A 55,680-nucleotide genomic window follows, 5' to 3' on the forward strand; every position below is an offset into this window, starting at 1 on the left:
TTTACTGATCGCTCTCTTTTTAAACTGAGGTCTATATTTAACAGGGAAGCATATATATTGTTTGCTTTGAACCTGTTGCAAAAAAATGACTTGGCAGTATTTAAAAAGAAAGAAAATCTTTATTGCGCTAGTGAAAACAATAGAAGCAAAAAAAATTACAAGGTAAGTTGCAACTAGTCTATACGAATGGAGAAGGTATTCTGATATTGATGAAAAAACAGATTAAAAAAACTCTTTAGAACTTTTAATAAAAAGTTGTAACTAAGTTTAATAATAAAAGTATCCGTTTACTTATTGCGACTGTAAGCGTTTCCATTTTTTATTTTAAGTTGTTAGGATGATTGATTTCTTGATTCAGTTGGTAATATAGATTAATGACTAGAAGAAACTAAACACACAAAAAATGATCTTTAATTATTTCTTATCCAAATGAATTAATATGTAATGTGGATAGTGCAGGAGAATTAGAAAGAATTCTTTATAAATCTGTGCTCAATTAGTAAGTAGAACAAAACGTGATATACTAAAAGAGTTTTGATAAGACATATGGTCGCAGAAAGTAAACGGATATATATTCAAGTTTAGTTTAGCCGGATACATATTAGTCTTACTCGACAACTTTCCGTAATTATTATAGTTACATATGATGAAATATAAATATAATTAAATAATGTTTTTATTTGAATTATTTAAAACTATTTTCTTATCTGTCTTAGTTATTGGTGCGCCATGTTTTAATGGTGTTGAAAATGAGATCAATTCGCACTTAGCTGAGTTTTCAAAATACTATGATAATCATCATGATAATATTGATGATGTGCCACATACTCACACGCATAAACATAGTGAGGACGGCGACGAGCACGAGCATAATCATGAGCACTCTAAGGTTACTCAATCAGAAATTAAGATCTTGAATCACTCTATAAAAGCCTTGGCAAAAGTAACAGTTCTTGAAATCAAACAAAACTTTTCAGAGAAAAACTTAATATCAAGTCCTCATCCAAGAAAAATCTATAGGCCTCCGATAAACTCTTAGTTTTTTATAAATTATTAATAATAAATAATAGGAGGAACTATGTTTAAATTTTTATTAAGCATTTCGCCACTATTCTATACAGCAAACACACTTGCTCATGGAATTAGTGAGGATGCAAAGCGTGCGATGATTGAGGGTGGTTATTTAAAATATATCATTCTGGGTGCTGAGCACATGATTACCGGATATGACCACTTACTCTTTCTTTTTGGGGTCATTTTCTTTTTAAAGACATTTAAGGATATTGTTAAATTTATCAGTGTTTTTACAGTAGGGCACAGTATTACATTAATCTTTGCCACATTTATGGGGATAACTGCAAACTACTTTTTAATAGATGCAGTTATTGCTTTAAGTGTTTGCTACAAAGGTTTCGACAATAATAACGGATTTCAGAGCTACTTTGGAGTGAAGAAATCTCCTAATTTATTAGGCGCCGTTTTTGTTTTCGGACTAATTCATGGCTTTGGTCTTTCTACAAGACTTCAGCAGCTACCACTTGGTGAAAAAGGTGGTGAAATGTTGATGAGAATTATTTCATTTAACGTTGGTGTTGAAGTTGGGCAAATTGTGGCCTTAACTATTATGCTAGTTCTACTAAGGGGAATTAGAAATAGAGAATCCTTTAATAGGCTTTCAAAAGTTGCTAATGATGGATTAATTTTGGCAGGGGTCTTGTTATTTCTTATGCAAATGCATGGTTACGAGCATACATCTTATCCAGATGACTATGGATTCAGTAAGGATAATCATATTCATCACCATATGGACATGGAAAAACAAAGAACTCACGAATCTAAACACGATAATTTATAGGAGAACAGATATGAAATATTTATTACTAATTGGATCTTTGTTATTTTCTTTTTCAAGCTTTGCAGGCCCAGGTGGTGGTCATTCTCACGGTCATAGTCACTCACATTCTAAAAAATCTATTTCAATAGAAAAAACAGAAGAAGTTGGTCGCTATCATGTTAAGCGTCTTATTAATTCTGGAAAGATTGATGCTTCTTGGAAAAGTTCTACCTTTGATAAGTCAGAAAAAAAGAAGTTTGGAAAAAAGACAGAATGGGTTGTTACTTTTGACAATGAAAAAGGTGTAAAAGGTAAAAAACTTTATATCTTTTTGAAACTATCAGGTGAATTCGTAGCCGCGAATTTTACAGGAAAATAATATGTGGTTAGCAATAGGTAAAACTATTGTCGCAGCAGTGCTGATTAGCTTTGTTTCTTGGTTATCAGGAAAGAAAACTGGTTTGGCAGGGTTTCTTACAGCCCTGCCTCTTACAACTCTTCTTGCTCTTGCTTTTTCTCATATGGAATGGGGAGATGCAAAGCAATCAGTTGAGTATGCTAAAAGCGTATTTGTTGCGATACCAGTATCACTACTATTTTTTGTTCCCTTTTTACTTGCCCAAAAGTTTAATCTAGGTTTTTGGACTTGTTACTCAGGAGGGATTGTTCTTCTAGGTGTAGGATATTTTATTTATACATACGTCACGAAATTGATCTAGAAGACTTTTGGATATAAAATACTATCGATGGAAGCCCTTTATGAAGAATTTAAAGGGCTTCTTTTTAAATCGTTTTATTTGATATGTTTAAAACTACCCTTTATAGAACTACTGTAAATACTTTCGCAAGAAAAAAATAAAAGAATAAAAGAATAAAAGGAATAATAAAAGTATTCGTTTACTTATTGCGACTGTAAGCGTATCCAAATTTTTATTTTAAGTTGTTAGGATGATCGATTTCTTGATTCAGTTGGTAATATAGATTAATGCCTAGAAGAAACTAAACACACAAGAAATGATCTTTAATTATTTCTTATACAAAAGAATTAATATGTAATGTGTATAGTTATATATTTCTAGCTGTTTTAGCAGTAGGACTAGTGTATTTATCAATTCTACTTTTTAGACTTCGAGGCTTAAAGGCCTTATTTACGAATGACATTAAAGAAAAGTTAAAAAATGAAAGAGGTGCAACTGAAAAGCTAGAGAAATTAATTCAGTTGAATATTACTGATAATAAAAAAAATATTTTTTATATAAAAAAATTGTATAGATTAAGACTTCTTGTTTATTGTTGGATTATTGCGATGTTTATTAGCTTGGTACTTCTAGAAGGTTTTTAGCGGGAGTACTCGGTAGGTAGTGGAAAAATAATCAAACTTTCGATCTAGAAATAACTTAAACCTTTCCCTTAACATCCAATATTACCATTAGAGTATACCGGCCAATAATTCTATTATTCAGATTGATGAATGACATTGAAGCTACCAAAAATTAATCTCTTTCCATCAAACGGCATTGGGTTCGTTTGCTCACTTGATCGTGGGTCTTCCATGAGCTTTTTCATTCCTTCATCGCGTACTTCTTTTGAAGGCCAAGTTATCCACGAGAACACGACCGCTTCACTTTCAAGTTTTTGTACTGCTAAAGGCATTGAAGTAACTTTTCCATCTGGGACATTATCTTCCCAGCAGTCAACTATCGATAGTGCGCCATACTCTTTTGCTAATTCACTAAAAAATTTAGTATGTTCTAAGAACTTTTCTTTATTCTCTTTAGGTACCGCTGCCATAAAGCCATCTACATAATTCATCTTTGCTCCTAGCCTTTGATGGCAAGTTATTTCCCATAATATAATTTCATTAATAGCTTAAAATAGAAATAGCTATAATGGATACTATTTAGTTTCTTTTTTTACTACTTTTCAAGTATTTATCACACTCTCTTAAATGAATAATTTACAACAAATATTTTTCACTTCTTTACATATGATATAAATTTCAAGTCGTCGTAAGGAGTATTTAGGTGAAATTATTAGCGATTTTGCTATATTCAATAACTACATTTGCAAGTATCCAAGTCCAAGAGACTGAAAAATGTCCTGCTCACAGTACCCTCTCTAAAGAGGAGAGCTTCTCACTTATTAATCAAGTACATAGTGAGTCGCAAAGAGAATTAATTAATCAATATGACTTAAGGCCCAAGGTATTTTTTCAACATCATAATATTCAGGTTTCCCTGTCTAAGAAGTTTAGTAGAGTCGAAAAAGAAAGATATCATGTACTTGCTTATATTAAGATCGGAAATGAAGTATTTCCTAGACTTGTCTATCACTCAAACTCTCATGGAGTTTATAGAGTTCTAGATGGAATTCTTGACGGATGGTATTCTAAAGGGCCTGGACAAAACTATATTTCAGTTCCGTTCTTTATAAATAAGTTCTTGCTTGAAAACTGTATAGGTGAGAGTGCTAGAAGAACTAAAGCCGAGTTGAGAGAACTTTTAGAATTTGGAGATGATCATCTTTACTATTTTAATAACTACGAAGTCTTTGAAGAAAATATTGTATCAGTATTAAAGGGGCCAGCAAAGCCGCCTCTTCTAGATGGAAATGGTATGAGTAAGCGCCATCCGGAAGATATATTTACCAAAGATGGTTATGAAGCTAATTTTATGGATGTTAAAGCGAAGTATAAAACAACGACAAAGGCTGCAGGACTAGTGAATGTTGTTGTTTACAGATCTACTAATAAGAAGATTGATTATACTTTCATGATTGATTCTGCAGGAAAAGCTTGGGTATCCGAAGTGAATAGTTTTATAGAGGAGCTAAACAAGTTTGGAATCGCAAAGAAACAATATGATGTAAAGGATCTGCTTCAGCCTCGATGGGAGTATCCAGAGGAAATAGTTGTGGATTATAGAAGCTCTATATCAAGTCCTTATAAATCTAGCTATAGATCAAATTGGAACTATCTACGTGAGATTCCTCTAATAAAGAAATGGTATGAATATAATAAACTACCTCTACCTATAAAAGAGCCAAGCTTATAACAGTAGGATTTAGCCTTTCGCGATATATTGAAGGTGCTTTCTTATTTTAAGATAAGATTGCATGTTGACTTAGGAGCACTGGTATTATAATCAATAGTTCCTTATATATCTTATAAGGAGCTCTCATGAAATTGTTAACTATTCTATTTTTTCTAATTATCGCAAATAATTCACTAGCAAGCTACAAATGTGTTTTAGATGGTGCAAGAACTCAGTTCGACACTTGTGCTAGTAGTATCTCTTTAGAAGGTAACGTATGTTATAGAGGTAGTGTAGCAAAAGCTATTTCTGTGCTAGAGCTAATCGGCGATGATCTGCTTGACGAAGATAGCATTGTTGAAATTAGACAATTACATGACAATAGAATTGAATATATCTATGTACCTTATGCTGGAGAAGATTTTAAGGTGACTATAAATCGATGTGTTGGGAATTAGAAAAGAAATTGCGAGATTTATTTAGTAAAAAATAGGACTTACAATTAACATCTTTTGTTAGAGGCATTCATTCTATTAAAATATAATAGAATGAATGCCTCTAAAGAAGTAAGACAGTTTCAATATATTTATTACTATTGCCATGTTCATATCGCCTGCTCACTTTTTCTGTAGTGATGAGAGGTATGGTCTTAAATCTCTTTTGCAGTCTATGTTAGAATAAATTAATAACTTGACTTTGTAATGTACGAGTTGGTAATTTTATTATTATGCTTAGTAAATTATTTTCACTATTCGCTTTAATTTCACTTCTTTTTAGCTTTCATGCTGAATCAACTGACTTGCATGACCTTTCTTTAAGAGTTGCTCCTAAAGTATCTACTGTTATAACAAATTTATCAGCGACTGAGTTTGTTAGTGTGAATTGTGAGGACTGTGAAGAGAGTGATTTCGGTGACCACTCAGAGCATTGTTCACATCATTGTAGTGGGTTACATAATCTCGCACCTGTAAAGAATCAAGCCTTCCTTAGCACACCTACAGTCATCAACAATAATGTTGTTTGGTTGTACTATCATCAATATAAGAATCCCTTTCTTAATCCTTCTGTAAAACCTCCGATGTTTTCTTCGAAAGTTAGTATCTTCTGTTAAGTTTAGCTTACTAACTAATTCAATAAAATTTATAAATGACTTTTCACTGATAACCAGTCTACTTGTAGGCATTGTTTTACCAGCGATAATAGTTATTAAAGTTAATTCTTTAAGAAAAGAATAAACAAGACTGTGCTTACCTTAAAAAATGAGAGGAGAGTGATGTTTCGACTCTCGCATGTAAAAAGGACAAATTAGAATGAAGATAATTTTCTTAGTAGTTTTTATTAGTATTTATACTTTTAAAACTTATGCTAAATGTAATCTTAAAAACTCAAATGATATCTTGGAGCTTGTTAAGAAAAATCATCCAAGTATAACTTTTAACAATGTGAAAGGAATGGCCCTTGAGTCTAACATAGAAGTCGCAGGTCAAAGACTTAATCCCGAGTTAGATGCTGAGAGCACAGTTGGTGACTCAGTAGGAGGTAAAAACTATCGTACTTCTGTTTCTTTAAAGCACACCTTTGAGCTAGGTGGAAAACGTGACTCAAGGATTAATGTTGCAAGAAATACCTTTAAAACGGGGGTGGCTTTAGCAGAATTTGATAATCAACAAACTATAATTAATACGGTTATTAAACTTCATCGCTTACGGCAAGTTTATGAACTTGTTCCTATCTATGAAGAGTCTTTAAGTGCATTCAATAAGATTTTGAAAACGATTAAGGGGAGGATGTCTCTTTCTCCTGAGCAACAGGTAGAAGCTGAAACTCTAGAGTTAGCAGTAAATGACTATAAACTTAAAATTGCACAGCTTAATTCTGAGAAAATGAACCTGACAACTCATTTATCATTCTTTATGGGGGTAGATTGTACTATCCCAAGAAGTGCTCTTCCTGTTTCTATAAATTTAGATGAAAGATTTGAAAGAGACTTAAAAATTGAAAACTATTCAAAATTTAAGGCCGCTACGTTTTCTTTGGAAATGGCGAAATCGAACTTAGATTTAGAAAAATCTAATAGTTATCCAGACCTTCAAGTTGGTCCAATTTATGAATATGAAAAAAATAGTGCTGGTCGAATAGACACTTTTGGTGTTGCGATAACTATGGACTTGCCAATACTTAGTATTAATAGTGGTGGAAGAAAAAGGGCAACTAATGATGTATTGGCAGCAAGTCTAAATTTGAGAAATATTAAAAAAGAAAGTATGCTTGATGTTCAATCTTGGCTCCAAAAGTACAATCAGTATAAAGACTCGTTAAAAACAATCGCTAATAAAGATAAATTAGAAAAAAAACACAGAAAAATTGAATCTCTTTTTAATAGAGGCATTATCTCTACTTCTCTTGTAATTGAATCGCACAGACAGTTAGTTGAGTTTTTTATTACAAGATTTGAGTTCGAGATTGGGGCAACGGAAGCGCTTTGGAACATATATAAGTTAAATGGGGAAATAGCGAGTAAAAGTCTTTAAACCCCTGATAAATGAAACAGATTATAATTATTAAAAATAGGAGTTAAAAGTGAAATATAAATTAATATTGTCAGGAATTATAGTTACTACTTTTCTTGGATTTAGTTCTTTTGCAGAAGATGAACATGATCACAGCTCTCATGAAAAAAAAGAAAAGCACTCTACAGAGGATTCTCATGAGCACAGTGATGGGGATGGTCATAATCATAAGAAAAAGAAGAAAAAAGACTCTCATGCTGGTCACGATGATCATGGGCATAAAGCTCACAATGAAGATGACGGTCATGAGCATAATAAACATAAAGAAGAAGATGGTCATGATCATGGTTCACACGAAGGGCACGGTGGAGGAAAGGCGATTGGAAAAGGAAAAGCTATTGAGGAAGTAGATGAAATTAAAGGGTTCAAACTTTCAAGAGAGGCCATTAAGACTTTGGAATTAAAACTTAATACAGTAGATGGTTCTACTTTTAAGATTTCTAAGAAGACTTTAGTTGCATCCAAAAATAAAAAAGGTGTTTATAGGTTTAGAGCAGGATTTTTTAAGTTTATGCCAGCAGAGATCACAAAAGAGCTTTCTGATGGCTATCTGGTTGAAGTTAAAGGTGTTGATTTTGGAGATCAGATTGTTGTAAATGGCGTTGGTCTTTTACGAGTAACAGATGTTTATTCAACAGATAAATCAGAGTACGGTCATTCACACTAGGAGTTAGCATGATTAATAAAGTTATTGAATTCTCCGTAAATAATCGAATGTTTGTCTTTATGGCAACACTCTTGCTCATTGTATTTGGTGCGAAGTCTTTTCAGGAGTTATCTATTGATGCTGTTCCTGATATCACCAATACACAAGTTCAAATAAACACACAGGTGAAAGGCTTAGTTCCAGAAGAAGTCGAGAGAATGGTAACTTTTCCGATAGAATATTCTATGAATGGAATTCCTGGCGTTGAAACAATTCGTTCAATATCTCGATATGGTATTTCTCAAGTTACTGTTATCTTTAAAGAGGATGCTGATATTTTTAGGGCTAGGCAACTGGCATCAGAAAAACTCCAAAACATTGAACTTCCTGATGGAGTTGTACCAGAAATGGGGCCGATCAGTACTGGACTTGGTGAAATTTTTCACTACTCAATTGAGGCAAAAGAACCTGAAACGGATCCAGAAAAAAGATTGATTCAGCTTATGGACTTAAGGTCCCTGCAAGATTGGTTTATCAAACCGAGACTTTTAACAGTGAAAGGGGTAACTGAAGTTAATACTATTGGCGGATATGAAAAGCAATTTTTTATTCAGCCTAATATAGAAGGAATGACAAAATACGGACTTCACTTTGATGATATTGAGTCAGCAATTGAACAAACTAACCTTAATGTTGGAGGAGGTTATATTCAGCAAACCGGAGAGCAATTACTAGTTCGAGGCGTTGGTTTGTTAAGTAATATTAAAGATATCGAATCTGTTGTAGTAAAAAGACTTTCTTCATATCAGGTAATAAAAATTAAAGATATTGCGCAAGTAAAATATGATAAAGAAATTAGAACAGGCGCTGCAACTGTAAATGGGGAAGAGTCAATCATTGGAACAGCCTTTATGTTACTTGGTGAAAATTCAAGGTCTGTAGCGCAAAGAGTTTCAGGAAAGCTTGATGATATTAAGAAAGACCTTCCTCCATGGGTAAAGCTTAAGATTCTTTACGATCGTTCAGACATGGTAGACGCTACTCTTAATACAGTAGAGCATAACTTACTAATGGGAGCAGGGTTAGTCATTTTATTTTTGTTATTACTTGTTGGAAATATAAGAGCAGCAATAATAACTTCTCTTATGATTCCAATTTCCCTTCTTATGACTTTTATTTTAATGAAATGGCAAAACGTATCAGGGAATTTGATGAGTTTAGGTGCTCTTGATTTTGGAATCATTGTAGATGGTGCTGTTATTGTTATTGAAAACTGCGTGCATAGACTTCAAAATAAAGGGAAAGCCCTTGGAAGAGACATGACCAGAGCTGAAGTTAAACAGGTCGTCATAGATTCGGCTATTGAAATTCGATCAGCTGCTGGTTTTGGTGAATTAATTGTAATTGTTGTTTTTATTCCACTCTTTGCTTTAACGGGAGTTGAGGGGAAAATGTTTGGACCTATGGCCACAACATTTATAATGGCCTTAGCATCAGCCCTTCTTCTTTCATTTACTGTTGTTCCAGCATTAGCTGCAACTTTCTTAAGTGGAAAAACAAGAGATAAAAAACCATTCTTAATGAGTCTCGCTGAAAAGGCATTTAGTCCTACACTCAGTATTGCATTAAGGGCAAAAAAGTTTGTTCTCGGTATTGGAATAGCTTCAATTGTAGTGGGTGTATTTTTATTCTCACGATTGGGGGCGGAGTTTATTCCTCAACTAGATGAAGGAGATTTTGCGTTACAATTTATCCGCCCTGCCAATATTAGTATGGAGAATTCGGTAAAATTGCAGAGACTTTCAGAGAGAATAGTATTGGATTTTCCACAGGTTAAAAATGTTTTTGCAAGAACTGGAGCTGCGGAAGTAGCAACAGATCCGATGGGTGTGAATATCTCAGACTCATATGTGATGCTTAATAACAAAGAAGAATGGCCGAAAGATAATTCTATTACGGATAAAAAGAGTTTGATGAAAGCGGTTAAAGACAAATTAGATTTACATGTCCCTGGGCAAGTAATGTTGATTTCTCAACCAGTCGAACTACGTTTTAATGAACTCTTAGAAGGTACTAGGGCCGATGTGTCAGCAAAAGTATTTGGTGAGGATTTGGATAAATTAATAGAATACTCCAAAGAGGTTGCTGAAATTGTATCTAGTATTGAAGGAGCAGGAGAAGCTGAGTCTGAATCTAAAGGGAAGTCGCCTCTACTTCAATATACCCCCAAAATGGATAAACTCGCACAATTGGGAGTTACAGCACGGCCTGTATTAGATGCAATTAGCACCGCGATCGGAGGGAGAGAGGTTGGACATGTTTATGATGGAGTACGTAAATATCCTATCGTAACTAGACTTTCTGAAGAGGAACGAAAAGACATTATGACAGTTAGAAAATTACCTGTTGGTATTGCTGAAGGTCATACTGTTCCAATTGAACAAGTCGCAGATATTGAATTTGTTGAAACTTTCTCCGCTGTAGGTCGCGAAAACTCTCAAAGGCGTATTGCTGTACTCATTAACCCTGAGGTGAGAGACATTGAAAGCTTTGTAAATAAAGCTAAGAAAATAGTTGAAGAAAAAGTAAAGCTTCAAGAGGGCTATTACATCGAATGGGGAGGTAGTTTTAAAAATCTACAAAGTGCCAAAGAAAGATTAGGAGTACTTGTTCCAATGGCCCTCTTAATAATTCTTGCGATGCTGTATGCTGCTTTTAAAAACTTCTCACAGGTGGTGTTAATATTTGCATGTGCTCCAATGGCCTTAATCGGTGGTGTTATTGCTTTGAATGTTATGAATATGCCTTTTAGTATATCTGCTGGAGTTGGTTTCATAGCACTTTGTGGGATTAGTATATTAAATGGAGTTGTCCTTGTAACATATTTCAACAGACTTGTTTTAGATGGAAAAAGTCCAGATGATGTAGTTAGAGAAGGTGCTATGACAAGACTTAGACCCGTTTTAATGACTGCCCTGACCGATATCTTTGGATTCTTACCAATGATGTTTTCTACTGGACTTGGTGCTGAAGTCCAAAAGCCTCTTGCTACAGTTGTAGTAGGAGGGATCTTGTCTGCGACAGTACTAACATTGATTGTATTACCGAGTTTATACAGATTGTTTTTTAAACAAATGCAACCAAATCTATTCAAAGGAGAAATATAATGAAATTTCTTTTAACAGTCTTTATTTCAATATTTTTAGCATCATGTGCTCATCATCATAATAAAACTGAACACCATCACCATAAGTATGAAAAGCAATGCGCTTATAGTGTAGCTCATGGTGATTTAAAAACGAAAGGAAGCGTTGAGTATAGGTTTGAACACGGGGGAAAGGTTTATTTCTTTTCAACTGATGAAAAACTTAATGACTTTAAGAAAGATCTTGAATCTAACATCAAAAAAGCGAACCAGACTTGGAGCGATCGAGGTGGTAGGCTTTAAGTTTAATGTGAATTGTTAGGAAAATATAATGGCCTACATTAACATGGAAGCATGAGTATAATTGTGCCCTTGTTTTTAATGTAGGTCTTTTTGGCATAGGCTACAAATTTGTAGAAAGTAAGCAAAGGGAGAGTTTTCATTTCCTATTATATTGTCAATTCTTCAATTGAATTTAAACTGGAGTGTAAAAAAGTGAATAACAGAATTTATATATTTGAATATTACGCTGTGATTATTTCAGAATGTCTTAATACTGAAAAACATTCTCATCTTGCCCATCAATTAACATTTTCTTTGAGTGAAGAGCCATTTCAAATCGAGTTTAACGAAGAAATTATTAATTCTAAAGTAGTCTTTATTCCTTCCCTAGAGGCGCATAAGTTTGTAAAGAGTTGTTCTTGTTTTCTATCTATTCTGATAGATAATGAATCATTATTTAATTTAAACGAATTGAGAACAAAACTTATAGAGCTTGATGTTTTTCCAACCAAAGTTGAAGATGTAAAGCCTTTATTAAAATATCTAGGATTTGAAAGAAATATAAACGTGGATTCTCGAATTACTAAGATTAAAGATATTATAGATAGCACTAAGTTTCTAGAGGATATCCGACTTAGCGAGTTGGCAAGAGAGATGTCTTTATCTGAAAGTAGATTGTTGCATTTGTTTAAAGAACAGGTAGGAGTTCCGTTTAGGAAGTACATTCTTTGGAAGAAGCTTAGAAGAGCGATATTATCATTTGCGAATAGTAAAAATAAGAAATTGACAGATATTGCCTTAGATTCAGGGTTTAGTGATTCCGCACATTTATCTAAAGTTATCAAAGCATCTTTTGGCCTTACTCCTTCTGAAATCCTGAGCAATAGCCAGTTTATAAAAGATTGTAATTAGTGCCTTGTTTATACTAGGAAAACAGTTACTAAACGGGAGGATTCTAGTGATGAATGAAACAAAAATCATAAATTTTAAACACCCTGAGATACAAAGAGTATTAGAGAGAATAACTAACGGCCTTACTGGGCAAAAGGATATAATAAATACCTGTTATCTTTTCGTTAGGGATGAAATTCAATTTGGCTATAATGAGAGTGATGATATTCCGGCCTCGAAGGTTTTGAGTGATGGATATGGACAATGTAATACAAAGTCGAATCTACTTCTTGCACTCCTTCGTGGTGCGGGAATAGACGCCCGTTTTCATGGTTTCACAATTGATAAAAGGCTTCAGTATGGAGCTGTTACAGGAGTATTTTATTGGTTAACTCCAAAAGAAATTTTTCATAGCTGGATTGAGGTGAATTTTAACGGTTCTTGGTATAACCTTGAGGGATTTATTTTAGATAAAGAGTATTTAAATTCTCTCAGATCATATTTTAAAAGTGAGCCTAAGACGCTTTGTGGTTACGGTGTTGCAAGTGACAATTTTCAGTCCCCGCAAGTAGAATGGAGTGGTAGCAATAGTACGTATATTCAAAAGGAGGGGATCGTACGAGATTTAGGAGTATTTAGTTCTCCTGATGAGTTTTATAATAAATTTGGAACAAATCCTAAAGGTATAAAGAAGGTGCTATTTAAATTCTTGGTGCGTCACATTATGAACAATACAATTTCTAAACTTAGAAAGAAAATTGTAAATACTAATGCTGACTTGAGAACTTTGTGTACCATTGAAGAAATTAACTCTCTTTCTTTAAGAGATTAACATGAACGCTAAACTAAAAAAGAATTTTGAATTAAAACTTGGAAGTGCCAAGAGATTAATAAGGTTAAGGAAATTTGAGGAAGCATTCACTTTTCTTGAGGATGCACATGTCTTGGGTCAAAGTTATATATTCCCACATACGATTACACATATCTATATGCTCAAAATTGGCTTCTTGAAAAAAGATAAAAAAGAGATTCTCGGGCAACTCTTTCGTATTCCAATGGGGATACTAGGTTCAATGGTTGGGATTTTACCGGTAGGTAATACAGGTGGAAGTAATGTCTCGGCTTTCAAGAAAATGAAAATCCGAGATGATTTAGAGAAGATGCTAGAGTAGGCGTAAAGAAGTATTTACTAGTCGAAAGTATGAGAATAATTCTATCTGGTACTCAGGTTTGTTGTCCTTGTTTAGTTCATTTTCGGGTCAGATCTCTTAACAGCTTTCCCATCTGCAAAGTTTGCAACCTCTGTTATGATAGCACCTTCTTTACCGGCCATTTGCCAATGTGGAGAGAGAACTTGTTCTAGATTGTAGAAGTCCCCTGGGTTGGCGACTTTAATATGTTTTGCAGAGACTTTTCCATTCCAGTGAATTTTAGGGACTTTAACTTCAGGGTAATCTTTTAAGTTATTCTTGCCTATACCTGCGACATAACTTCTGCCCCATCTAATCAGCCAGCCTTCTCTCTTAGCAGCAGTTGTTTCTCCATCAATGTGCCAATGTTCCGCCAGCATTTGATTTGGGAGTAGGAAGATGTCTAAGAGCATGTATAGATTCTTTTGATTATTTTCATACATAAGACCAGAGAGGCCAACTTTTAGAAAGTTTCCACTATTGTAATCCATTACAAAAATCTTTTCTCTTATTCCTTTAAACATCGGATATCCATGATAATTTAAGACTGCTATAACTGCATCCTTCGCCTTTTCAGGAAGAAATTTTCCTTTAGAATTATAAAAATCAGAGTTTTTAAATTTAATGGAATCAAGGCAGGCTTGACTCTTTTTTACACGACTCGTGCACACGCTTTTAGAATGGGCAAGGTTGGTAAATAACAGGAAAGTAATAAATAACCTTAGTAAAATTCTCATGAGATCTCCTTTTACAAATAGTATTAAACTGAATGAAAGAAGACAATACTGATATTGATATCTTGGACATAGCTTAGACTAATTTACATATTTCAGTCTTCTAAATATTAAGAATTCTATATAATATAGAGTAAAGATGTGGCAGTATTTCTTTATATATTAGGAGATGTAAATGATTAGTGGAGTTCACGATATTTATTATAATGTCAAAGATATGAAAAGAGCCGTTGAGTTTTATACAAAAACTTTAAATATGACTGTCTCTTGGGAGTCTGATCATTGGTCAAGTTTAGATTGTGGTGGAGTTATGATCGGTCTTCATTGGACTGAGGGAAGTGATGTGCCATCATTTCCACGAGACTCTCATGGAGCTCAATGTGGAGGAACTTTAACATTAAAAAGTGATGATGTTTCTAAAGACAGAAAAATTCTAGAAGATGCTGGTGCAAATATCCTTGGGGAAGTCGATGCTGATTGGGGGCATATGTTAGTCTTTGAAGATTTAGATGGAAATGTTTTAAAGCTTCAAAATGCTAAATACTAAGTCCCTGCACTTTTTCTCTTAGGTGAAAGATGGAAATATTGAGAGGTGTCTCATACTTGAAGTTAAGTATTATTCAGATTTTGGAGAGCTTTTGAGAATCAATTTGGACTCTATGAAAAATTCAGCTGTCGTATTATGAAGTTCATAGTAAGACAGCCTTACATATAACTCCGTACTTAATCTTATATAGATTCCTAAAAAATGACTTGAGATAGGTCATGAAGCCTGACAAATGTAGTGTTTAAACTTTATTCAATGGTACTATTCTAAACATAGAAGTACTCTCAACCTACCGAAAACTGGTGCCTTTTTTGGTACAATTCTTGCTTCATAATACCTACTTAAACTTTGAACCTAAGGGTTATTATGAAGTGCTATATCACAGGTATGGGGGCGATTTCTCCAATGGGTAAGAGTGTTGATGAAATGTTCGATAAGTACCTAGAGGGATATTGTCCAATTGAAACAATAGATGAATTTAAAAATTTCTATGGTGTAAAATCACATATTGGTTCAATTGTTAAAGACCTTGATATTAAATCAATAGACAGAAAAATTAGACGTACTTCATCTAAGATGACTCATATGAGTATATTAGCTATGAAAGAGGCCTTAGATCAGGCCGGACTTGATAGTGACATTTTAAATTCTAATAGATCACTTCTATGTACTGGATCGACTACTGGTAGCCCTACTGAATATTATGACTCACATAAGAAAATCATTGAAAATGAATCAGCAAAAGGTCAAAAGTCCACATCAGTCTTTAAATGTATGAGTCATACAAATTCAACAAATATGGCCATTAGTATAAACTTTACTGGTGCAGTCCTATCTGCAAACTCAGCGTGTGCTTCTGGTAATCAATCTGTCGTTTTAGCTTCCCAGTTAATTAAGGCGGGTATTTATGATGTTGCTATTGTTGGTGGTTGTGAAGAAGCTCATAAAACAACTGTTTCAACTTTTGATGCTGCCCACGCTTCTTCTATAAACTATAATGATTCTCCCAAAGATTCTTCAAGGCCATTTGATAAGAATAGAGATGGGGTTGTTATATCTGAAGGTGCAGGGATAATCATACTAGAGTCGGAAGAATTTGCTAAGAAAAGAGGAGCAACGCTACTTGCAGAAGTCGTTGGCGGGGATTACTCGGGAAGCGGTGTACATATGGCACAATCCGATACTTTGTCGATTACTAATAATATAAAAAGAACACTGATTAACACGAATACGAACCCATTAGAAGTAGACTTTATAAGTGCTCATGCAACTTCAACAAGACAGGGAGATAATGCTGAATCTTGGGGGATTTTTAATGCCTTTGAAAGAGATGTAAGTGTACATAGTTTAAAAGGTTATACTGGGCATACTTTTGCAGCGTCTGGTGCCATTGAAACAGCAATGTTAGTAAAAATGATGAATACGAATATGATTATTCCAAATCATAACCTTAGTGAAGTTGATCCCGAACTCCCAAATCTAAATTTTGTAAATACTCAATCTAAGAATAGAGAATTAAAAACAGTATTAAACTTCAATAGTGGCTTTGGGGGTATCAACTCAAGCTTTATTATGAAAAAGGTAGGATCTGATGAGTCAAATTAGAGAAGAAATTAAAAACATCTTTTGTGAAGAATTTGAGCTAGACGCAAGTGCTCTAACTGACGAGGCACACTTATTTGATGACTTGGAGCTTGATAGTTTAGATGCTGCCGATATGTTAGTTCTTCTGGAAGAGAAAATTGGGAAAAAAATTAATGGTGAGGACTTTATGCAAGTTCGCCAGTTAAAAGATGTATATGAGACGGTAGAGAAAATTATGGAGAATGATTAGGTCTTTATATTAATTTTAGCTACTATTTCGCCATCAAGTGTCCAGACTATTTTGTAAGGTGATTGACTTGTTAGAATTTCGACAGAGACCTTAGACTCTGGAGCAAGTGGTTTTAAAAATTTGGATTTAGATATTTGATATTTTCTTATGTGAATATTTTTTTCTAGAAGTAATAAGAGGCAAATCTCTATATAAACAACAGCTGGGAGAATTTCTTGTTTAGGAAAGTGCCCATCAAAAAAAGGGATGTCCTTTGAAAGTGAAAAAGTAAAAGTATTCTCATTGTAAGTTAGATTATCTAAATATTTAATATTCATGACTTTATTATAAAAGATATAAGGAATTAATGAAACAACAAATATCAACAATTGATTTAGAGCACTTAATGCCCCATCGTTCAAAAATGATTTGGGTTGATTATGTCGAGTCTGTAAGTGATTTGCAAGGAGAGGTTAGTGTTACTCTTCAGAAGGACTATCCTTACTTTTTTGAGGATGATCATTTGATGAATAGTTTCTTTCTTGAGTTTATGGCACAAGGTTATGGTTACTTTAGGGCCGCCCAGGTATTAAACAAAAATCTTGACGGTCTAAATCAAGCAATGATCCCAATGATTAGTCACTATGAGTTTGAAGAGAATAATTATAAAGCAGGAACGAAGTTCACTGCAAAACTCACAACCTTGAAAGAATTAGGTGACCTCTTCTTTGTAAAGGGCGAGTGTTTTAATGACGAAGGTAGAGTTATTGCATCTGCTGAGTTTAAAGTTTACGCAAAGGTTGATCTATGAATTATTTTGAAATTGCTATCGCAACATTCTTATTTTACAATATTCGCTATCTCTCCTTTGCATATATCTATGATCTAGTTTGTAGAAACTTTTTTACAAAATTCAAAATTAATCCACAGAGTGCTAAAAAGAGCATGATAAAAAAAGAAATCTTTTGGGGATGTTCTGTTGGGCTATCTTATATGCCTTGGATGGTTTTAATGGTTTGGATGTATAGAAATGGTTACACCAAAATATATAGTGATGTAGAGCAATATGGAGTGATCTATTTACTTATAAGTACAGTTCTTGTTTTTGTTATTCACGATACTTACTTTTTTTGGTTTCACTATCTGTTTCATAAAAATAATACTTTGAAAAAGTTATCTCAGCACAAAGTACATCATATGTTTCATAATCCAACGGCCTTTTCGGCATTCGCTACTCACCCTAGTGAATCTTTTATGGAACTTGGTTTTAGGCCATTAATACTGGCATTTTTACCTTTACATCCTTATGCCATTGTAGCTTTTCTGATAATTTCATTTATTTTAAATTGTCTTGGCCACTCTGGATATGAACTCTTTCCGAGTGGTTTTACTAAAAATCCTCTTACTAAATTCACGGGAAACTCAACTCATCATTACATCCATCATACGAAAACAAATTATCACTTTTCGCTGTATTTTACTTGGTGGGATAAGATAATGGGAACTGAACATCCTGATTATCATGAAATATTTGAGCAACGAGCATCAAAGAACACTATTTCTATTTATCCATTAGGTTTTAAAGTTGAAAGCTAATACTTCTAATATAGATTTCACTTTTCCTATTACTTATTATTTCGAAAATAAGGGAAAACGTAAGCTTGTTCTACTCCTTCATGGATACCGTATGCATGCTAGGAAAGCGCTAATGGACTTTGAACAAATGATTCCAGATGCTTATTCGATCTTAGCGCCTAATGGTTTTTTTCCAATTCCTAAATCGGATAAGAGTATTTCTAGAATGGGATACTCTTGGTATTTTGAAGATCATAAATCAAATAAATCCATCTTCAGTGTTGAGCAATCTAAGAATGCTCTACTTAGTTTTATTGAAAGTATGTCTCTTGACTGTGAAATAACTATTGTCGGTTACTCTCAAGGTGCAATTGTTGGTCTTTCACTTGCTAATGAATTAGATAATATTAAAAAACTTGTGCTTATGTCTGCATGTCCCCTAGCTTCAAAGTATAGTGGAAAAAATAAACTTAATATTCTTGCTTTTCATGGTGAAGATGATGAAGTTATTTCGTATAATTACGCGAAAGAAGGTTATTCGCAGTTGAGTGATTCTGGGCATAAGGTGGAATTTATTAGTTTCAAAAATACTGGACATAATATTTCATCTCAATCTTCTATTTTAAAAAGCAGAATTTATCATTTTTTGGAGAATAATAATGAGTAAGTTAGATCATTGGGCATTGGTTACCGGAGCAACTGGTGGAATAGGACAGGCCATTGCTAAGACATTAGCTAATAGTGGTTATTCAATTCTTTTGCACTATGGTTCCAATATCAATAAAGCTAACTCACTTAAAAATACTATTGTTGAATTGGGTGTGTCCTGTGAACTTATACAGTGTGATTTATCAGATCTAAGCTCCCTAGAGGCGTGTTTAAATGACTTATCTATTAAACCAAAAATTATCGTTAACAACGCAGGGATTACGGTTGACTCTCTTTTTTCAATGATTGAGTTAGATACTTTTGATAAGATAATGAAAGTAAATGCATATGCTCCTTTTTTAATTATGAAGTGGGCGGCAAAATATATGAGCAGAGCAAAAGAGGGAAGTATTATTAATATTTCTTCTGTGAGTGGTCAAATAGGTAACCCTGGACAGGCCAGTTATAGCGCGAGTAAAGCTGCACTTATGACAATGTCTAAAACGCTTGGAAAAGAGCTAGCAAGAAAAAAAGTTCGTGTTAATTCAATTGCAGCAGGAATAATTGATACTGAAATGAGTGAGAAAATTCCTAAACTTGATGAGATTATTGAGCATATTCCTGCTAGAAGACTAGGCAACGCTCAAGAGATTGCTGATGTTGTTGAGTTTCTCGCAAGTTCTAAATCGACTTATATTACAGGACAAATATTAAGTGTTAACGGTGGTCTCTACACTCCATGAAAAATTATGACGCTGTCATCATTGGGGCCGGAATATCTGGTCTAACAAGTTCAATACTTCTTGCTCGAGAGGGGATGAGTGTTGCTATTGTGGAAAAGCATTCTAGAGTTGGTGGCTACTTACATTCATTTAAAAGGTTTGGTATTGAGTTCGACACCGGAGGTCACTATATTGGTGCAATGGAAAAAGGGGGGGCTTTTAGGACTTTACTAGAATATTTAAATGTTTATGTTCCAGAGCATTACCGACCAATGGCACAAAGTAAATTCGATCGTTTCGTCATTAAAGGAAAGGAATACTCCTTTTCTCAAGGTTACGACAAATGCATTAAAGACCTTACAGAACATTTTCCACATGAATCAGAAGGAATAAAGCAATACTTTGAAAAGCTACTCTATGTTGCGAAGCTCATGCCTAGTTCTAATTTTAAATTAAATGAGAGAACAACCGAGGTTTTTAAGTGGATGGAAACTTCTTTGAAGGATACGGTTGAGAGTTATATAGAAGATTCTCAACTTCAAGACGTTCTATATAGCTACTGTACATTACACGGAGTCTCACCAAAAGACGTGGCGTTTGCTCCACATGCTGTAATTACTGATACCTTAATTCAAGGCCCCTACACATTTCAAAACTCAGGAGACGACCTCGCTAAGAGCTTTAAAGAAGAGTGTTCCAAACTTGGAGTTGATTTTTTTCTAGGTGAGGAACTCTTAGAGATGAATGTTATTGATTCTGAGATTAAAAAACTTAAGACAACTTCCTTCGAGTTTTGTTGTAAATATGTTATTTCTTCAATGCATCCTAAAATGACTTTTGCTCGTCTTGATCATGACCCCACTCGGAGGGTCTTCAAAGATAGGCTTCTTAAAATGAAAGAGTCTAAAAGCTTTGTTGCAGCATATATTCGACTAAAGAGTAAAACAAAATTCGATCCGGATACTAACTACTACTTCTTCAAAAAGAATATTAGTAATTTATTTGATGATGCAAATCCATTAGATCCAAATTTCTTATATCTCTGTAGGCCTGGCCGATCTAATGAAGAGAATTATAATCTTAAACATTCTTTTATAACTGTTCATATTCCTTGTGACTATAGTTATGTGAGTGGATGGAAGGATTCTACATTCGGAAAAAGATCAGAATCTTACAAAGCATTTAAGGAAAAACTAAAAGAAGTTATAAAGATTGAGCTTATTAAAATAGATGATTCTTTTAAAACTAATATTGATAAAATTGAAATAAGTACGCCTTTAACTAATATTCATTATAATGGTTCTTTAGAGGGAAGTGCTTATGGAATTTATCATTCCATTTCAAATACTGGCTTAAAAGGACTTTCACCTAAAACAAAAATTAAAAACCTTTTCCTAACCGGACAAAATATTTCTTTCCCTGGGCTTCAATCTAGCTGTAGTGCAGGCGTACGTTCTGTAAGTGCTTTATTAAGAACTGAAAAATTTGATGAAGATTTAAGGCGTATGAGTTCACAAAATCGGAAAAATGATGACTAGATTAGTTAGACATTACTGTTTCGAAATAATAGTACTGCTAGCTATTTCTGTATTATTTGTAGCTTTTGTATCGAATGGTATTGTTACTACTGATCAACTATATGCCTCATGGTTTATGCCCTTTGTAGGAATACTGGCCGCTACGATCGCAATGTCTACTCCGGCAGGGGGAGGAATCGTTTTCTTTCCAATAATGATTTTACTAGGGATAGCTCCACTGCAGGCCGTAGGCTTCTCATTAGGGGCCCAGTCTGTAGGAATGGGGATCTTTGGAACTTATAATTGGTTCAAAACTGACAGGGCTGCAATCGTATCGCCAATTGTAGCTATTGTTGTTCCTATCGCAATTGCCGCGAGTCTTGTTACTATCCTTATTTTTCCTGCGTCTAAGTCCTCTTACTTGCAAGTTGGTTTTAGTTGTTTCGGTATTTTTCTTGCGGGCTACATATACAAGCATTTGGATATTGATAAGAGTACGAGTCGTAGAGATATTATTCTCAATAAGTCATTGGTACTGTCGCTTGTTGGAGTAGGATTAGCAGGGGGGGCAATTGTTGGATATATTGGAATTGGAGTCGATACTTTACTCTTTTTTGTCTTAACATTCTTTTTTAAAATAGATTCTCATAAGGCAACTGTTACTAGTATTGTCACTATGGGGATTACAGCAATGGTTCCATTTTTTGTTCATTTACTAATTATCAAAAATGTTCCACTACATCTTTGGTTAATGGTTTTACCAGGAATATTTCTAGGAGCTAGGCTTGGCCCTTGGATTAATATGAGATTAGGTCAGCGTCGTATTTTGAGTATATTTGCGACTATATTAGTCATTGAATTCTTAATGACTATTTCTAGGTTTTTCTTTTCTTAATAAGTTACTATATTTTTTTCATTTAAATTTTCGATTCTGGGAACTTATTGTAAGTAGTGATTAAATAATTACGAGGAATAATATGAAATATATAGTTACTTTTCTAGTTTTAGTACTCCTTTCAGTACCTTCTAAAGCTTCAAATTGCGAAGAAATGACTTATACAAAAGAATGGATAGATTATGATTCTTCTTGGAATGACTCTTGTAAAAGATTTATATTAGCTGCAATGAAGGTCAATGGTTGTGAGGTTTCAAATACTTACTTTAGTCCAGTAAGAATGACTGAACTTAAGTCAGGTTCAGAGCTAATGTGCATTTATAAGGCCAAAAATGGTGTCTATCAGGTCATGGCCTCTCAAATGGCAGAGCCACATAGGGCAGTAGTTATCTTCTCTCGTTGGGATTAATTATAATTATCGATTATTGGGACAAAGCTCATGGTGCGTGGCCAAATCTAGAAAATTATAGTAAAAATAGATAGTTTCATTAAATTATAAAGGAATATTATGAGCTTTATGCTTCTAATAAGCGTTCTTATTATTTTTTCGACTATTCAATCTGTTTTGGGGGTCGGTCTATTGGTATTTGGTACTCCAACTTTGCTTATTATGGGATTCTCTTTCGAAGAAACTCTCAGTATCGTATTACCAGCATCAATCTGTATTAGTTTACTACAGGTCATAGAACCTCAAAAATCGGGAAAATCTTTTCGCAAAGAGTTTAATCTCTTCTGTCTGCCTTTTGTGTTCTTGGGTGTTTACTATGTCCTTCTTAACGAAAAAAATATTGACTTAAGTATCTATGTTGGTGGAATGCTTTTTATAAGTGGTGCTATCAGACTATCTTCAAAGCTTACTACCATTCTTTCAAGCTTTATTTTTCAATATCGAAAATTGTACCAAGTGATCTTAGGTTTAGTGCACGGGCTTACTAATATGGGGGGAGGCTTGTTAACTCTATTCTCTTCTTCCATCCATAGTGGAGATAAGAATTCGACTAGGGCAGGGGTTGCTTACGGTTATTTACTAATGGGTGTTATCCAGTATGGAATGCTTCTATTTTTTCATCCTGAGTTTATATCAATTAAGATTGTTCTTTATGTTCTTATCGCAGCAGTTTCATATCTTTTATTTGGAAAGCGTTTATATGTTAATACGCAAGAAAAGTTATTCCATAACTCGGTCACAGCGATCATTCTTTTCTACGGTTGCGTTTTGATCTTTCGTTAGGCTGCATTGCTGTCTCAATAACTTGTAGCTACATCAGAATTGAGTTTCCCTTGAGTTTAGAAAGTGTTCTTGATGCTATACTTGCATCTGAGTCTTTTTGTGTGGAGATCTTAATAATTATGATCAATATTTCTTTGATAAGTTTATTTGTCTTGATGTTATCTCTTTCTAGTACAGTTTGTGCTGATGAAAAGAATATTACAGAAGGAGTTCTTAAAATAGGAACTATGGATTTACGTCCATACGGGTGGCAAGATCGATCAGGAAAAAAACAAGGAATTATATTCGAATTAAATGAAGAAATCGGAAAAAGATTGAATATTCCATATGTAAACAAAATTTATCCTTTCAAAAGAATGCTAAAATTATTGAACGAAGGAAAGATCGATCTCATCTCTTCTCAGGCACATGCTGAGTCGTTAGAGTCCGGTGAAAAGCTTGCTATTCAATTTGATATAAATGTCATTGCAGGTACGAAAAAAGGTGAAAATATTAAGAGTATAAATGACTTTAAGGGGAAGCACATGGTATTTCATCGATCTGCATCTTATGTAGAACTTGAAGGTATTCCAAAGAAAGTGATTCAGGTTAATAGTTATAGGCAAGCGCTTAGTGTGCTTGTTAAAGATAGAAAGGCCTCTGGCGCCGTTTTTTCTGAACCAGCATATTACTATTGGATGAAGGATTTAGGGCTTACAAATAAGGATTTTGGAAAAGTTATTATGATAACCCCAAATAAGAAACAATGGGTATTTGTTAGAAAGGACCTTCCTATAGAGCTAAAAAATAAAATCGCAACAATTGTAAAACAGATATACGACGAGAATATGTATAATTCATTACTTAAGAAATACGGTAAAGAATAGTTTTCTAAGCTATTTCTGAAAGAGTGTGCCGTATTGGAAATGTGATGAGAAACCTAGTGTTTGCACAATTCTTTGATAGAGTGATTTCGCCACCATGATCTTCGATAATTGTTTTAGATAAACTAAGTCCTAGGCCAGTGCCTTTTCCAATTTCCTTTGTTGTAAAAAATGGTTGAAAGATTTTCTCTTGAACTTCTTCTGAAATACCTTTTCCAGAGTCCGTAAGGCTGAATGTAATCAAATTATCAAAGATATCAATATCCAAAACGATCCACTTTTCTTCTAATTCTGATACAACGTCGAAAGCATTGTTTAGAAAATTAATAATAACTCGAGAAATATCAATACGTTTACAGCTTATTGTTGAGTTTTTAGCTTCATCATTCATATTAATCGTAAACATAACACCAGCACTTTTAAATTTACTTTCGCAAATACCAAGGCAGTCTTCTACAATATCGGTAATCCTTGTTTCAGCAAAGTCGTCTCTTGAAGTGTCTCTAGAAAGGTTTTTCATACCGTTAATTATTGAGTTTATTCTTTTAACTGTTCTATCGATGTCTCCAAGCTGCTCATGTAGTCTATCACTAGACAATTTATCTTTTGTTGATAGTCTTCTAATTAGAGAGGAGGTTGAGCTTATAATGGTCAAAGGATTATTTATTTCGTGAGCAATTCCACTTGCCATTTCTCCAAGGGCAGATAGTTTGGATGCTTGAAATGTTTTCTCCTTTTGACTCTCAAGCTCTTCAGTTCTTTTAGCTACAAGTTTCTCTAGGTTGTTATTTTGCTCTAGAATGAAATCTTGCTTTTCCTTATATAGGTTTATTCTTTTATTTAATTCCCTTGGGTCTACATTAAGGTCAGTAATGAGTTTCGCATAGAAATTTGAAAGCGCCTCTTTTTCAATTTCTGTAAAAAGACCTGAAGACTCAATGTCACTAGATGCATTGGCCGACCCAATAGCACCTGTTAGTTTTGTTTCAAGGCGATTTCTAATTTCGAAAAGTTCTATAATTGAAATTAAATCGTGATCAATATGTCCTATATCTTTAAAGATATCATTTGAGTATGTTTCTACTACTTTATCTGTGAAATATTTTCTAAGAGTTGTTTGTACAATCTCTTTTTTCTGAGATTTCTCAATTTCTCTTTCATGGTCCTCTTGCAACTGTGTACCTTCATTATCAGCGCTTAAGTTGAAGACAATTTCTTTTGAAATTTTCTCCTCTTCAACTGATTGCTCATAGCTTAAACTTCCAATAACAAATCCTGTTATATTAAAGAACATTGTCCAAATTAGTGAGTTTGTTAAGTAGTGTAACCCAGTTAATCCAAATAGATTTTCTGGCCTTAGAAAAGATATTCCAAATGGTCCATATTCTAAAATATCCATTGAAATAAATCCACTTTTACAAAATGCAGGTAGAACTAAAGTATATAGCCAAATGAGTGCTCCAGGAACTGTTCCGCAGAAGACACCTCGTTTGTTGGCCTCCTTCCAGTATAGACCTAAAATAATTGCGGGAGCAAATTGGAGTGCAGCTGAAAATGAGATCATGCCCATTGCTACTAATGCATATTTACCTTCCATTACTTTCATATACATATATGAACTTGTGATAAGTACGAAAGCACTTATCCATCTTATTTGAAGTAAGTACTTACTTAGATAGTTTAAAGTGTTAGTTGTTTTTAATATAGGAATGACAATATGATTTGAAACCATTGTTGAAACTGTCATCGTAGATAGCATGATCATTCCTGACGCTGCTGAAAATCCTCCAATGAATATAGCTATAGCTAAATATTTTGAACCTTTTAGCATAGAAAGATTTACTATGAATTGATCAGCTTGTTCGATTGTAAAGCCTAACTTGTAGGCCGTTACTACAATAGGAAGAACAAATAAATTAATTAAGAAAAGATATAAACCAAATTGCCATTTAGCATGGGTAATATGGTTTTCATTATTATTTTCAACTACTGCAATGTGAAACTGTCTAGGAAGGAATAAAATTGCATTTGTTGCTAATATTAAATATGTTGCCCATGTGGCGATATCTTTGAAGTCTCGATTGCCCATATAGGCATAACTCTCAGGTAGGTAAGTTTTTAAATCGTTAAAAAAGTTCCAAGGTTGCTCGTTATATACGAAGAATGCAACACTCCCAATCAAAATAAACGTAACTAACTTTACAATATTTTCTAGTGCTATGACAGTTATCATTTTTGGGTGTCTCTCTGTTAAGCTAACTTTTTTGATTCCAAGAATGATAGTGCCCATAATAATTAGAACTACAATAAATGCCTCTGTTAGAAAACCTAAAGCTTCATTACTTGTTAACAAAGATATTGATCCAATAATTGCTTTAATTTGTAATGATATGTAAGGAATAGTTCCAATTAGAGCAAGAGATGTTGCTATGAAGGCGACTTTTGCAGATTTTCCGTATCTTGTTGAAACAAAGTCCGCAATACTCGTAATTTTATACTGCTCTTTTGCTCTAATGAGTTTACGTAAAATTGAATCCCAAAGAATTATGGATATCATTGGTCCCAAGTAAATAGTTAAAAAGATAACTCCACTTTTGGCCGATGATCCAACCGAGCCGTAGAAAGTCCATGCAGTACAGTATGCAGCGAGTGTTAAGGAGTATGTGAGTGGGCTCTTATTGATTTTTCCAAAAAGTTTCTTTCTTTGTAAGAAGACTACGACAGAATAAAGCATCGTGGTGTAAATAATTACATACAGGAGAACTTCAAGAAGACTAAACATTTCGATCCCTATTTTTTATTTTACTTTTTAAAAATAGAATGATGATTAAAAGTAGCCACATAACAAATAATGTTAAAATAAGAAATACATCGTTCTCTCTATTCTTTGTTATAAAGAATGGACCAGTAAAACCTACTACAGCGATTGCTGCTAGTAGATAGTCGAAATAAATTGAACTAAGTACTCTTTTTATCATTTTCATAAGTACTAAATCGGCATCTAAAATAAATTATGTATGATAGGAATGAATCTTTAGACAAATTAATGTTATAAGTTTTAAGTCTCGAGATAGATTAACGCTCTCTATTCTTCGAGTTTGGTATATGACCATATTGGTCTTTTTCTAATGAACAGTCTCAGATAAATTTCTTCAATCAGTTTCTTTTTGGTTCATTAAGTGCTTTAATTGATAAAATGATTTTTTTAATGGAATACTTATGTATCTAATTATTTTACTTTCTCTGTTTAACTTATCTACTTACGCTCAACGTGAGGCAAGAGTCCATACAATGCTTCAGTCTGGTGGAGTAAGACTAATAAAAGCTACTGAAAGTTTAGAATTTTCTAGTACTGTAAATATCTCAAATAATAGTAAGAATTTGATTATTGTTTCTAATGGCATCCCTGATCATAATGTTGGAAAATTTCCAAATGCTGGAAATCCTCATGCAATTAATAAGCAAAAGTATCTTTATAGAGTTGCTATAAATCCAATTATGAATATGGTTGTCACTCCATTAGAGATGACTTACGACTTTGGCGTTGCTCTAAATGGTATTCCATTTGACCCTGGTGCGGACGAGTGGTTTCAAGGACAAAGAAACTCTGAATGGCAGTATGAAGCATTATCAGGTGCTGTTCGCTTAGGAGTTGACGAGAATCATGCTCATGTCCAGCCTACTGGGGCATACCACTACCATGGACTCCCTCTCCAATTAATGGAAAAGCTAGGGGTACGTAAGGGGGCACAGTCTCCTGTCATTGGGTACGCTGCGGATGGGTTTAAAATTCTCGCCCTCTATGGAAAGAATGGAACAAAAGTTTATTCAAGCTACAGATTGAAAAAGGGAACCAGGCCTATTGGTGGAAAGTATGATGGGACATTCGTTAGTGATTATGAATTTGTTAAAGGCTCTGGTGATTTAGATCGTTGTAATGGAAAAGCAATAGGTGAGGAGTACTTCTACTTCTTAACTGAGGAGTTTCCTGTCATCCCTAGATGTTTTAGGGGAACTCCTGATCCTAGTTTTAGAAAGGGGCGAAATCAGCCAGGGGACGATAATGTTGTCACTAAGAGACCGTTACATCCTCCTCATATTCAAAAGCCTCATGTTCATGGCCCACCAATGGCCGCTAAGAATGCTTGCAAGGATAAACTTGTTAATAAGCCATGCGAGTTTAATTCCCCACATGGAGTAGTTAGAGGAATGTGCTTTAAATCTCCTTCTGGAGAAATGGCCTGTAGACCATAAAATAATTTTAAATTCTTGTTGATTTTAATTTCAAATTTGTGCCATACTCATAACTAATTCGACCATGTCGATACGGATTTTGTTCATAATATAATGTTTAGTGTGGAATGCTCAATTTAAGGTTCCAAGCTTTGGGTTTAATGAAAAGAAATAATTGGTATCCCGTTGAAAACGGTAAGTGTGTCATCGAAATTAAGGTTGTCTCAATCGAGCAGCTCTTTGATAAAAGAGATCCTAATCCATTCAGAATAAAAGACTTAGATGATGATGTAGTAGAGTATATCCTCTCCTGTGCTCATGAAATTGGTCCAAAAAAGATCGGAAAACTTCGCATTGTTACTAATGATGTTTTGTCTGATAGTAGCTCTTCGACTGTTGAAACGGCGGTTAGAGAGTTCTTTACATATAGAGCAGATATTACGAGTAAGGCAATCCACGCTACATTTAATCTTGGATTTAAGACTCTTTTAATTGGTCTTTTGTTTCTTAGCTCATCATTATTTCTATCTTCTATCCTTTCTAAGAGTATAGATGATACATATTTTAAGACCTTCTTAAAAGAAGGTCTTTTGCTTGTAGGTTGGGTTTCTATGTGGAAGCCTATTAATATTTTTCTCTATGAGTGGTGGCCTTTAATTGATAGTAGAAACTACTTTAAAGTACTTTCTGATATTGACATAGATATTGAGTTTTCAAATATTCAGAATGAGAAGAAACTCTCTGAGCTAAAGTTCGGATAGTTTTAGCTCTGAGACGAGATCCATATAATTTGTAATACTGAGATCGGCGGCTTTTGCTAGGTGCGAATTTCTTTGGTTTAGAAACAGACCTGAGATCGCACCAGCATTGCGAGCTGTTTCGAGATCAAAGTCATAGTCTCCAATGTATAACAAGTTTTCAATAGGCGTATTAAACTTCTTTGCCATTAAGAATAATCCTTCAGGGTTTGGTTTTGGAGGGGCGCAGTCTCTTGTTAGTACGTAATTGAACTCCCAGGGAAATTTTGCCAGTGTAAGGTCTGTTACTTTCTTGGAGTTCCTTGTCAATATACCGATTGGAAAATTTGCTTCCATTAGTAGTTGAATGAATGAATCAATGTCTCTTAAAGGTGTTGCTTTAGATGCACCAGTTAGCTCATGTTTCTCAACAATTGCAAAACCTTTTTCTTTTAACTTCTCATCTTGAATATCTTCTAAGAAGTCTAGAATTGGAAAGTCTTTAGGAATACCAATCTCGTCCCTCATTTGATTAAAGTCGAGCTGGGAGTCAACTATCGTTCCATCCATATCAAATACAATAGCATTTATTTTCATTTGAACCTCTTTAAGATGACCGTTTACTTTCGTTGGGTATCATTCTTTCCTATATTACTCTGGAAAAACTTTCATTAGCAAAAATAAATGTACTTCCTAAGCTAAAGTGTTATTTTTACTAAGATATTTTATTCGATTGTCGATAAAGAGATTATTTTCATTTTTAAGGTTTGTTATGGTTCAAGAAGAAAAAATTATCGAGGACACTCAAGAGATAGTTGCGAAGCTGTCTGAGATTCTTGATTCCGAGGAAAATGGATCTAACAAGACTTACGATGTTATGGAGTTATTGCTCGAACTTCGTGAGGTTGATGACGAACTTTATATTAAAACCCTCAAAAAATTTCCGAATGAATTCTTAGCTGATGTTGTCTCGGAAATGCCTGCACATATTCAAGAAGAAGTTTCTGATCTTATAAGTTTTCGTCGTCTTGCAAAAGTTGCAACGGAGATGGATACAGATGATGCAGCTGATTTTATTCAAACGATTAGTGAGCATAATGAAAATAGGGCAGAAGAGATCCTTGAGAAAATCAATGTTGAGGATAGAGAAGAAATTCGTAACCTTATCTCTTATGAAGATGATGTTGCGGGTGCTTATATGCAGATTGAGTTATTTACCGCAAAAATTAATGAGAATATTGACGAGTCTATTAAAAATCTTAGAAACTTAAAAAATAAAGATGAAGTAAAAGGTGTTTACCATGTCTTTATTACCGATGATTTCGGAAAGTTTATTTGTTCAATTGGACTAGAAGAAGTCATTATTTTTGACAGAAGCGAAACTTACGAAAAGTTTTTAGAGTCAAGTCAGTATGTGTGGAATAAGGTTACTGCTAATCATAAAGACTATATTCGTGATGTGGTAGAGAGAGTTAGTGATTACAACCTTTCTGTTATTCCAGTTGTTGATGAGGCCGGATATTTACTAGGTCGAATCACGTCCGATGATATTTATGATATTATGGAGGATTCAGCGACTGAGGATATCTTTCATATGGCCGGTGTTAATGCCGATGCAGAATCCGGTGAGGACTTCTATGATGTTGCTAAGTCTAGAGGATTTTGGCTTGCGATAAATCTAGTTACAGCAATAGCGGCTTCAATTGTGATTGGACTTTTTGATCAAACGATAGGAAAGTTCGTCTCCCTTGCTGTACTAATGCCTATTGTTGCTTCAATGGGTGGAAATGCTGGAACTCAGACACTAACCGTTACAGTTAGACAGCTAGCAATTGGTGAGATTGATTGGGAAGATGGGTTAGGAACTATTAAAAAAGAGATTTTAATTTCGCTTTTAAACGGGCTTATCTTTGCTGTACTGATTGGAGTCATTGCTCATTTATGGTTTGGTATAGAGTCTCTTGGCCTAGTTATAGCAGCATCGACAATTATAAATCTTTTCATTGCAGGTCTTTTCGGTTCAACCATACCCCTTATCTTGACTCGCTTTGATATTGATCCGGCCATAGGTAGTACAGTTTTATTAACAACAGCTACTGATATTTTCGGCTTTCTTACATTTCTGGGGTTAGCAAAGCTAATCCTAGTGTAGTCCTGAACTTCTAAGTGTTTGTAAATTCGTTTTGTCTCAATATTAAATATTGTAAAAACCGTGTTTATTCCTTTTTTTTCCTGTCAAAATGTCATTTTATTGATAGAAATTTCCAACACAAATATAGGAAATTTTATGAAAATTATTGGTCAGTTGCTCTGCTATTTAGCGCTCTCTAATGTTTACGCTAGTTTTAACTTTGGTATCAGTTTTGACGGACCATTAAGTAAAAGTTGTCCATTCGTAAAAAATCAAAATGTATTATCGACACTTGATTCATTGCAAACCACGTTAGAGCAAATTCGAGATAACAGAGTTCAGTGTCAGTCGATTTACGATAACTCAAAGACATTCTTATCTACTATCTCTAAGGAACTTATCTCACGTGATAGTGAAGTTAAATCGGCAACTTCTAATAAAGAAACTCTACTGGCCGAAGTATACAGTCGTATTAATAACGGAACCTATGCAAACGAGCTGGATGAAGAAATCCTCGCTCTTACTAGAGTTGAGAATGAGTACACTTCCAAAGACAGAGTGAGAGATACTCATTTGATGGACTCTCTTTCACTCGGCGCACTTCTTTTAGATAACTTAAGAGAAAATCCCGAATGTGATGGCTCTCTAGGAAATACACTTCTTAGACCGAATCTTTTACTGCTTGGACAAGTTGCAAATACAATGTACCCAGGTTCTTCATTAGTTACCTCAGGTATCGCAAATGGTCTTTCTGGTCTGATGGATAGTTTTGTTAACTATGCAAAGAATAAGTTTAGTGATGAGTCTCAAGCCTTAGAGGACCTTTTTGATTCTCGAAATTACTATCTCTCCTATAAGTGCGCTTATAAGAATATCAATATCTTGACATGTAAAATGAGAGCATCTTCTATGACTAAAGAAGAGCTTAGAACTCTATATAAGAAATTATTAAGCCTAGATACTCCGCAAAAAGACTTTAAAACTCTTGTAGATATGAATAAGCACTATCCGAGGGTAACTCTTATTCTACAACAATTAAAAGATATCTATGAGACATCTCAACAGCAAGAAACTATCGTAGAGATTGCTAGTATCCAAAAAGAAATGACTCGTCTTAGGCTACTTCGACCAAGCCCTTATGACATTAATGAGTGGAATGATGGATACGAAAATATTAAGACCTGGAATAATTGGAATCAGAACTTAAAGTGGACCCAGTACCTCAAGAACTATCTCGCTTCATATTGTCAGATCTTTTCAGCTGATTATCCTACGGCCTGGTCAGTTTCTAATGATGAATGTAAGCCTGAGAATCTATTAAATAACGAAGATAGATCTAGTTTTATTACAAGAGTTGTAAAACCATCTCTAGAAGATTTAGGAAAGAATTTAGAGCGTCTTTCTGAAAAACTTAGAGAGTCTGTAAATATAGAGCGTCTATACTACGCAATAAAGTCAGAAGAAAATTACTCAGAAAGAAATAAAGATTATAAATTCTCTGAAATGTTAGAGCTCATAAAGTCAGATCTTGAGAGAGAAAATCGTCCCCAGGCCAACAGACTATTCTCTATCAGAATTGAGAAGGCCATAAAGGCATTAAGCGCTCTTGTTGAATATGACGGAGAGTTAGTTTCTGTAGGAGATGAAGAAGCTGGCAATGAGCTTTGTGACCTTGAAAAAGACGACTTCCTTTGTAAGGACTTCAAGTCTTTGGCCCAAGCTGCCTATACTTACCTTGCCAATAACTTATCGGGGGGAGAGGTATTGTCTGTTGAAACCATTGATGCAACTTTTTACAATTACTTCTCAGGGGTTGAGGACTATTTCCTCAATGGAATTGATGATGAAACTTCTTTAAATTACTCTAAGTATACTTATCAAGTCAGTATGTATCGTGCTGTCCGTGCGGAGCTTTTAAGTCTGGATAGTTCTGGAACAGCTGACCTTCCTTTGATGAATGTTGCTCGCTCTGGATTTGAAAAGGTTTTCGGTTATGAAATTGTAAAAATGCTGCAAAAGGATGTTAAGAAAGCTCTAGAGGGTGGTTCAAGAATAGACTCTTATCGAGATACAATTCATTCGTGTGCGATTTATTTTCCTCTTTTAGAAAAGTCCTCTGAGCTAGGTGGTAACTTATTTCAAAGAAAGAAAATTAAGAAGGTTGCAAAGCAATGTGAGCAATTACTTCAAAGAAATGGAGGGATACCATACCTTGTGGCCTCGGAAGAAAAGTTTCCTCTTTCAAAGGGCAGACTTAGTTACAAGAATCAATGTTATTACAAAGATTACGAAAGTGAAGCATTAATAAAGAAAGTGGTCTTAGGACGTGAAATCAGAAATAACGACGATCTTCCTGAGCTATAATTTATCTAATTGAGAATGGACTCTTTCAGCTCTTGCTCGAAGATCCATTCTGTTGCTTGTTCATATTGTTCTAATGTTTTTACTTTTTTTATCTTCTTATATACTTTGTGATCAAGATCAAAAATATCTTTTAAATAAAACCACTGTTCGCGCATTCTTGTTAGGAAGTCTGATTTAGCGTTATCTAGGCCCATATAGCCGTCGCAAAGTGATTTATGCATCTTTATAAGTTTTGCACGATAGCTTTGTTCATTGAAGACTTCACCTCTTATCTGCGCAAGTAGGGCAGGGTTAGAAAGAACTCCTCTTCCAATCATCCATCTATTCACAGTAGTAAGCCTTTTTGAGAAAATAGAGAAATCATTAGGTGTTCTTATGTCCCCATTATAGCATGGAGTGGTGTCTAATAGAGGAAGGCATTGCTCAAAGGCATCTATATCAACACTACCTTTATATATTTGACATCCATATCTGGCATGAATAGTGAAATCAGTTATATTAAGCTCATTAATAAAGGGAATAATTTCCTTTAGTTCTTGGGCATTTTCTCTCCCAAGACGAATCTTTACAGTAAATTCTATAGGGCAATCTCTTTTGATTTCATATAAAAGATCTTTAACTTTATCGGGGTGAAGTAAAAGTCCAGAGCCTTTAGTTCGATTTGCCACCATTGGATATGGGCAACCCATATTCAGATTTATACGTGTCACCCCTAATTCTTTATAGGCATGAGCGGCGTGAATAAATTGCTTTGCACTCTTTGTAAGTACTTGTGCTGTCGTAGGGAGAAGATTCTTAGAGACATCGAGGTCTTCAAGCTGGCGCTTATTTAACTCACCACTTTCTTTGGTCACGATATATGGAGCAAGTGCGGAATCGGCTCCTCCAAAACTAGTTTCAAGCGAATTACGATAGATGAAGTTCGTTACCCCTCTAATTGGAGCTAGGATAAGCTTGTCGTTTTGATTGAGCATGTTTAATCAAATGTGTTGAGGCCTATTCGTGATAGGCCTTGCATTACTTCTTAGTCGGAGGAAAGTTTTTGGTTATTTTTTCTATGATTTTAACAAATGCCTCTAGCTTGTCTTGTGGTGTTGATCTTTCTGCAAAGTTCTTATTGGCCGAACCTCTCCAAACTAGTTGTTTTGATTTTCTATCAACAAGGTCAAGCATTAAAGCGCCTGATTCGTTCTCCCTTGTAGATACATAAGTGAGTGTATTATATGTTCCATACATACCCGTAGAATATGGATGATAACCAAAGCTAACATCAAAAGAGCGCACATCAATGGCCCTATTTTGTTGTATAAGATAATTAATGATTAAATCTGAATCATTACCTTCAACGAATTTAAGTCCAGCTTTTTCAATTTGAGACTCTATGAACTTCTTTGCTTTTACGTCAGCATCTTGATTAAGGTGGTAACTTGAAAGTTTTCCTTTCATATCTACCCATGAAATTGTTTTATACTTTGAGAAGTCAATATTCTTGTCATAGTTAATATCTGTTTTTAGAGAGCCACAAGAGCTAAGAGTGATTACTGCTAGTAATAGAAGTACGATTTTCATAGGAAGTCCTTTTCATTTTTTTAGATTCTATAGGGAAGGTAATAAGTAGTCAAAGGACAAAAAAAAAAGGCAAATACTAAGTATTTGCCTTTATGGTATATTTAAAAAGAATTAAATCTTAGTAACGATTACCACCACCGAAACCACCACGGTTGTTGTTTCTTGGCTCTTGTGGCTTCGCTTCGTTAACTCTCATTGGACGACCATTTAAGTCATTTCCGTCAAACTTAGAGATAGCTTCTTGAGCTTCTTCGTCTGAAGACATTTCAACAAATGCAAATCCTTTTGATCTACCAGTTTCTCTGTCGATAATTAACTTTGCTGATTCAACTGTTCCACAAGATGAAAAAGTTTCAGTGATTGATTCTTCAGTTTCTGAAAACGGAAGATTTCCAACATACAATTTTTTACCCATTATAGTACTCCTATTTAGTCAATTTAATGGTTAGGCACCGCGCTCAAGAGAAGTTAGTCAGGATACCTGGAAAAAGTCTCGGAACAGTTGCATTTTTAATTTTTATTTAATAACACATGTATTTCACGAATTCAATACTATCGTAATTTTTATAAACGGTTAATATTATAAGCGCTGCGCAAAGTGATTCTAGTTAGTTAGCTTAATTCCTTCGGCCGAAATTGTTATCTTTCTCTCTTTATATAGCATGCCAATGGCATTCTTAAAGGTCTGCTTACTCATTGATAATGCCATCTTGATATCGGCAGGGGAGCTCTTGTCGTAAAGTGGAGAATGTCCGCCAGAGTTTCTGAGCATTTCAAGTATTGTCTCCTTTGCATCGACAACATTCTTGATACCTTGTACCTGGAGAGATGCATCAACAAGGCCATCTTCTCTTAGTTTCTTGGCATAGCCCTGATAGGTCTTTTTTAGAACAACTTTAGAGAAAATTTCATTATCATAGATCATTCCTATAAACTTTTTATTAATAATTGCACGAAAACCTAGGTCTGTTTTTTGAACTGGGACTATTTCAATACTGTCACCAGGTGCAAAATCAAAAACAGAGTTTTCAATAAATTTCCCAAGTTTTGTGGTTCCATATACACGATCAGTTCCTTCCTCAAGGCACACTCTAACAATATGATCTTCAAAATTTCTAACTTTTACTTTTTGTTCGTTCCCAGGAACGAGAAGATCTTTTTCTATGCCCCAATCAAAAAATGCTCCAAACTCTTGATTGTCTACAACTCTCATTAGCGCATACTCGCCAACTTGAGCGTAAGGTCTTTGGTCTGTAGCAATGAGACCACCTTTAGTATCAATATAGATAAAAGCTTCAATCGTTTGCCCGACTTGAAGATTAATAGGCGCCATAGAAGGAGGCATGAAGATCTCATCTATTGAATCATCATCTTTTAGATAGAACCCTGATTTTGTTTCTCTAGAAACAGTGAGGCTATTTACTTTACCAATTTCAAACATCTTATTCTCCAAGTCTTACTTAAGAGGCTTTATAGCCCTATTTGCTGAAGAATTCTATCGATTCTTTTCTTATTCGCTCCAAGGTCACTCTTACCAACGCGAGAAGATGATTTATAGTGTAGTTTTTTCAAATTCTCTTCGTACAGAAACTCTACATCATCTACAAATCCAAAAATAGACGACTGGTCTGTGAAATACAGATAGTTCTTCTCAACCTTTACTACTTTGTACTGAGGTTTTGAAGCTAGTACCTTTACTATATTTTGGATTTTGTTCTCCTGCGTAAGAATAGAGCTTTTTACACAGTTAAGCTCTGACGTACACTTCATTAATGTAGATGAGTTTTCCTTTAAACTCGTAGGCGACATTTTTTGGCTGTTCAGGCCAAGATTATACAACCTCATTAAAAAGGCAATAATGATAAAAAGTAAAATATATGAAATCTTCTTAAGCATGGTAACTCCTATAAATTGTCTAATTATTTCTGATTAACGTACTCTAGAATACCTATTCTTGAAATACACTTATAACATTGTTTAATTATTTTCTATTATACGTTAGAATAGTCTAATGAAACTATTTGTATTCATTCTTTTCTTATCAATGTCTAAGACATTAGCACTGGATATACATCTTGCTGTCGAAGATAGTTGGCCACCTTTTGCAGACAACTCAGGGCAGGGGATATCCACTGAGATTGTAAAAGCAGCTTTTTTAGATCAAGGAATTAAGCCGAAGTTTAAAGTTGTTCCATATGCTAGGGCCTTGGCCTTGACTAAAGATGGAGGAGTTGATGGTTGCTATAATGTAACAAAGCAAGCTTCAACATTGAAAGAATATATCTTTGGTGAAGAAGTACTATTAAAAGCAAAAGCTTCGTTCTTTTACCGTAAGGGTGAAACTTTTAATTATAGTAAGATTGAAGATCTTCCTGCGGGGTCTGAGATTGCTATCATACGAGGCTATGAGTATGGTGAAAAGTTTGAAAAGTTAAAAAATAGGTTTCGCTTAATTGAAGTAAACTCTCAAAAGCAAATTATTAATATGCTTATTACTAGAAGAGCTGAGAGCGCAATAATGTTTGATGAAGTTGCAAAGTACTATACTTCTAGAATGAATGTCAGTGATTTAGTTATAAAAAGTTTTGTAAATCATGAGAGTGATATTTATGTGGCCTTCTCTAAGAAGAATAAGAACTCAGACTTATTTGCAAAAAAACTAGATATGGGCCTTCGCAAGCTTAAGAAAGATGGCACATATGAGACGTTTTTTAAATAGCTAAATTTTTATAAAGAACAAAAAATCCCATGGTAATTAGAAAAATAGCAAAAGACTTCTTGAGAACTTTCTGTGGGATATATTGAACTGTTCTAGCTCCAATAAATACACCTATAATTGAGAAAAAAGAAAATAAACTAAAGAATTTCCAATCCACGCTGACTTGCTCTAGGTAGCTAATAAAGCCTACTGTTGAGTTTAGAAATATTACAAATAGGGAAGTGCCAACGGCTTTTTTCATTGAAACTCTACCAAGAATAACGAGGGCCGGAACGATAAGAAATCCTCCTCCCACACCTACTATACCAGTAATGACTCCAACAATAACTGCAATGACAATTAGGATAGATTTCTTTATTTCTGCAGAAGATTCACTAGTATTTTTTCGCTCCTTTAACATCATGAACGAGGCAAGGATCATGACTATTGAGAAAAAAAGAAGTTGGGTATTTGAACTGAGAAATTTGCTCATTTGAGAGCCTACAACAGTTCCTATCATTGCAAATGGAGCAAAGATGAGAGCAACTTTAAAGTCTACATTCTTTTGTTTTAAATGTCCGATGCTACCAAAGACACTTGTGAGTCCAACTATGCCTAAACTAAGAGCAATGGATGTTTTAGGATCAACCTTGAGGACATAAACGAGTATTGGGACGGTCAAAATAGACCCTCCTCCACCAAGCATCCCTAAACTTAAACCTATTAATGTCGCTAAGAAATAACCTAACATAATCTCTCCTTAATTTAAGAATAAAGGAGATTAAAAATATTAACCTTGAGCTGAATCAATATAGTGAAGTATTTTATCAACATCTAAAATCTTGAAGTCTCTACCATTTTTTTGAATAAGTCCGTCATTCGAAAGAGTCGTCATAACACGAGTTACAGTCTCTAGAGTACTACCTGAAAAATCGGCGACTTCTTTTCGGGTCCATACTTTTTGAGGGTATTTAAGTTTTAGAAATACGAGAGACTCTCTAATCCTAGTGTTAGCACTCTTATCTAGTAGGCCAGCAAGCCTTTGTTCTGCTTCTCCAAGCTCTAGGGAGATGATTTTCATCAATTCCTTTAAAAGATCAGGGTGGTTTTCACAGATTTCATTGCACTGTTCTTTAGAGATAATATGTATTTCACTCTCACTGAGCGCAATAGCGTTTGCGTGGTAGGGTGTTTGGGCAAAGTAAGATCGGTGCCCAAAGATGCTATCTTTTGCAAAAACTCTTAAGAAGGTTTCCTTGCCAGACTCTGAGATATGGTAGAGTCCTATAAGGCCAGACTTTACAAGGTAGAGACTTTGCGGCTCTTCTCCTTCCATATATATACTTTGAGATCTCTTATAAGTCCTCTTCGTAGAGGATTGTATGAATGGAAGAAGCTTTTGGTAAAACATAGTAAAATTGAGCCTTTATGATTACTTTTAATATATTGATCTACATCAAGGTTAAGTTTTATTAATTATTACATAATGAATGAGTATAAACGAGAAAGGAGAGGGTATGGCCTTAAACGTAAGAGAATTCTTTGATAAAAATACATTCACTATGACGTATATAGTTTATGATAAAGAGACTAAAGATTCTATTATTATTGATCCTGTTTTAGACTTTGATAATGCTTCGGGGAGGTTTTCCTATGAAAGTGTCAATACGCTTATTGATTATATTCAGAAGAATAAATTGACTCCATTAGCAATTCTAGAGACCCATGCTCATGCTGATCATATTACAAGTGCTACACATTTAAAGAATATATTTAAAGGCATTCCTATTGGAATCAGTTCGGAAATAGTCAAAGTTCAGGATGTTTTTAATAGAGTATTTAATGACGAATCAAGTGAGAATGATTTTGATCTACTTTTGTCAGATAATCAAATTATTAAATTTGGAGCTATAGAGGTTAAGATAATTCACACTCCTGGTCATACTCCTGCTTGCTCGAGTTTTTTAATAGGTAATAAGGTATTTACTGGAGATGCTCTATTTATGCCCGACTTTGGAACCGGTAGATGTGACTTTCCATCAGGAAGTTCAAGTGATCTCTATCATTCTGTGCATGAGAAGTTGTATACATTAGCTGATGAAACTGAAATTTTTACTGGGCATGACTATATGCCTGGTGGTAGAGAACTTCAGTTTAAAACTACAATAGGTAAGAGTAAGAAAGAGAATATTCATATCAAGGAACAAACTACTTGTGATGAGTTTGTAAGCTATAGAGATGAAAGAGATAAGACTCTTGCAGCTCCAAAACTTCTTTTACCAAGTATTCAAGTTAATATTAAGGCCGGAAAACTACCTCAGGCAGATAAGAATGGTAAGAGCTATTTAAAGCTACCTATAACTATATAAGGATTAAATATGGAAAATATACTCAACCCTCTTTTAGGGGGAGTCATTATTGGGCTTGCAACTACACTTATGATGGCCTTTAACGGAAAGATTACAGGAATAAGTGGAATTGTCGGTTCTAGTTTATCTAAATTTAGTAGAGAAAATTTTTGGAGATATTCTTTTTTGTTAGGTCTTATTCTAGGAGGAGTTTTATTAAAATATATTGCACCCCAGTTCTTTAACTATGAAATTAAGTTTTCTTTTATAGAGGCCATTGTTGCAGGATTACTTGTGGGAATAGGAACTAGATTAGGTAGCGGTTGTACAAGTGGTCATGGTGTGTGTGGTTTACCGAGACTGTCTGCTCGCTCGTTAATTGCAACGATCACATTTATGGGATTTGGAATTCTAACAGTATTTATTAAGGGGCTTCTATGAAAGTTATATTGAGTATGATTGCGGGAGTTATTTTTTCTTTTGGTTTGGTTATTTCCGGAATGATCAATCCTGACAAAGTAATAGGATTTTTGGATATCTTTGGACAATGGGACTACGCTCTGGCCTTTGTAATGGGTGGTGCTGTCATTTTTAATTTAATTACATTTAAGCTGTTAAAGAAAAAAGATCGTCCTTTTTTTAACGGGAACTTTGAGTGGCCAACTAGGAAAGATATTGATTCAAAGCTAATCATTGGGTCTGCTTTGTTTGGAATTGGGTGGGGCCTGATTGGTATTTGTCCTGGTCCAGGAATTGTTAACCTTATTTCACTAGATACCAAGGTTTTTACTTTTGTTGGGAGCATGGTTGCTGGAATGTTGATTTTTAAGATTTTTACACAAGGAGTGAATAAGTGAGTATTTACAAAACGGTAGCAAGAGGTAGCTCTGAAAGTATCCAGCTTGAAGTAAGTAGTGAATTTAAACCATCTTTAAGTGTAACTCCACCTCCCGAGTTTAAGGGGCCGAAGGAATTTTGGAGTCCCGAAGATATTTTCTGCGCGAGCATTTCTTCTTGTTACTTGTTAACATTTAAAGCAATGGCAAGATTTAAAAAGTTGGAATGGAGAGATATTGAAGTCTCAGTTGATGCCCATCTTGAAAAGAGTCCAACCGGTCTAAAGTTTACCAAAGTTGAGATAAGGCCATTTTTAACTATCTGTTGTCAAAGTACTGTTGATGAATATCTAAAGGTGTTGGAGAGTGCAAAATCAAATTGCTTAGTGACTAGTTCAATGAACTGTGACTTTAGTGTAATACCTAAAATAAAAGTTAAAGCTAAATAGAGAGGTTATGCGTTATTTAGCGCTATTTCGATAATTTCGTTTGCGGCCTCTTCACTTACTTCATTGATAAGTGCATATTCCGCAGCTAGAGACGATGTTAAACGCTTGAAGATTTGATCTTCAACGCTTCCTCTGTCCGTTAATTGATTAAGCTCTTTTACAAGCTTTACAATATTTTCCATGTCTTGAAAAAGAGAGCTTTCTTTAAAGTAATTAATTCTATCTTTTTTAGAGTCATAATCGACAGCTTCAAAGTCAGTAGATAGGTCTTCGACAACCTTGGTTAGTTCTTCTTTAGAAAGAAGAGTTCTGAAGCTTTTAGTATCATCCATAGGGATGAAGTTTCTAAGTTTTTGATCAACTGACTCTACAACAAGGAAGTATCTATCATCAGCTCCAATCTTTTCGACACCAACAACACGGCCCACACCAAAAGTTGAAGAAATAATAATTTGTCCAATGAGATCTGAGTCCATCATGTTAAATACTCCACGTGTAATCTATTTTATGACGAATAGAAGAGAATTGATTGAATTTAAATTTTATCATAGAGACTAATAGATAGATATAAAAAAGAAATGTTTTTGCAACATGTAATGAGGTTACAGTTCTACTTGATCTTTCGGTGATATCCCGTATGAGTCCCAGAGCTTTTTAAGCTTTCCTGATTCGGATAAGGACTTCAATATTTGATTTAACTTGTCTTTTGTAAGTTGTTTATTAGATCTTAAAAGAATAGTGTGCTCATACTTTTGATCTAGTTCATTAGAGACAAGAATTCTCTCTTTCGCCTGCGGAAACTTTTTAAAATACTGAGTTAATAAACTCTTGGTGACTATAGCAAGTTGAGGGAGGTCTCTTTTGCTTATGGAGAGAATATTTGATTCGTGATTTGTTCTAAGTTCAACATTAAACTTTGTCTGTAGATACTCTCTGTCAGTTTTAAAGTCGGCAAATTTATAATGATATCCTAAAATACCCAAAATCTTTTTTCCTGAAATATCTTTAAAATATTCTTGAGTTCTACCTTTTGCTGCATGTGCTATAAACACTTCTCCGCCATGCAAAATAACATTAGAAGCTTCCATGTCATAGTCTTTCCAGCCCCATTGTAGGTTCTCAAAGAAAAGGAGGTCATACTCACCATTTTCATAATCTTTGTATCTTCGTTTAGATGAGGTTAGTTGAAATTTGAATAGGAACTCGTCTTGACTCTCATTTAATAACTTAATGAGGTCAATAGTAATTCCTTTAATTTCATTTTTATACTGTCCTATAAATGGAGGAAAGAGGTAGCCCCCAACTTTTACAGTCGTTGGGGCTGCAAAGTTACTTTGCGAGATCATAAAAAGAATGGATGTGAGCAATATCCTAAACATTGCTAGATTGTATCAAAGAAATCCTACTAATAGTGACAATAATGATAGAGTTTTTTGGTCGGTCAATTCTTGTTCATTATCTCTTTAACTTGCTGTTGAATTTTAAGAAACTCATCAGAATTTAAGTCCATTTTTTGAGCAGGTGACCTTAGGTTTGTTTGTCCTTTCGAAGGTGAGTAGGTTTGCTTATGCTTTTTGGCAATAACAGCACCTCTATCTTTTATGCTATCCCACTCTTTATCTGAGAGACCCTTGAGTTTAGTGCTGGCCTCGACAACTTGTTGATCTGTTAAGATCCCACTGGCCTGCATACTTCTTAGCATAGATTCAACTTCTGACTTATCAATCTCTGCGGCCCATGATAATTGTATGGAAAGTACTAGTGCTACGAGTAATTTTATCATTTGTCCTCCTGGGAGGGCTCTATTATACTTGATTCTGAATTACAAAAGATTTTGATCGAGATTATAGGTAGTTACAGGCGATTAAGCACTTTTTAGATGGCAAGAGAATTTGCCAAAAGGTTAATATATTGAACTTTATAGATGAGAAAATATTAAATTACTGTGTGGACAAATCTGATCATGCGAGTCAAATATGTAATGAATTAGAGTTAGAAACTAAATCCACTCAACCTTTGCATAGGATGCTGTGTGGTCCGCTAGAATGTTCTCTTCTAAAAAGTCTAATTCAGCTTAACAGTTCGAAGCGTGTTTTAGAACTTGGAACATTTACTGGGTATTCTGCCCTTTCAATGGCGGAGGCCTTGCCTGTTGATGGTGAAGTTGTCACAATTGATAAGAATAAGAAGATAAATGAAACTGCAAAGAAGTTCTGGTCACGCTCTATACATGGATCAAAAATCAAGGCCCTCTTCGGAGATGCTATAGATGTTTTGAAAACTTTGGAAGGAACTTTTGATTTAGTTTTTATCGATGCAGACAAGAGAAACTATAAGAATTACTTTGAGCTTTGTATTGATTTACTATCTGAAAATGGAGTAATCATAGTTGATAATGTTCTCTGGTCGGGAAGAGTCATAGAAGGTCTTTCAACTGATGAAGATAAAAGCACAGTTTACCTGAAAGAATTTAATGATTATATTTATTCGCGGGAAGATTTGGTAAAAACCCTCCTGCCGGTTCGTGATGGAATTTTCCTTATACAAAAAAGGAAGTAGATGAGTAATTTAACTGTTAAAACTAATAATAGAATTATTGATACACATAGCCTGACAATCGGTTATCTCACATGGATTTTTGGATTCACTGGCTCTCACCGTTTCTACTATGGAAAGCCCATCTCTGGGACGATCTGGTTTTTTACCCTAGGTCTTCTTGGAGTGGGGTGGCTTATAGACTTATTTCTAATCCCATCAATGGATGCCGAAGCGGATACAAAGTACTGGGATGGAGAGATAGATTATACTATTGCTTGGATTCTATTAGTGTTTTTAGGAGCCTTTGGAGTTCATAAGTTCTATATGAGAAAAGTTGTCTGGGGCGTAGTTTATTTTCTTACTGCAGGTTTTTTCTTTATGGGTATTCTCTACGATTACTGGACTCTTAATGAGCAGATAGACCGTCAGAATACGAAATTTAAAACTCAGTCTCTTTAATCAATTACATTGATTCTTGTGACTACCTGGTTTGAACACTCCATAAAGTCCAGCATTAATAATTCTCTTGCACCAGCTTGGGTCTTTACCAAAGACTTTTTTAAACTTTGACTTCCAAGCAAGAAAGCCTGTTAGGTATGGAAGATCATACTCACTTTCAAAAATAATATCTGCATTTTTCATATACAAATTATTGAACTCTTCTAACTTATTAATAACTTTTAATTTCGCGACATCAGTTTGAAGATATTTAACTTCAACACTCATAGGCTTGAGCAGTCCATAATCTTTTGAAGTTTCTAGGTATTCATCTAGGGTCGGAACTTGTTGATCTGGATGATTCGTAAGTCTGAGTCTTCTTAATTGTTCGAATGTAAGTTCAGCTATTCTTATATTGTTAAACCTTCTTTGAAAGCTTGAGGCACCAATTTCATTATATATGATATCTAGCTCTTGCTTATTTTGCTTATAAGAAATCATTCTTTTGATATATTTATCATGAAAGATGACGATCTCACCGTCTTTAGTTTCTTGAATATCAAACTCTAGATATAGAAAATCACTTCTATCTTGTATTGTACTTAAAGAAGCCTGAAGGGCCGCTATTGAATTCTCAGGTAAGTAATCAAAGTACTCACCCTTTCCGCCACCGGCTCTATGACCTAAATTCTTAGCAAATAGTGAACAACTTGATAATAATAGTATAATTAAAGCTAACTTTTTCACGAATTTCTCCAATACAGAACTAATCGGATAGGCAAAAAAGAACATTAGATTTATTTAAATTGTTAGAAATTGGTAGTTCTCTAAATTATGAATATCTTATGCTGACTCACCCTCTAGTGGACATAGAATAGATCTAAAGCGAGACTAAAATGAACCTACCAATAATGGATGATGATTTTAAAAATTTACAACATGAGTACGCTCTAGAGCTTCCGGATTTAATTGATACAGTAGAATCAAATCTAATGAGTATTGAGACTCAAAGTAATATAGAAAAATCGATCAAGGATTTAAAGCGAGTTGTCCATAGTATAAAAGGGACTGCTGGTTCTTATGAACTAAAGTGGGTTTCAAGTCTATGTCATCAATTTGAAGATCAACTTGATGATACACAAGACGCTTTAATTATGGATCCTAAAAAGAATATTGAGCAGTTTTTTAAATATGTAGATCTCTTTAGATCTTATGTTGCGAGCTTTTTAGACGGTGCCGTCTCTCAGGAAGAGTTTGATATTGCACTAAGAAAGTTAAGGCAAGACCCTCTGCTTGAAGTAGATGGTGAGAGTATTGAAAAAAGAAAGGTTTTAATTGTAGAGTCGGCCTCTACTTTATTAAAAGCTTATAAGCTGCTTATTTCCTCTCTAGATATGAACTACTCTACTGCTATGAGTGGTAGAGAGGGCTTCGAGAGACTTCTTATTGAAAAGTATGATTACCTTATCACTGGACATGCCACAGGAATTGTTGATGGCCCTAGTCTTATAGCGATCACTAAAGTTTTTAATGGAGCTTCAAGAGGAGTGAAAACAATCCTTACAACCTCTATCGATCAATTAGACTTAGAGCCCGAGCAGATGCCTGATATCTTGATTGAAAAGAAACTTGGAATGATGGAAAAAATAAAAGAAGTTTTTTCTGAGGAGTCCGCTAAAGAAGTTCTTGATGAAACAACACTTCCTTTTAAAAAGGTTCTGTGTATCGATGATGATAATGCCGTATTGAAACTTTTGAAGCTTGCCTTTTCAAAACAAGAGGATGTTGAATTCTTTTTTTCTAATCATTTTAACAAAAGTGAAATTCAGGTTAATCAGCCAGAACTTATTCTTCTCGATTATTTTATAGATGATAGAACAGGTGTAGATATCTTAAAAGAGCTAAGAGATGAATGTGGTTACGAGGGAGAAGTTGTATTCTTAACTGGTACAACTTCTCAGGATGATCTTCAAGAAATGTATGACTCTTCAGCAAGTGGAATTATTGAAAAGCCATTTAATCCAAAGAGTCTATATCAACTTTTAGCTGATATCTTTAAAAAAGCGGCCTAGTGTAGAGACTCGTAATATTGATATAGGCTATCGATAAGCTTACTATACTCGGCCGGTCCAACTATTGTTGAAAAGCTTTGCTCACTTTCCATTGTCATCTCTAAATAATCTTGTTCAGAGGAAATAACTTTATCGCAAAAGTTCTTACCGAGATCATTTTTAATCTCTTTTGCTACAAAGCGAATAAACGCATCTTGTGAATTTTCATCTGTCATTTCACTACAACTCTTTTCCATATAGAATTCAAAATCCTGTAGTTGGGCAAATGATTGCCAAGAAAATAGAAGTACAAAGACTAGTAATGTTTTTTTCATAGAGTATCCTTTTTTGATGTTATTTAAAGCATGATTTGTGCCAAAAAAGGTACGTTATTTCAGTGGTTTAGAGGGAGGTTTGATGGATAAATTCTATACATTGTTCATACTTTATTCATATTAAGTCATTAAACTAAATAGAAAAGTTAATCTATTTATAGGTGGCACTATGATAATTTTTCTAGATGATGATCCCGATTTAGCAAATCTTCTTGAAAAGAAATTCGCAAACTTTGGTGAGGATATAGTTGTTTTTTCTTCAATAAAAAAGCTGATGGAAAGTGAATTATTAGAAAAGGCCTCTCTATTATGTTTTGATATTAATCTTGATCATGAAAATGGTATTGAATTTTTTAAAGAAATTCATCCCCTGTATCCGAGTGTTTCGTCTCTTTGTTTTTCAAACTACTCAGATCTTTTAGAGGAACAGCTTCAGAAGGTTGGTGTAACTAACCTTGTTTGTAAAGAGGATGGGATTGATCTTTTAATGAACGAGGTTGGACGAATTCTTGATGAAAGAAAGCTCTATTCTAATGTCGCCTCATAAGTGGAGTTTTCTAGTCAGACAATGGAAAAAAAAATAAGAAGATATTGACGAAAACTATTTATTCTAAATAAAATACATTAATTATTAATAATTTTTTGTGAGGAATAAATGGCAAAGAAAAAAACGACAAAGAAAGCAGCAACTAAGAAACCGGCGAAGAAAGCATCTAAGAAAAAAGATATGCTACTTGTTGGTTCTAAAACTAAAGAAGCTCTTAAAGGTAAAGGATACAATGTATCTTCTGATACTTTAGATGCTATGAATGAATATGTTTACTGGCTAATTGATCAAGCACAGAAGAAGTGTACTGCTAATGGTAGAAAAACAATTAGACCTTACGATATCTTAGCTTAGTTCTACGTTACTTTTAGGCGATTTCAATATCGCCTAAAATTTCTTGTTAATTTCTATATTTATTAAAACTTAATTTTTCCTAAAGAATACTATTTCACTTCATCTTCATTTCTTCATTCCGACAAGTAGGGTAAGGAGTGTTTATGAATTTAAAAAAGCGGTTAGTTTTATTCTTTCTTTTAGTTGGTTTAGTTCCCTTTGGAGCAGGAGTATATTTTTCTGTAGACTCTGCATCTGACGCATTAACGGAAAGTGTTCATGACAAATTGTCTGCTTCCGCTGCTCTTATATATGGTCAGCTTGAAGGACTCTATGAAAGTAGATATTCTTCCGCTTCTGTTCTTTCGAAATCTAGAAAATTACAAGATATTTTTGTTACGGCTGACTCTAGTGACTGGTCTAGTGTAGAAAAGTATAATTCATACTTTAAAAGTCTTCTTGATGAAACAGGTTTTGAAGATATGCTCTTTGTAACAAATGAAGGCCGTATCCTTGGAGCACTTGATCATCCTGAGATTAATGGATCTAATATGAGTCAGTTTAAAGATACTCCACTTTACGCTGCTTGGAAGAAGGCGATGTCCACTCCATATAATAATACGGACTCTATTCAGCACGCAAAGTATCATCCGTATAAAGTTTGGAAAAATGAGCAAGAGTCATTTCTTGTTACAAGGTTTGCTCCAAACTCTAAAGATAGAGGAAGGTGGTTAAAAGATCAGAGTATTGGTTCAATTATTTTTCAAATGAGTGCTAAGAGGGTTGATAGCATATTGAAAGATCGAATCGGAATGGGAGAGACTGGAGAAACTTATCTTGTTGAAATGAAAGATGATGGATCAACTATCTATGCTTCTAATCGTGTTGTAAAAAAGGGGCCTGTTGGTAAAGCAAAGAAAGGTTCTACTATAACGAAGCTTTTTAAAGATAAGAAGAATTTTAATGTCACTAAAAAGGGCTCTACAGGAGTTACTGAAATTGCTTACGCAACCTACTTTAAATATAAGAACTCTGAATATGGAATATTTACAACTCAATCTAAAGATGAGGCCTTGGCATCTGTTATAAGTTTAGAAAAAACGATGGCAGTAGTTGCACTTATTTCATTAATAGCAATTGGCTTTATTTCAACAATGATTGCTAATCAAATATCTGGACCTATCTTGAGTATAAGTCGCGAACTTTTCTCTAGTGCAGATAAGGTTTCAGACGCTTCTAAAAAAGTTGCTGACACTAGTTCTCGATTATCATCAGCTACAACTCAACAAGCTGCAGGTCTTCAGGAAACTGTTTCTTCAATTGATGAAATTAATGCAATGATCGATAGAAATACTGATGCTTCTAATGAGTCTAAGAAAGTTTCTGAACATAGTCGACAAGTTGCAGAAGAAGGAAAGCAAACGATTGAACAAATGATTGCTTCCATTAATCAAATTAGTAAGAGTAACTCTATGATTACTGACCAAATGAGTGATAATAACCAAAGAGTTTCTGAGATTGTTAAACTAATAAAAGAAATCGGTGATAAGACTACAGTTATAAATGATATTGTTTTTCAAACAAAGCTTCTTTCTTTTAATGCTTCTGTTGAAGCAGCTAGAGCAGGCGAGCATGGAAAAGGTTTTGCTGTTGTTGCAGAAGAAGTTGGAAATCTTGCGAATATGTCTGGAAAGGCCGCTGAAGAGATCTCTGAAATGCTTGAAAATAGTGTGAAAACAGTTGAAGATATAATTAATACTTCTTCTAGTAAAGTTGAAGGACTTATAAATACTGGTAAAGAGACAGTGGATAAAGGTTCAAAGTTAGCTGAAAAGTGTGGTTTAGCTCTTGATAAGATTGTTGAAAACGCTTCAAAAGTTAATAGTCAGATTTCTGAAATTGCAACAGCTTCACTTGAACAGTCTCAAGGTGTTAAAGAAGTTAACGATGCTATGAAACAAATCGATGAAGTAACACATATGAATACTCAGATCTCGAACGAGACGAGTTTGCAGGCAACGACATTAGAAGATGAGTCATTGCTTCTTTATAAAGAAGTAAAAAGACTTGAAAGTCTTGTTAATGGAGCTTCCAATAAAAAGGAAGCTAACAGCTCAAAAGATGCTGATGTCTATGAGATATCTAACGATAGTGATTTTGAACAAGATAAAGCCGCTTAACTTTAATTGACTGATTTAAAGCTAGTTCCTATAATGGATAGAAATAGGAGCTAGCTTTGAAATGGATTTTATCGATATACCTCTTGTTGTTCTTGGTTTCTTGCGCAACAATTTCCCCAATAAAGAAAGAATTTTCCTCGATTAACAAAATTAAGTTAACAACTGGAAAGATTCATAATGGAACAGTGAAGAAGATCTCTCTTTTGTATCCGTTTAAACTTATTAGTGCAGACCTCTACTGTCATGATATTAGAATGGTTACTTCAGCACCTAAGAATGGACGTGTAGAAACTTATTTGTCAGCGAATAGACATAGATCGACCGGTCATATTGATTGTGAGTATAGATTTACTGTCGATAAGCTAGAAAAGAAAATCAGCGTGGCCAGCTTTAAAATTGTTGAAGCTGATTATCCTCTAAAAACCCTAAAAGTTGCAAAGAAGTACGCTAAATTGAGTGATGAAAACCTTGAAAGATGGAAAGTTGAAACCGCTCATATGAAGACTGTTTATGAAGGGGTGATTCGAGATAGAAAGCTTTTCAATGGTCCATTTAAGAAGCCTCTTAACTCTAAGATTACTGCTATCTATGGCTCAAAGAGAGTCTTTAATGATATGAAGCACTCGTGGCACTCAGGAATTGATTTTAGAGCTAGGCCGGGAACGAAGATACCATCATCGAATAGGGGAAAGGTTATCCTTGCTAGGCACCACTTCTTTACAGGTAAGACAATTATTCTAGATCATGGAATGGGGATTCTTACAATGTACTGTCATTTAAATGAATTTAAAGTTGCTGAAGGAGATATTGTTCCTCAAGGCGCCATTATTGGACTTTCAGGTAATACAGGAAGATCAAGCGGACCTCACTTACACTGGGGTGTGAGAGTAAATGAAAACTGGATTAATGGATTTACTCTCTTAGATATTTAAAACTTAATAATAAGATATGTTCCTGTGAACAGAAGTACAGTTCCAAGAAGTCGATAGATATTTATTGACTTCATTGGAAGCCCTAAAATTCCATAGTGATCTAGAATTAAGCTCATTATTAATTGACCCGCAATAATGAGTGAGACCCATGCTGTTGAGCCAAGCTTTGGTACAGCAAAAATTGCGGCAAAGACAAAAGCACTTCCAATGAATCCACCTGTTAATAGTATGGGACTAAAAGAAGTTAGTTGGGCCATGGTCGGAAATTTAACAGGACCAGCGATCATAAGAGTAAGAAAAACGAGAAATCCTCCACTAAAAGAAATGAAGGCCGCTACTAAGGGATGGCCAATTTGTGTGGAAAGTTTTGCATTGATTATGGCCTGAAACGGAACAAGCAGTCCGGCGCAAACACCAAGTATTATATATAGAAATTGATTCATATTTTATCCTTTGCTTGATTATGCCACTTTTAGCATCAATATGAAAAGCTTTGCGCTTGCATCAAATGGTTTATATGCGAAAATAAGATATCTAAAGAATTGGAGAATTAATGTCACTGACAGTCATCTTACTTATACTAAACTGTTTAGGGGTACTCTTTGTAATCCAAAGACTAGTCTTTTCTAAACAAGAATCATTAAAAGACGAGCTATATCAATTTAAAGAGCAAATCGTAGACCGACTCAACCTGTCATCTAAGGAGAGAGTAGAGGATCTGCATACTTTTAAAACAGACTTATTTCAACATCAACAAGAAAGTATGTTGGGACTTCATAAAATTATTGAAACTAGACTTGATAAGATTTCTAACAAAGTTCAGGAAAACTTGGATAAAGGTTTTGAGAAAACTAATGCCACTTTTCAAGGAGTCATTGAAAGGCTTGCAAAAATTGATGAAGCTCAGAAGAAGATTGAAGCTTTGTCTACAAATGTTGTTTCATTACAAGATGTACTAACAGATAAGAAAAGTCGTGGAATTTTCGGAGAAGTTCAGCTCTCTAATCTTTTAAGTTCTGTCTTTGGTGTAAAGAATGAAAAAGTCTATAATCTTCAATATTCACTCTCAAATAAGAAGATTGTCGATGCTGCCCTTTTTCTACCTGAACCAATAGGAACACTATGTGTGGATTCCAAGTTCCCACTTGAGAACTTTAAAAGGATGATGGATAAGAAAAGTACAATTGTAGAACAAGATCTCGCGGCCAAGGAGTTTGTTAAGAACTTAAAAAAACATATTGATGATATTTCTAGTAAGTATATTATCACTGGAGAAACCTCGGATCAGGCAATTTTATTTCTCCCTGCAGAAGCTATTTTTGCTGAGATACATGCATATCATTCAGAGATTGTGGATTATGCTAATTCAAAACGAGTTTGGCTCGCATCTCCTACAACTTTTCTTGCGACGCTTACAACTATTCAAAGTGTCATGCTTAATTTGGAAAGAAATAAGTATATGTCTGTCATGCATGAGGAGATTAATAAATTAGGCGAGGAGTTTGGCCGTTATCAAGAGCGCTGGGATGATCTGTCCAAGCATTTGAATACTGTAACTAAAGATGTAGATAAGATACATATCACCACTAATAAAATCTCAGGAAGGTTTCAGAAAATTATGGCCGTAGACATTGAAAATGGTGACTATTTAGAGTCTGGGGACTAGTCTGGGCCTTAAAATATTGCTATACTGCCAGATAATTAATGATTTTTAACGGAGATATTATGAGTTTTGAAGTATTTGTAGCTATTTGCCTTGTTGTTTGTTGGGCGTCTTTTCCAATCTCATTAATTATTGCAACTAAATCTTTTGAAGACGATATTATCGGTGGTGGACATCACGACGAAGAGCACTAAGCCGCTTTTGTATTCGTCTTAAGTATCTTCGCAACTAAAGCGGGGATGATTTCGACCTTAAAAGGCTTTGGAAGTAGCATGACACCGTCTAAGGCCTTTAATCTAATTTCAAAATTTTCCAATTCTCCAGTAATTAATAACACAGGAATATTTGCAGATGATGCTATTTCATTAGCTAATTTTATTCCGTCTTTCTTTGGTATATTTAGATCTGTAACCACCATAGAGAACTTCTGATTCTTTAACTTTGTGCTGGCCTCAAGCCCATCGGTAGCGCAAATCACTTGAAAGTCAGCATCTAAAAGTGCTGTCTGTATGAGGTTTCTTAATTTAACATCATCTTCAACTAACAATATATATGGTTTAGTATTCTTGTGTTGATGCATTAGATATCCTTTGTCTTTTTAAGTTATATAATTGTCGGCTTAATGGGTGAAAATAAAAACTTAAGATTTTTAAAGGATTAAGTGTTTAGTAATTTCAGATAGTTATAAGTGTTCTAATAAGGGAGCTGTCTCTTGGAATAGTTAGAAAAGTGCAAACTAAAAGTGTTTTATAAGCCACTTTCTTAAGTGTTGTATCTCTTCAATATCGATCTCATGGCCCATATGGTATTCGTGCCATTCGATATCTAGTCCGTCATCGAGAAGTGTTAGGGTCTGTTGTTCTACATCCTTAAAAGGGATGGCCTGATCCACTTGACCGTGGGCGATAAAAATAGGTGTCTCGCTCAAAATATCACTATGCTTATACTCCATCCTTTCAAGATAGATCCTTGGACTTAAGCATATAACACCAGCAAATTTTCTCTTAAGCTTTAAAAAGCTATGTATCGCTATACAGCCTCCTTGAGAGAATCCGGCGATAAAAATATCTTCATTTTTATATCCATGAGCGGTTAGTTCATTAATTAGTTCTTCGATGAGATCAATAGAGTTATGAATTCCTTCAATCGGGTTTCCTGGTGGTAGATCGTACCAAGAAAAACCAAAGAGGTAAGGCTTTGGTGCGTTTACAAGCAGAAAGTCGAGACAAGTTTGATTAAGCTCATTAGCAATATCAACGTAAGAGTTCTTGTTATCACCAATTCCATGCATGAGGATCATGATCTTAGTTGAGCTAACTGGTCCACTAAATTTAGCAGGCAAAAATGTACTATCTAAAACTTTCGAAGAAAACATATTCATTTTTTATCAGCTTAGACGAGAAGATACAAGTAAGCTTGGCGTATTATGCCTCGTGGCGTTAAAAGTAAATATTCGATAAAATATAATGTATCCAAAATAAGGATAAGTACAATCAGGGAGGTACTAGAGTGTACGAACTACTAAAAACACAATACAGAGAAGAACCAGTTAATACTCTTCGTAAAGAAGGCTATGTTCCAGGTGTTGTTTATGGAAAAGGTATGGAGTCAGTTAGTTTTAAAGTAAACTCTCTTGCGATTACAAAATTCCTACACCACTCAGGAAAAGTATTTGAAGTTGAGATCCAAGGAAGAGGAAAGCACTTAGTGTCACTTGATAATATTCAATTTGATAATATGGGTGACAAGATGATGCACGTTGCTTTTCACAAGATCTCTGCAAACGAGAAGACTACAGTAACTCTTCCAATTCACTTTGAAGGTACTGCTGTAGGAACTAAATCAGGTGGAATTATTCAACACGTTCTTAACGAAGTTGAAGTTAAAGGACTACCAGGGGATATGCCAGAATATATCGTTGTAGACGTAGCGTCTCTTGATATACATGGACATTTCTGTTTAAAAGACATTCCAGCACCTAAGGGACTAGAGTGGGCACATGATATAGAAGCAAATGTTGTTTCTTGTCATCCACCAAAAGTAGAAGTAGTTGCTGAAGAAGTTGTTGAAACTGAAGCAGTTGTAGCTGAAGAGGTTACTACTGAAGACAAGCAAGCAGCTTAATCAATTTTTTTTAAAGTTAAATTGGCCCAAGATTTTCTTTCTTGGGCCTTTTGTCTTTTTATCCTTAAACTCCTTTTCCCAATTTAATAAACCGACGACTAAATTTAGCTGGGTTCAAGACACAACAAACCCTTACAAAGGGAAGTGTTATGAATATGATATAAAGACTGGTGGACAAGAGTTTCAAGTTAAGGTTTCTAGGCAAAAGTGCCGCCCTAGTGAGACAGAGTACCTATGGATCGAAAATAGTAATGGACTATCTGGAAAGTGTTACGAGGTAGACTCTGAAACAAAGGGGAGCTTGTATTCTTTATCTGTTTTAAATGGAAAATGTCTTTTGGAAAAAAAGTCTTTTCAATTTGTTCAAACCAGTGAACTTTCTGGAGAGTGTTATCAAATTATTTCTGACACTAATCGAATGAAAGTTAAAACAGATTCGTGCAAAACAAGTGAAGTAAGTTATCATTGGCTTAGTTCCTCTTCTGGATGGGGAGGGAAGTGTTATGAGATTGATGCTAATGATGGTCCTAGTGCATTTATTAATAAAGCAAAGCATGAAATGTGTCGTCCAAGTAAAGTTCGCTATTCTGTAAGAACGAGTGAATTTAATCAAGCAGGAGATTGCTATGAAGTTGATAGCGAAAATGGTAGACAGGCCTATTCCTATAAAGTGAGAAGAGAGAATTGTTTCACCGCCAAAGAGAGTGAAAAAAAATATGCTTGGAAACAGGTTGGGCCTTATAAAGGCGAGTGCTTAGAGTCTCAAGTCTCTAGTGATAATAAGGTCACAATTAAAAAATCTAATTATGAAAATTGTGTGGACTTCAAAGTTAGAGAAAAATTTATAAAGCTAGATCCCGTCTCAGGTGTCTGTGTGCTCGTTGATGACGAGACTTCTGGCAAGTTATTTGTGCATCAAATATCTATGTCGAAATGTAGAAGTCAGATAAAGGAATTTGATTATCAATTTATTACTCTTTCAGATGGAAATGTACGGTGCTACGAAATTGATAGAAAGACCCAAGGTGAGAGCTATATA

At 34.6% G+C, this 55,680-nt stretch carries 69 protein-coding genes (2 of these 69 cut by a window edge); 48 read left to right on the forward strand and 21 right to left on the reverse strand.

The window, feature by feature from the left end; all coding sequences use genetic code 11:
• The 6 genes from DPQ89_RS11220 to DPQ89_RS11245 form a co-directional block, all read left to right on the forward strand.
• On the forward strand, positions 1–177 hold the 3' end of the coding sequence (locus tag DPQ89_RS11220) for a hypothetical protein (protein WP_127717034.1). 654 nt of this gene lie to the left of the window's left edge; only the last 177 of its 831 coding nucleotides appear in the window; its start codon lies beyond the left edge, outside the window; the stop codon is at positions 175–177.
• Between the two features lie 493 nt (positions 178–670).
• Positions 671–1,039 (forward strand): hypothetical protein, encoded by a 369-nt coding sequence (locus DPQ89_RS11225; protein ID WP_127717035.1) that lies wholly within the window; start codon positions 671–673, stop codon positions 1,037–1,039.
• 39 nt (positions 1,040–1,078) lie between these two features.
• Positions 1,079–1,855, forward strand: coding sequence for a HupE/UreJ family protein (locus DPQ89_RS11230; protein ID WP_127717036.1), 777 nt, complete (start codon positions 1,079–1,081; stop codon positions 1,853–1,855).
• Positions 1,856–1,865: 10 nt separating this feature from the next.
• On the forward strand, positions 1,866–2,213 hold the full coding sequence (locus DPQ89_RS11235; RefSeq protein WP_127717037.1) for a DUF6488 family protein: 348 nt from the start codon (positions 1,866–1,868) through the stop codon (positions 2,211–2,213).
• A gap of 1 nt (position 2,214) precedes the next feature.
• The gene (locus tag DPQ89_RS11240; protein ID WP_127717038.1) at positions 2,215–2,553 is read left to right on the forward strand and encodes a hypothetical protein; all 339 of its coding nucleotides are present in this window, start codon (positions 2,215–2,217) and stop codon (positions 2,551–2,553) included.
• Positions 2,554–2,933: 380 nt separating this feature from the next.
• Positions 2,934–3,176, forward strand: a complete 243-nt coding sequence (locus tag DPQ89_RS11245; RefSeq protein ID WP_127717039.1) for a hypothetical protein — start codon at positions 2,934–2,936, stop codon at positions 3,174–3,176.
• A gap of 113 nt (positions 3,177–3,289) precedes the next feature.
• On the opposite strand, the gene DPQ89_RS11250 is transcribed toward DPQ89_RS11245, so the two are convergent.
• Entirely contained in the window at positions 3,290–3,646 is a 357-nt protein-coding gene (locus DPQ89_RS11250; RefSeq protein WP_127717040.1) for a DUF1428 domain-containing protein, read from the reverse strand.
• A 212-nt stretch (positions 3,647–3,858) separates the two neighbouring features.
• Here DPQ89_RS11250 and DPQ89_RS11255 point away from each other — a divergent pair, with 212 nt between their 5' ends.
• The 10 genes from DPQ89_RS11255 to DPQ89_RS11300 all read left to right on the forward strand — a co-directional run bounded on the left by DPQ89_RS11255 (position 3,859) and on the right by DPQ89_RS11300 (position 13,572).
• Positions 3,859–4,887: a hypothetical protein gene (locus tag DPQ89_RS11255; protein WP_127717041.1), complete on the forward strand. Its 1,029-nt coding sequence runs from the start codon at positions 3,859–3,861 to the stop codon at positions 4,885–4,887.
• A gap of 125 nt (positions 4,888–5,012) precedes the next feature.
• On the forward strand, positions 5,013–5,324 hold the full coding sequence (locus DPQ89_RS11260) for a hypothetical protein (protein WP_127717042.1): 312 nt from the start codon (positions 5,013–5,015) through the stop codon (positions 5,322–5,324).
• A gap of 269 nt (positions 5,325–5,593) precedes the next feature.
• Positions 5,594–5,977, forward strand: coding sequence for a hypothetical protein (locus DPQ89_RS11265; protein ID WP_127717043.1), 384 nt, complete (start codon positions 5,594–5,596; stop codon positions 5,975–5,977).
• Positions 5,978–6,176: 199 nt separating this feature from the next.
• Positions 6,177–7,397: a TolC family protein gene (locus DPQ89_RS11270; RefSeq protein ID WP_127717044.1), complete on the forward strand. Its 1,221-nt coding sequence runs from the start codon at positions 6,177–6,179 to the stop codon at positions 7,395–7,397.
• A gap of 49 nt (positions 7,398–7,446) precedes the next feature.
• On the forward strand, positions 7,447–8,103 hold the full coding sequence (locus DPQ89_RS11275; RefSeq protein WP_127717045.1) for a hypothetical protein: 657 nt from the start codon (positions 7,447–7,449) through the stop codon (positions 8,101–8,103).
• A gap of 8 nt (positions 8,104–8,111) precedes the next feature.
• The gene (locus DPQ89_RS11280) at positions 8,112–11,249 is read left to right on the forward strand and encodes an efflux RND transporter permease subunit (protein WP_127717046.1); all 3,138 of its coding nucleotides are present in this window, start codon (positions 8,112–8,114) and stop codon (positions 11,247–11,249) included.
• Entirely contained in the window at positions 11,249–11,530 is a 282-nt protein-coding gene (locus DPQ89_RS11285; RefSeq protein WP_127717047.1) for a hypothetical protein, read from the forward strand. Before DPQ89_RS11280 ends, DPQ89_RS11285 begins: the two co-directional genes overlap by 1 nt.
• Positions 11,531–11,722: 192 nt before the next feature.
• Entirely contained in the window at positions 11,723–12,421 is a 699-nt protein-coding gene (locus DPQ89_RS11290) for a helix-turn-helix domain-containing protein (RefSeq protein WP_127717048.1), read from the forward strand.
• Positions 12,422–12,470: 49 nt separating this feature from the next.
• A complete protein-coding gene (locus DPQ89_RS11295) occupies positions 12,471–13,232 on the forward strand; it encodes a transglutaminase family protein (protein ID WP_127717335.1) in 762 nt (253 codons plus the stop codon).
• 1 nt (position 13,233) lies between these two features.
• Positions 13,234–13,572 (forward strand): DUF3703 domain-containing protein, encoded by a 339-nt coding sequence (locus tag DPQ89_RS11300; RefSeq protein ID WP_127717049.1) that lies wholly within the window; start codon positions 13,234–13,236, stop codon positions 13,570–13,572.
• A gap of 71 nt (positions 13,573–13,643) precedes the next feature.
• Here DPQ89_RS11300 and DPQ89_RS11305 read toward each other — a convergent pair whose 3' ends face one another.
• Positions 13,644–14,327: a hypothetical protein gene (locus DPQ89_RS11305; RefSeq protein WP_127717050.1), complete on the reverse strand. Its 684-nt coding sequence runs from the start codon at positions 14,325–14,327 to the stop codon at positions 13,644–13,646.
• Between the two features lie 172 nt (positions 14,328–14,499).
• Between DPQ89_RS11305 and DPQ89_RS11310 the strand changes: the two genes are divergently transcribed.
• The 3 genes from DPQ89_RS11310 (at position 14,500) to DPQ89_RS11320 (ending at position 16,705) form a co-directional block, all read left to right on the forward strand.
• The gene (locus DPQ89_RS11310) at positions 14,500–14,871 is read left to right on the forward strand and encodes a VOC family protein (RefSeq protein WP_127717051.1); all 372 of its coding nucleotides are present in this window, start codon (positions 14,500–14,502) and stop codon (positions 14,869–14,871) included.
• A gap of 366 nt (positions 14,872–15,237) precedes the next feature.
• Positions 15,238–16,476 carry a beta-ketoacyl synthase gene (locus DPQ89_RS11315; RefSeq protein WP_127717052.1) on the forward strand — a complete coding sequence of 413 codons (1,239 nt, stop codon included), beginning with the start codon at positions 15,238–15,240 and terminating at the stop codon, positions 16,474–16,476.
• Positions 16,463–16,705: an acyl carrier protein gene (locus DPQ89_RS11320; RefSeq protein WP_127717053.1), complete on the forward strand. Its 243-nt coding sequence runs from the start codon at positions 16,463–16,465 to the stop codon at positions 16,703–16,705. Before DPQ89_RS11315 ends, DPQ89_RS11320 begins: the two co-directional genes overlap by 14 nt.
• Here the strand turns inward: DPQ89_RS11320 and DPQ89_RS11325 are convergent.
• The gene (locus tag DPQ89_RS11325) at positions 16,702–17,022 is read right to left on the reverse strand and encodes a hypothetical protein (RefSeq protein WP_127717054.1); all 321 of its coding nucleotides are present in this window, start codon (positions 17,020–17,022) and stop codon (positions 16,702–16,704) included. The genes DPQ89_RS11320 and DPQ89_RS11325 overlap by 4 nt on opposite strands.
• A 29-nt stretch (positions 17,023–17,051) precedes the next feature.
• Between DPQ89_RS11325 and DPQ89_RS11330 the strand changes: the two genes are divergently transcribed.
• The 9 genes from DPQ89_RS11330 to DPQ89_RS11370 all read left to right on the forward strand — a co-directional run bounded on the left by DPQ89_RS11330 (position 17,052) and on the right by DPQ89_RS11370 (position 24,138).
• A complete protein-coding gene (locus DPQ89_RS11330; RefSeq protein ID WP_127717055.1) occupies positions 17,052–17,495 on the forward strand; it encodes a hypothetical protein in 444 nt (147 codons plus the stop codon).
• Positions 17,492–18,280, forward strand: a complete 789-nt coding sequence (locus tag DPQ89_RS11335; protein ID WP_127717056.1) for a sterol desaturase family protein — start codon at positions 17,492–17,494, stop codon at positions 18,278–18,280. Before DPQ89_RS11330 ends, DPQ89_RS11335 begins: the two co-directional genes overlap by 4 nt.
• The gene (locus DPQ89_RS11340; protein ID WP_255411322.1) at positions 18,270–18,926 is read left to right on the forward strand and encodes an alpha/beta hydrolase; all 657 of its coding nucleotides are present in this window, start codon (positions 18,270–18,272) and stop codon (positions 18,924–18,926) included. The genes DPQ89_RS11335 and DPQ89_RS11340 overlap by 11 nt, the downstream gene beginning before the upstream one ends.
• Positions 18,919–19,650, forward strand: a complete 732-nt coding sequence (locus DPQ89_RS11345; RefSeq protein WP_127717058.1) for an SDR family NAD(P)-dependent oxidoreductase — start codon at positions 18,919–18,921, stop codon at positions 19,648–19,650. The genes DPQ89_RS11340 and DPQ89_RS11345 overlap by 8 nt, the downstream gene beginning before the upstream one ends.
• A complete protein-coding gene (locus tag DPQ89_RS11350; RefSeq protein WP_127717059.1) occupies positions 19,647–21,167 on the forward strand; it encodes an NAD(P)/FAD-dependent oxidoreductase in 1,521 nt (506 codons plus the stop codon). The genes DPQ89_RS11345 and DPQ89_RS11350 overlap by 4 nt, the downstream gene beginning before the upstream one ends.
• Positions 21,160–22,041 carry a sulfite exporter TauE/SafE family protein gene (locus DPQ89_RS11355; RefSeq protein ID WP_164848366.1) on the forward strand — a complete coding sequence of 294 codons (882 nt, stop codon included), beginning with the start codon at positions 21,160–21,162 and terminating at the stop codon, positions 22,039–22,041. The genes DPQ89_RS11350 and DPQ89_RS11355 overlap by 8 nt, the downstream gene beginning before the upstream one ends.
• A gap of 82 nt (positions 22,042–22,123) precedes the next feature.
• Entirely contained in the window at positions 22,124–22,450 is a 327-nt protein-coding gene (locus DPQ89_RS11360) for a hypothetical protein (RefSeq protein WP_127717061.1), read from the forward strand.
• A gap of 99 nt (positions 22,451–22,549) precedes the next feature.
• Positions 22,550–23,272: a TSUP family transporter gene (locus tag DPQ89_RS11365; RefSeq protein ID WP_127717062.1), complete on the forward strand. Its 723-nt coding sequence runs from the start codon at positions 22,550–22,552 to the stop codon at positions 23,270–23,272.
• A 50-nt stretch (positions 23,273–23,322) separates the two neighbouring features.
• Positions 23,323–24,138: an ABC transporter substrate-binding protein gene (locus tag DPQ89_RS11370; RefSeq protein ID WP_127717063.1), complete on the forward strand. Its 816-nt coding sequence runs from the start codon at positions 23,323–23,325 to the stop codon at positions 24,136–24,138.
• A 4-nt stretch (positions 24,139–24,142) separates the two neighbouring features.
• Here the strand turns inward: DPQ89_RS11370 and DPQ89_RS11375 are convergent, their stop codons facing one another.
• The gene (locus DPQ89_RS11375; protein WP_127717064.1) at positions 24,143–26,917 is read right to left on the reverse strand and encodes an ATP-binding protein; all 2,775 of its coding nucleotides are present in this window, start codon (positions 26,915–26,917) and stop codon (positions 24,143–24,145) included.
• Entirely contained in the window at positions 26,910–27,119 is a 210-nt protein-coding gene (locus DPQ89_RS11380; protein WP_127717065.1) for a hypothetical protein, read from the reverse strand. Before DPQ89_RS11380 ends, DPQ89_RS11375 begins: the two co-directional genes overlap by 8 nt.
• Positions 27,120–27,354: 235 nt before the next feature.
• Between DPQ89_RS11380 and DPQ89_RS11385 the strand changes: the two genes are divergently transcribed.
• Both DPQ89_RS11385 and DPQ89_RS11390 read left to right on the forward strand, forming a co-directional pair.
• Positions 27,355–28,389 (forward strand): YHYH protein, encoded by a 1,035-nt coding sequence (locus DPQ89_RS11385; protein ID WP_127717066.1) that lies wholly within the window; start codon positions 27,355–27,357, stop codon positions 28,387–28,389.
• Positions 28,390–28,529: 140 nt separating this feature from the next.
• Positions 28,530–29,129 (forward strand): hypothetical protein, encoded by a 600-nt coding sequence (locus DPQ89_RS11390; RefSeq protein WP_127717067.1) that lies wholly within the window; start codon positions 28,530–28,532, stop codon positions 29,127–29,129.
• Here DPQ89_RS11390 and DPQ89_RS11395 read toward each other — a convergent pair.
• Positions 29,115–29,702: an HAD family hydrolase gene (locus tag DPQ89_RS11395; RefSeq protein ID WP_127717068.1), complete on the reverse strand. Its 588-nt coding sequence runs from the start codon at positions 29,700–29,702 to the stop codon at positions 29,115–29,117. The two genes, DPQ89_RS11390 and DPQ89_RS11395, sit on opposite strands and share 15 nt — an antisense overlap.
• 136 nt (positions 29,703–29,838) lie before the next feature.
• On the opposite strand from DPQ89_RS11395, the gene DPQ89_RS11400 reads away from it, so the two are divergent.
• Both DPQ89_RS11400 and DPQ89_RS11405 read left to right on the forward strand, forming a co-directional pair.
• The gene (locus DPQ89_RS11400; protein WP_206611164.1) at positions 29,839–31,257 is read left to right on the forward strand and encodes a magnesium transporter; all 1,419 of its coding nucleotides are present in this window, start codon (positions 29,839–29,841) and stop codon (positions 31,255–31,257) included.
• Positions 31,258–31,392: 135 nt separating this feature from the next.
• Entirely contained in the window at positions 31,393–33,600 is a 2,208-nt protein-coding gene (locus DPQ89_RS11405; RefSeq protein WP_127717069.1) for a hypothetical protein, read from the forward strand.
• A 5-nt stretch (positions 33,601–33,605) separates the two neighbouring features.
• Here DPQ89_RS11405 and DPQ89_RS11410 read toward each other — a convergent pair whose 3' ends face one another.
• From DPQ89_RS11410 to DPQ89_RS11430, 5 genes are all read right to left on the reverse strand, one after another.
• Positions 33,606–34,574 (reverse strand): tRNA-dihydrouridine synthase family protein, encoded by a 969-nt coding sequence (locus tag DPQ89_RS11410; RefSeq protein ID WP_127717070.1) that lies wholly within the window; start codon positions 34,572–34,574, stop codon positions 33,606–33,608.
• A 43-nt stretch (positions 34,575–34,617) separates the two neighbouring features.
• A complete protein-coding gene (locus tag DPQ89_RS11415) occupies positions 34,618–35,169 on the reverse strand; it encodes a DUF4136 domain-containing protein (RefSeq protein ID WP_127717071.1) in 552 nt (183 codons plus the stop codon).
• Between the two features lie 118 nt (positions 35,170–35,287).
• The gene (locus DPQ89_RS11420) at positions 35,288–35,584 is read right to left on the reverse strand and encodes an RNA-binding protein (protein WP_127717072.1); all 297 of its coding nucleotides are present in this window, start codon (positions 35,582–35,584) and stop codon (positions 35,288–35,290) included.
• Between the two features lie 189 nt (positions 35,585–35,773).
• Entirely contained in the window at positions 35,774–36,610 is an 837-nt protein-coding gene (locus tag DPQ89_RS11425; protein WP_127717073.1) for a S1 RNA-binding domain-containing protein, read from the reverse strand.
• A 29-nt stretch (positions 36,611–36,639) separates the two neighbouring features.
• Entirely contained in the window at positions 36,640–37,065 is a 426-nt protein-coding gene (locus DPQ89_RS11430; protein WP_127717074.1) for a DUF1499 domain-containing protein, read from the reverse strand.
• Between the two features lie 115 nt (positions 37,066–37,180).
• On the opposite strand from DPQ89_RS11430, the gene DPQ89_RS11435 reads away from it, so the two are divergent.
• The gene (locus DPQ89_RS11435) at positions 37,181–37,888 is read left to right on the forward strand and encodes an ABC transporter substrate-binding protein (RefSeq protein ID WP_127717075.1); all 708 of its coding nucleotides are present in this window, start codon (positions 37,181–37,183) and stop codon (positions 37,886–37,888) included.
• Here the strand turns inward: DPQ89_RS11435 and DPQ89_RS11440 are convergent.
• Both DPQ89_RS11440 and DPQ89_RS11445 read right to left on the reverse strand, forming a co-directional pair.
• Complete coding sequence (locus DPQ89_RS11440) at positions 37,881–38,618, reverse strand: sulfite exporter TauE/SafE family protein (RefSeq protein WP_127717076.1); 738 nt, start codon at positions 38,616–38,618, stop codon at positions 37,881–37,883. The genes DPQ89_RS11435 and DPQ89_RS11440 overlap by 8 nt on opposite strands.
• A 39-nt stretch (positions 38,619–38,657) precedes the next feature.
• A complete protein-coding gene (locus DPQ89_RS11445; protein ID WP_127717077.1) occupies positions 38,658–39,278 on the reverse strand; it encodes a Crp/Fnr family transcriptional regulator in 621 nt (206 codons plus the stop codon).
• Between the two features lie 106 nt (positions 39,279–39,384).
• Here DPQ89_RS11445 and DPQ89_RS11450 point away from each other — a divergent pair, with 106 nt between their 5' ends.
• The 4 genes from DPQ89_RS11450 to DPQ89_RS11465 are packed head-to-tail and all read left to right on the forward strand — an operon-like array spanning position 39,385 to position 41,500.
• Entirely contained in the window at positions 39,385–40,236 is an 852-nt protein-coding gene (locus tag DPQ89_RS11450) for an MBL fold metallo-hydrolase (protein ID WP_206611165.1), read from the forward strand.
• 9 nt (positions 40,237–40,245) lie between these two features.
• Positions 40,246–40,656 (forward strand): YeeE/YedE family protein, encoded by a 411-nt coding sequence (locus DPQ89_RS11455; protein WP_127717079.1) that lies wholly within the window; start codon positions 40,246–40,248, stop codon positions 40,654–40,656.
• Positions 40,653–41,072, forward strand: a complete 420-nt coding sequence (locus tag DPQ89_RS11460) for a DUF6691 family protein (RefSeq protein WP_127717080.1) — start codon at positions 40,653–40,655, stop codon at positions 41,070–41,072. The genes DPQ89_RS11455 and DPQ89_RS11460 overlap by 4 nt, the downstream gene beginning before the upstream one ends.
• Positions 41,069–41,500, forward strand: coding sequence for an OsmC family protein (locus DPQ89_RS11465; RefSeq protein ID WP_127717081.1), 432 nt, complete (start codon positions 41,069–41,071; stop codon positions 41,498–41,500). The genes DPQ89_RS11460 and DPQ89_RS11465 overlap by 4 nt, the downstream gene beginning before the upstream one ends.
• A 5-nt stretch (positions 41,501–41,505) precedes the next feature.
• Here the strand turns inward: DPQ89_RS11465 and DPQ89_RS11470 are convergent, their stop codons facing one another.
• From DPQ89_RS11470 to DPQ89_RS11480, 3 genes are all read right to left on the reverse strand, one after another.
• Positions 41,506–41,979, reverse strand: coding sequence for a CarD family transcriptional regulator (locus tag DPQ89_RS11470; RefSeq protein WP_127717082.1), 474 nt, complete (start codon positions 41,977–41,979; stop codon positions 41,506–41,508).
• A gap of 123 nt (positions 41,980–42,102) precedes the next feature.
• Positions 42,103–42,879: an ABC transporter substrate-binding protein gene (locus DPQ89_RS11475; protein WP_127717083.1), complete on the reverse strand. Its 777-nt coding sequence runs from the start codon at positions 42,877–42,879 to the stop codon at positions 42,103–42,105.
• A gap of 62 nt (positions 42,880–42,941) precedes the next feature.
• Complete coding sequence (locus DPQ89_RS11480) at positions 42,942–43,283, reverse strand: hypothetical protein (protein WP_127717084.1); 342 nt, start codon at positions 43,281–43,283, stop codon at positions 42,942–42,944.
• Positions 43,284–43,411: 128 nt separating this feature from the next.
• Here DPQ89_RS11480 and DPQ89_RS11485 point away from each other — a divergent pair, with 128 nt between their 5' ends.
• A complete protein-coding gene (locus DPQ89_RS11485; protein ID WP_164848368.1) occupies positions 43,412–44,059 on the forward strand; it encodes an O-methyltransferase in 648 nt (215 codons plus the stop codon).
• Entirely contained in the window at positions 44,060–44,497 is a 438-nt protein-coding gene (locus tag DPQ89_RS11490; RefSeq protein ID WP_127717086.1) for a TM2 domain-containing protein, read from the forward strand. It abuts the gene before it with no gap.
• On the opposite strand, the gene DPQ89_RS11495 is transcribed toward DPQ89_RS11490, so the two are convergent.
• The gene (locus tag DPQ89_RS11495) at positions 44,498–45,223 is read right to left on the reverse strand and encodes a glycerophosphodiester phosphodiesterase family protein (protein ID WP_164848369.1); all 726 of its coding nucleotides are present in this window, start codon (positions 45,221–45,223) and stop codon (positions 44,498–44,500) included.
• Positions 45,224–45,372: 149 nt separating this feature from the next.
• Between DPQ89_RS11495 and DPQ89_RS11500 the strand changes: the two genes are divergently transcribed.
• The gene (locus tag DPQ89_RS11500; protein WP_127717088.1) at positions 45,373–46,548 is read left to right on the forward strand and encodes a response regulator; all 1,176 of its coding nucleotides are present in this window, start codon (positions 45,373–45,375) and stop codon (positions 46,546–46,548) included.
• Here DPQ89_RS11500 and DPQ89_RS11505 read toward each other — a convergent pair.
• The gene (locus DPQ89_RS11505; RefSeq protein ID WP_127717089.1) at positions 46,545–46,862 is read right to left on the reverse strand and encodes a hypothetical protein; all 318 of its coding nucleotides are present in this window, start codon (positions 46,860–46,862) and stop codon (positions 46,545–46,547) included. The two genes, DPQ89_RS11500 and DPQ89_RS11505, sit on opposite strands and share 4 nt — an antisense overlap.
• Before the next feature lie 169 nt (positions 46,863–47,031).
• Here DPQ89_RS11505 and DPQ89_RS11510 point away from each other — a divergent pair, with 169 nt between their 5' ends.
• From DPQ89_RS11510 to DPQ89_RS11525, 4 genes are all read left to right on the forward strand, one after another.
• A complete protein-coding gene (locus tag DPQ89_RS11510) occupies positions 47,032–47,409 on the forward strand; it encodes a response regulator (RefSeq protein WP_127717090.1) in 378 nt (125 codons plus the stop codon).
• 108 nt (positions 47,410–47,517) lie between these two features.
• The gene (locus tag DPQ89_RS11515) at positions 47,518–47,763 is read left to right on the forward strand and encodes a hypothetical protein (RefSeq protein ID WP_127717091.1); all 246 of its coding nucleotides are present in this window, start codon (positions 47,518–47,520) and stop codon (positions 47,761–47,763) included.
• Between the two features lie 143 nt (positions 47,764–47,906).
• Positions 47,907–49,922 (forward strand): methyl-accepting chemotaxis protein, encoded by a 2,016-nt coding sequence (locus DPQ89_RS11520; RefSeq protein WP_127717092.1) that lies wholly within the window; start codon positions 47,907–47,909, stop codon positions 49,920–49,922.
• Between the two features lie 56 nt (positions 49,923–49,978).
• The gene (locus tag DPQ89_RS11525; RefSeq protein ID WP_127717093.1) at positions 49,979–50,854 is read left to right on the forward strand and encodes a M23 family metallopeptidase; all 876 of its coding nucleotides are present in this window, start codon (positions 49,979–49,981) and stop codon (positions 50,852–50,854) included.
• On the opposite strand, the gene DPQ89_RS11530 is transcribed toward DPQ89_RS11525, so the two are convergent.
• Positions 50,851–51,297 (reverse strand): DMT family transporter, encoded by a 447-nt coding sequence (locus DPQ89_RS11530; RefSeq protein ID WP_127717094.1) that lies wholly within the window; start codon positions 51,295–51,297, stop codon positions 50,851–50,853. The genes DPQ89_RS11525 and DPQ89_RS11530 overlap by 4 nt on opposite strands.
• A 110-nt stretch (positions 51,298–51,407) precedes the next feature.
• On the opposite strand from DPQ89_RS11530, the gene DPQ89_RS11535 reads away from it, so the two are divergent.
• A complete protein-coding gene (locus DPQ89_RS11535; protein WP_127717095.1) occupies positions 51,408–52,520 on the forward strand; it encodes a DNA recombination protein RmuC in 1,113 nt (370 codons plus the stop codon).
• Positions 52,521–52,579: 59 nt separating this feature from the next.
• A complete protein-coding gene (locus DPQ89_RS18750) occupies positions 52,580–52,711 on the forward strand; it encodes a hypothetical protein (protein ID WP_255411323.1) in 132 nt (43 codons plus the stop codon).
• Here DPQ89_RS18750 and DPQ89_RS11540 read toward each other — a convergent pair.
• The gene (locus DPQ89_RS11540; protein ID WP_127717096.1) at positions 52,708–53,097 is read right to left on the reverse strand and encodes a response regulator; all 390 of its coding nucleotides are present in this window, start codon (positions 53,095–53,097) and stop codon (positions 52,708–52,710) included. The two genes, DPQ89_RS18750 and DPQ89_RS11540, sit on opposite strands and share 4 nt — an antisense overlap.
• Before the next feature lie 156 nt (positions 53,098–53,253).
• Entirely contained in the window at positions 53,254–53,892 is a 639-nt protein-coding gene (locus tag DPQ89_RS11545; RefSeq protein ID WP_164848370.1) for an alpha/beta hydrolase, read from the reverse strand.
• 134 nt (positions 53,893–54,026) lie between these two features.
• Here DPQ89_RS11545 and DPQ89_RS11550 point away from each other — a divergent pair, with 134 nt between their 5' ends.
• Positions 54,027–54,641, forward strand: coding sequence for a 50S ribosomal protein L25 (locus tag DPQ89_RS11550; RefSeq protein ID WP_164848371.1), 615 nt, complete (start codon positions 54,027–54,029; stop codon positions 54,639–54,641).
• Between the two features lie 337 nt (positions 54,642–54,978).
• Positions 54,979–55,680: the 5' portion of a hypothetical protein gene (locus tag DPQ89_RS11555; RefSeq protein ID WP_127717099.1), read on the forward strand. 423 nt of this gene lie beyond the right edge of the window; only the first 702 of its 1,125 coding nucleotides appear in the window; its start codon is at positions 54,979–54,981; the stop codon falls past the right edge of the window.

The organism is Halobacteriovorax sp. HLS (assembly GCF_004006665.1).
Lineage (GTDB): Bacteria > Bdellovibrionota > Bacteriovoracia > Bacteriovoracales > Bacteriovoracaceae > Halobacteriovorax.

Bases quoted from the DNA above. Each gene is read 5' to 3' on its own strand.
- DPQ89_RS11225 (WP_127717035.1), top strand. From the start codon at position 671: ATGTTTTTATTTGAATTATTTAAAACTATTTTCTTATCTGTCTTAGTT.
- DPQ89_RS11230 (WP_127717036.1), top strand. From the start codon at position 1,079: ATGTTTAAATTTTTATTAAGCATTTCGCCACTATTCTATACAGCAAAC.
- DPQ89_RS11235 (WP_127717037.1), top strand. From the start codon at position 1,866: ATGAAATATTTATTACTAATTGGATCTTTGTTATTTTCTTTTTCAAGC.
- DPQ89_RS11240 (WP_127717038.1), top strand. From the start codon at position 2,215: ATGTGGTTAGCAATAGGTAAAACTATTGTCGCAGCAGTGCTGATTAGC.
- DPQ89_RS11250 (WP_127717040.1), bottom strand. From the start codon at position 3,646: ATGAATTATGTAGATGGCTTTATGGCAGCGGTACCTAAAGAGAATAAA.
- DPQ89_RS11260 (WP_127717042.1), top strand. From the start codon at position 5,013: ATGAAATTGTTAACTATTCTATTTTTTCTAATTATCGCAAATAATTCA.
- DPQ89_RS11265 (WP_127717043.1), top strand. From the start codon at position 5,594: ATGCTTAGTAAATTATTTTCACTATTCGCTTTAATTTCACTTCTTTTT.
- DPQ89_RS11270 (WP_127717044.1), top strand. From the start codon at position 6,177: ATGAAGATAATTTTCTTAGTAGTTTTTATTAGTATTTATACTTTTAAA.
- DPQ89_RS11280 (WP_127717046.1), top strand. From the start codon at position 8,112: ATGATTAATAAAGTTATTGAATTCTCCGTAAATAATCGAATGTTTGTC.
- DPQ89_RS11285 (WP_127717047.1), top strand. From the start codon at position 11,249: ATGAAATTTCTTTTAACAGTCTTTATTTCAATATTTTTAGCATCATGT.
- DPQ89_RS11295 (WP_127717335.1), top strand. From the start codon at position 12,471: ATGAATGAAACAAAAATCATAAATTTTAAACACCCTGAGATACAAAGA.
- DPQ89_RS11300 (WP_127717049.1), top strand. From the start codon at position 13,234: ATGAACGCTAAACTAAAAAAGAATTTTGAATTAAAACTTGGAAGTGCC.
- DPQ89_RS11305 (WP_127717050.1), bottom strand. From the start codon at position 14,327: ATGAGAATTTTACTAAGGTTATTTATTACTTTCCTGTTATTTACCAAC.
- DPQ89_RS11310 (WP_127717051.1), top strand. From the start codon at position 14,500: ATGATTAGTGGAGTTCACGATATTTATTATAATGTCAAAGATATGAAA.
- DPQ89_RS11315 (WP_127717052.1), top strand. From the start codon at position 15,238: ATGAAGTGCTATATCACAGGTATGGGGGCGATTTCTCCAATGGGTAAG.
- DPQ89_RS11320 (WP_127717053.1), top strand. From the start codon at position 16,463: ATGAGTCAAATTAGAGAAGAAATTAAAAACATCTTTTGTGAAGAATTT.
- DPQ89_RS11325 (WP_127717054.1), bottom strand. From the start codon at position 17,022: ATGAATATTAAATATTTAGATAATCTAACTTACAATGAGAATACTTTT.
- DPQ89_RS11330 (WP_127717055.1), top strand. From the start codon at position 17,052: ATGAAACAACAAATATCAACAATTGATTTAGAGCACTTAATGCCCCAT.
- DPQ89_RS11335 (WP_127717056.1), top strand. From the start codon at position 17,492: ATGAATTATTTTGAAATTGCTATCGCAACATTCTTATTTTACAATATT.
- DPQ89_RS11345 (WP_127717058.1), top strand. From the start codon at position 18,919: ATGAGTAAGTTAGATCATTGGGCATTGGTTACCGGAGCAACTGGTGGA.
- DPQ89_RS11350 (WP_127717059.1), top strand. From the start codon at position 19,647: ATGAAAAATTATGACGCTGTCATCATTGGGGCCGGAATATCTGGTCTA.
- DPQ89_RS11355 (WP_164848366.1), top strand. From the start codon at position 21,160: ATGACTAGATTAGTTAGACATTACTGTTTCGAAATAATAGTACTGCTA.
- DPQ89_RS11360 (WP_127717061.1), top strand. From the start codon at position 22,124: ATGAAATATATAGTTACTTTTCTAGTTTTAGTACTCCTTTCAGTACCT.
- DPQ89_RS11365 (WP_127717062.1), top strand. From the start codon at position 22,550: ATGAGCTTTATGCTTCTAATAAGCGTTCTTATTATTTTTTCGACTATT.
- DPQ89_RS11375 (WP_127717064.1), bottom strand. From the start codon at position 26,917: ATGTTTAGTCTTCTTGAAGTTCTCCTGTATGTAATTATTTACACCACG.
- DPQ89_RS11380 (WP_127717065.1), bottom strand. From the start codon at position 27,119: ATGAAAATGATAAAAAGAGTACTTAGTTCAATTTATTTCGACTATCTA.
- DPQ89_RS11385 (WP_127717066.1), top strand. From the start codon at position 27,355: ATGTATCTAATTATTTTACTTTCTCTGTTTAACTTATCTACTTACGCT.
- DPQ89_RS11390 (WP_127717067.1), top strand. From the start codon at position 28,530: ATGAAAAGAAATAATTGGTATCCCGTTGAAAACGGTAAGTGTGTCATC.
- DPQ89_RS11395 (WP_127717068.1), bottom strand. From the start codon at position 29,702: ATGAAAATAAATGCTATTGTATTTGATATGGATGGAACGATAGTTGAC.
- DPQ89_RS11405 (WP_127717069.1), top strand. From the start codon at position 31,393: ATGAAAATTATTGGTCAGTTGCTCTGCTATTTAGCGCTCTCTAATGTT.
- DPQ89_RS11410 (WP_127717070.1), bottom strand. From the start codon at position 34,574: ATGCTCAATCAAAACGACAAGCTTATCCTAGCTCCAATTAGAGGGGTA.
- DPQ89_RS11415 (WP_127717071.1), bottom strand. From the start codon at position 35,169: ATGAAAATCGTACTTCTATTACTAGCAGTAATCACTCTTAGCTCTTGT.
- DPQ89_RS11420 (WP_127717072.1), bottom strand. From the start codon at position 35,584: ATGGGTAAAAAATTGTATGTTGGAAATCTTCCGTTTTCAGAAACTGAA.
- DPQ89_RS11425 (WP_127717073.1), bottom strand. From the start codon at position 36,610: ATGTTTGAAATTGGTAAAGTAAATAGCCTCACTGTTTCTAGAGAAACA.
- DPQ89_RS11430 (WP_127717074.1), bottom strand. From the start codon at position 37,065: ATGCTTAAGAAGATTTCATATATTTTACTTTTTATCATTATTGCCTTT.
- DPQ89_RS11435 (WP_127717075.1), top strand. From the start codon at position 37,181: ATGAAACTATTTGTATTCATTCTTTTCTTATCAATGTCTAAGACATTA.
- DPQ89_RS11440 (WP_127717076.1), bottom strand. From the start codon at position 38,618: ATGTTAGGTTATTTCTTAGCGACATTAATAGGTTTAAGTTTAGGGATG.
- DPQ89_RS11445 (WP_127717077.1), bottom strand. From the start codon at position 39,278: ATGTTTTACCAAAAGCTTCTTCCATTCATACAATCCTCTACGAAGAGG.
- DPQ89_RS11450 (WP_206611165.1), top strand. From the start codon at position 39,385: ATGGCCTTAAACGTAAGAGAATTCTTTGATAAAAATACATTCACTATG.
- DPQ89_RS11455 (WP_127717079.1), top strand. From the start codon at position 40,246: ATGGAAAATATACTCAACCCTCTTTTAGGGGGAGTCATTATTGGGCTT.
- DPQ89_RS11460 (WP_127717080.1), top strand. From the start codon at position 40,653: ATGAAAGTTATATTGAGTATGATTGCGGGAGTTATTTTTTCTTTTGGT.
- DPQ89_RS11470 (WP_127717082.1), bottom strand. From the start codon at position 41,979: ATGATGGACTCAGATCTCATTGGACAAATTATTATTTCTTCAACTTTT.
- DPQ89_RS11475 (WP_127717083.1), bottom strand. From the start codon at position 42,879: ATGTTTAGGATATTGCTCACATCCATTCTTTTTATGATCTCGCAAAGT.
- DPQ89_RS11480 (WP_127717084.1), bottom strand. From the start codon at position 43,283: ATGATAAAATTACTCGTAGCACTAGTACTTTCCATACAATTATCATGG.
- DPQ89_RS11490 (WP_127717086.1), top strand. From the start codon at position 44,060: ATGAGTAATTTAACTGTTAAAACTAATAATAGAATTATTGATACACAT.
- DPQ89_RS11500 (WP_127717088.1), top strand. From the start codon at position 45,373: ATGAACCTACCAATAATGGATGATGATTTTAAAAATTTACAACATGAG.
- DPQ89_RS11505 (WP_127717089.1), bottom strand. From the start codon at position 46,862: ATGAAAAAAACATTACTAGTCTTTGTACTTCTATTTTCTTGGCAATCA.
- DPQ89_RS11510 (WP_127717090.1), top strand. From the start codon at position 47,032: ATGATAATTTTTCTAGATGATGATCCCGATTTAGCAAATCTTCTTGAA.
- DPQ89_RS11515 (WP_127717091.1), top strand. From the start codon at position 47,518: ATGGCAAAGAAAAAAACGACAAAGAAAGCAGCAACTAAGAAACCGGCG.
- DPQ89_RS11520 (WP_127717092.1), top strand. From the start codon at position 47,907: ATGAATTTAAAAAAGCGGTTAGTTTTATTCTTTCTTTTAGTTGGTTTA.
- DPQ89_RS11530 (WP_127717094.1), bottom strand. From the start codon at position 51,297: ATGAATCAATTTCTATATATAATACTTGGTGTTTGCGCCGGACTGCTT.
- DPQ89_RS11535 (WP_127717095.1), top strand. From the start codon at position 51,408: ATGTCACTGACAGTCATCTTACTTATACTAAACTGTTTAGGGGTACTC.
- DPQ89_RS18750 (WP_255411323.1), top strand. From the start codon at position 52,580: ATGAGTTTTGAAGTATTTGTAGCTATTTGCCTTGTTGTTTGTTGGGCG.
- DPQ89_RS11540 (WP_127717096.1), bottom strand. From the start codon at position 53,097: ATGCATCAACACAAGAATACTAAACCATATATATTGTTAGTTGAAGAT.
- DPQ89_RS11545 (WP_164848370.1), bottom strand. From the start codon at position 53,892: ATGTTTTCTTCGAAAGTTTTAGATAGTACATTTTTGCCTGCTAAATTT.